The 47,017-nt window shown below is 60.1% G+C and carries 44 protein-coding genes (1 of these 44 running past the window's edge); 24 read left to right on the forward strand and 20 right to left on the reverse strand.

Features of this window, described 5'->3' with window-relative positions; translation table 11 throughout:
- The 11 genes from urtA to ureC form a co-directional block, all read left to right on the forward strand.
- On the forward strand, positions 1 to 686 hold the 3' portion of the coding sequence (gene urtA / locus AC1DXW_RS10500) for an urea ABC transporter substrate-binding protein (RefSeq protein WP_477753262.1). The gene continues 580 nt to the left of window position 1, outside the view; only the last 686 of its 1,266 coding nucleotides appear in the window; its start codon lies off the left edge, out of view; it ends in the stop codon at positions 684 to 686.
- 163 nt (positions 687 to 849) lie between these two features.
- Positions 850 to 2,352: an urea ABC transporter permease subunit UrtB gene (gene urtB, locus AC1DXW_RS10505; RefSeq protein ID WP_477753263.1), complete on the forward strand. Its 1,503-nt coding sequence runs from the start codon at positions 850 to 852 to the stop codon at positions 2,350 to 2,352.
- Positions 2,352 to 3,431 (forward strand): urea ABC transporter permease subunit UrtC, encoded by a 1,080-nt coding sequence (gene urtC / locus AC1DXW_RS10510; protein WP_477753264.1) that lies wholly within the window; start codon positions 2,352 to 2,354, stop codon positions 3,429 to 3,431. The genes urtB and urtC overlap by 1 nt, the downstream gene beginning before the upstream one ends.
- The gene (gene urtD / locus AC1DXW_RS10515; protein ID WP_477753265.1) at positions 3,428 to 4,297 is read left to right on the forward strand and encodes an urea ABC transporter ATP-binding protein UrtD; all 870 of its coding nucleotides are present in this window, start codon (positions 3,428 to 3,430) and stop codon (positions 4,295 to 4,297) included. The genes urtC and urtD overlap by 4 nt, the downstream gene beginning before the upstream one ends.
- A 120-nt stretch (positions 4,298 to 4,417) precedes the next feature.
- Entirely contained in the window at positions 4,418 to 5,116 is a 699-nt protein-coding gene (gene urtE, locus AC1DXW_RS10520) for an urea ABC transporter ATP-binding subunit UrtE (RefSeq protein ID WP_477753266.1), read from the forward strand.
- 30 nt (positions 5,117 to 5,146) lie between these two features.
- Entirely contained in the window at positions 5,147 to 5,986 is an 840-nt protein-coding gene (locus AC1DXW_RS10525; protein WP_477759992.1) for an urease accessory protein UreD, read from the forward strand.
- A 174-nt stretch (positions 5,987 to 6,160) separates the two neighbouring features.
- Positions 6,161 to 6,463, forward strand: coding sequence for an urease subunit gamma (ureA, locus tag AC1DXW_RS10530; RefSeq protein ID WP_477753268.1), 303 nt, complete (start codon positions 6,161 to 6,163; stop codon positions 6,461 to 6,463).
- A gap of 9 nt (positions 6,464 to 6,472) precedes the next feature.
- A complete protein-coding gene (locus AC1DXW_RS10535; protein WP_477753269.1) occupies positions 6,473 to 7,006 on the forward strand; it encodes an N-acetyltransferase family protein in 534 nt (177 codons plus the stop codon).
- A gap of 6 nt (positions 7,007 to 7,012) precedes the next feature.
- Entirely contained in the window at positions 7,013 to 7,546 is a 534-nt protein-coding gene (locus tag AC1DXW_RS10540; RefSeq protein WP_477759993.1) for a GNAT family N-acetyltransferase, read from the forward strand.
- Complete coding sequence (locus AC1DXW_RS10545) at positions 7,546 to 7,854, forward strand: urease subunit beta (protein ID WP_477753484.1); 309 nt, start codon at positions 7,546 to 7,548, stop codon at positions 7,852 to 7,854. The genes AC1DXW_RS10540 and AC1DXW_RS10545 overlap by 1 nt, the downstream gene beginning before the upstream one ends.
- Before the next feature lie 169 nt (positions 7,855 to 8,023).
- On the forward strand, positions 8,024 to 9,724 hold the full coding sequence (gene ureC, locus AC1DXW_RS10550; RefSeq protein ID WP_477753457.1) for an urease subunit alpha: 1,701 nt from the start codon (positions 8,024 to 8,026) through the stop codon (positions 9,722 to 9,724).
- A 44-nt stretch (positions 9,725 to 9,768) separates the two neighbouring features.
- On the opposite strand, the gene AC1DXW_RS10555 is transcribed toward ureC, so the two are convergent.
- The 3 genes from AC1DXW_RS10555 to AC1DXW_RS10565 all read right to left on the reverse strand — a co-directional run bounded on the left by AC1DXW_RS10555 (position 9,769) and on the right by AC1DXW_RS10565 (position 16,476).
- Positions 9,769 to 14,856, reverse strand: coding sequence for an NEL-type E3 ubiquitin ligase domain-containing protein (locus tag AC1DXW_RS10555; protein ID WP_477753458.1), 5,088 nt, complete (start codon positions 14,854 to 14,856; stop codon positions 9,769 to 9,771).
- A gap of 343 nt (positions 14,857 to 15,199) precedes the next feature.
- Complete coding sequence (locus tag AC1DXW_RS10560) at positions 15,200 to 15,505, reverse strand: chaperone modulator CbpM (protein ID WP_477753459.1); 306 nt, start codon at positions 15,503 to 15,505, stop codon at positions 15,200 to 15,202.
- Positions 15,506 to 15,528: 23 nt separating this feature from the next.
- On the reverse strand, positions 15,529 to 16,476 hold the full coding sequence (locus AC1DXW_RS10565; RefSeq protein ID WP_111284472.1) for a DnaJ C-terminal domain-containing protein: 948 nt from the start codon (positions 16,474 to 16,476) through the stop codon (positions 15,529 to 15,531).
- A gap of 298 nt (positions 16,477 to 16,774) precedes the next feature.
- Here AC1DXW_RS10565 and AC1DXW_RS10570 point away from each other — a divergent pair, with 298 nt between their 5' ends.
- The gene (locus tag AC1DXW_RS10570; RefSeq protein WP_477753460.1) at positions 16,775 to 18,049 is read left to right on the forward strand and encodes an Hsp70 family protein; all 1,275 of its coding nucleotides are present in this window, start codon (positions 16,775 to 16,777) and stop codon (positions 18,047 to 18,049) included.
- Between the two features lie 114 nt (positions 18,050 to 18,163).
- Here AC1DXW_RS10570 and AC1DXW_RS10575 read toward each other — a convergent pair whose 3' ends face one another.
- From AC1DXW_RS10575 to AC1DXW_RS10585, 3 genes are all read right to left on the reverse strand, one after another.
- Complete coding sequence (locus AC1DXW_RS10575) at positions 18,164 to 19,177, reverse strand: AI-2E family transporter (RefSeq protein ID WP_477759994.1); 1,014 nt, start codon at positions 19,175 to 19,177, stop codon at positions 18,164 to 18,166.
- 235 nt (positions 19,178 to 19,412) lie between these two features.
- Entirely contained in the window at positions 19,413 to 19,721 is a 309-nt protein-coding gene (locus tag AC1DXW_RS10580) for a PsiF family protein (protein WP_477759995.1), read from the reverse strand.
- 64 nt (positions 19,722 to 19,785) lie between these two features.
- Positions 19,786 to 20,580 (reverse strand): AraC family transcriptional regulator, encoded by a 795-nt coding sequence (locus AC1DXW_RS10585; RefSeq protein ID WP_477753463.1) that lies wholly within the window; start codon positions 20,578 to 20,580, stop codon positions 19,786 to 19,788.
- 97 nt (positions 20,581 to 20,677) lie between these two features.
- On the opposite strand from AC1DXW_RS10585, the gene AC1DXW_RS10590 reads away from it, so the two are divergent.
- On the forward strand, positions 20,678 to 21,553 hold the full coding sequence (locus AC1DXW_RS10590; RefSeq protein ID WP_477753464.1) for a DMT family transporter: 876 nt from the start codon (positions 20,678 to 20,680) through the stop codon (positions 21,551 to 21,553).
- A gap of 15 nt (positions 21,554 to 21,568) precedes the next feature.
- Here AC1DXW_RS10590 and AC1DXW_RS10595 read toward each other — a convergent pair whose 3' ends face one another.
- The 3 genes from AC1DXW_RS10595 to AC1DXW_RS10605 all read right to left on the reverse strand — a co-directional run bounded on the left by AC1DXW_RS10595 (position 21,569) and on the right by AC1DXW_RS10605 (position 23,500).
- Positions 21,569 to 22,459 (reverse strand): esterase/lipase family protein, encoded by an 891-nt coding sequence (locus AC1DXW_RS10595; protein WP_477759996.1) that lies wholly within the window; start codon positions 22,457 to 22,459, stop codon positions 21,569 to 21,571.
- A 96-nt stretch (positions 22,460 to 22,555) separates the two neighbouring features.
- Positions 22,556 to 22,861: a DMT family transporter gene (locus AC1DXW_RS10600; protein WP_477753466.1), complete on the reverse strand. Its 306-nt coding sequence runs from the start codon at positions 22,859 to 22,861 to the stop codon at positions 22,556 to 22,558.
- A complete protein-coding gene (locus AC1DXW_RS10605) occupies positions 22,862 to 23,500 on the reverse strand; it encodes an FMN-dependent NADH-azoreductase (protein ID WP_477759997.1) in 639 nt (212 codons plus the stop codon).
- Between the two features lie 110 nt (positions 23,501 to 23,610).
- Between AC1DXW_RS10605 and AC1DXW_RS10610 the strand changes: the two genes are divergently transcribed.
- Complete coding sequence (locus AC1DXW_RS10610) at positions 23,611 to 24,525, forward strand: LysR substrate-binding domain-containing protein (RefSeq protein WP_477753468.1); 915 nt, start codon at positions 23,611 to 23,613, stop codon at positions 24,523 to 24,525.
- A 131-nt stretch (positions 24,526 to 24,656) separates the two neighbouring features.
- Here the strand turns inward: AC1DXW_RS10610 and AC1DXW_RS10615 are convergent, their stop codons facing one another.
- On the reverse strand, positions 24,657 to 26,732 hold the full coding sequence (locus AC1DXW_RS10615; RefSeq protein WP_477753469.1) for an AsmA family protein: 2,076 nt from the start codon (positions 26,730 to 26,732) through the stop codon (positions 24,657 to 24,659).
- 387 nt (positions 26,733 to 27,119) lie between these two features.
- Between AC1DXW_RS10615 and AC1DXW_RS10620 the strand changes: the two genes are divergently transcribed.
- The 7 genes from AC1DXW_RS10620 to AC1DXW_RS10650 all read left to right on the forward strand — a co-directional run bounded on the left by AC1DXW_RS10620 (position 27,120) and on the right by AC1DXW_RS10650 (position 32,370).
- Positions 27,120 to 27,548 (forward strand): hypothetical protein, encoded by a 429-nt coding sequence (locus AC1DXW_RS10620; protein WP_477753470.1) that lies wholly within the window; start codon positions 27,120 to 27,122, stop codon positions 27,546 to 27,548.
- A 170-nt stretch (positions 27,549 to 27,718) separates the two neighbouring features.
- On the forward strand, positions 27,719 to 28,351 hold the full coding sequence (locus AC1DXW_RS10625) for a TetR family transcriptional regulator (protein WP_046039880.1): 633 nt from the start codon (positions 27,719 to 27,721) through the stop codon (positions 28,349 to 28,351).
- 294 nt (positions 28,352 to 28,645) lie between these two features.
- Positions 28,646 to 29,146 (forward strand): urease accessory protein UreE, encoded by a 501-nt coding sequence (gene ureE / locus AC1DXW_RS10630; RefSeq protein ID WP_477753471.1) that lies wholly within the window; start codon positions 28,646 to 28,648, stop codon positions 29,144 to 29,146.
- Positions 29,143 to 29,817, forward strand: a complete 675-nt coding sequence (locus tag AC1DXW_RS10635) for an urease accessory protein UreF (RefSeq protein WP_477753472.1) — start codon at positions 29,143 to 29,145, stop codon at positions 29,815 to 29,817. Before ureE ends, AC1DXW_RS10635 begins: the two co-directional genes overlap by 4 nt.
- A gap of 23 nt (positions 29,818 to 29,840) precedes the next feature.
- Positions 29,841 to 30,455: an urease accessory protein UreG gene (gene ureG / locus AC1DXW_RS10640; protein ID WP_477753473.1), complete on the forward strand. Its 615-nt coding sequence runs from the start codon at positions 29,841 to 29,843 to the stop codon at positions 30,453 to 30,455.
- 29 nt (positions 30,456 to 30,484) lie between these two features.
- On the forward strand, positions 30,485 to 31,057 hold the full coding sequence (locus AC1DXW_RS10645) for a HupE/UreJ family protein (protein ID WP_477753474.1): 573 nt from the start codon (positions 30,485 to 30,487) through the stop codon (positions 31,055 to 31,057).
- Between the two features lie 173 nt (positions 31,058 to 31,230).
- Entirely contained in the window at positions 31,231 to 32,370 is a 1,140-nt protein-coding gene (locus AC1DXW_RS10650; protein WP_477753475.1) for an AGE family epimerase/isomerase, read from the forward strand.
- 7 nt (positions 32,371 to 32,377) lie between these two features.
- On the opposite strand, the gene AC1DXW_RS10655 is transcribed toward AC1DXW_RS10650, so the two are convergent.
- The 10 genes from AC1DXW_RS10655 to amaB form a co-directional block, all read right to left on the reverse strand.
- A complete protein-coding gene (locus tag AC1DXW_RS10655; protein ID WP_477753476.1) occupies positions 32,378 to 33,283 on the reverse strand; it encodes a cation diffusion facilitator family transporter in 906 nt (301 codons plus the stop codon).
- 172 nt (positions 33,284 to 33,455) lie between these two features.
- On the reverse strand, positions 33,456 to 34,217 hold the full coding sequence (locus tag AC1DXW_RS10660; protein ID WP_477753477.1) for an SDR family oxidoreductase: 762 nt from the start codon (positions 34,215 to 34,217) through the stop codon (positions 33,456 to 33,458).
- Between the two features lie 297 nt (positions 34,218 to 34,514).
- Entirely contained in the window at positions 34,515 to 34,763 is a 249-nt protein-coding gene (locus AC1DXW_RS10665; protein ID WP_477753478.1) for a hypothetical protein, read from the reverse strand.
- A gap of 295 nt (positions 34,764 to 35,058) precedes the next feature.
- Positions 35,059 to 35,775, reverse strand: a complete 717-nt coding sequence (locus tag AC1DXW_RS10670; protein WP_477753479.1) for an ABC transporter ATP-binding protein — start codon at positions 35,773 to 35,775, stop codon at positions 35,059 to 35,061.
- Complete coding sequence (locus AC1DXW_RS10675; protein WP_477753480.1) at positions 35,772 to 36,647, reverse strand: ABC transporter ATP-binding protein; 876 nt, start codon at positions 36,645 to 36,647, stop codon at positions 35,772 to 35,774. The genes AC1DXW_RS10670 and AC1DXW_RS10675 overlap by 4 nt, the downstream gene beginning before the upstream one ends.
- Complete coding sequence (livM, locus tag AC1DXW_RS10680; RefSeq protein ID WP_477753481.1) at positions 36,644 to 37,927, reverse strand: high-affinity branched-chain amino acid ABC transporter permease LivM; 1,284 nt, start codon at positions 37,925 to 37,927, stop codon at positions 36,644 to 36,646. Before livM ends, AC1DXW_RS10675 begins: the two co-directional genes overlap by 4 nt.
- A gap of 3 nt (positions 37,928 to 37,930) precedes the next feature.
- On the reverse strand, positions 37,931 to 38,845 hold the full coding sequence (locus tag AC1DXW_RS10685; protein ID WP_223462544.1) for an ABC transporter permease subunit: 915 nt from the start codon (positions 38,843 to 38,845) through the stop codon (positions 37,931 to 37,933).
- Between the two features lie 239 nt (positions 38,846 to 39,084).
- The gene (locus AC1DXW_RS10690) at positions 39,085 to 40,218 is read right to left on the reverse strand and encodes an ABC transporter substrate-binding protein (protein ID WP_477753482.1); all 1,134 of its coding nucleotides are present in this window, start codon (positions 40,216 to 40,218) and stop codon (positions 39,085 to 39,087) included.
- Positions 40,219 to 40,579: 361 nt separating this feature from the next.
- A complete protein-coding gene (amaA, locus tag AC1DXW_RS10695; RefSeq protein ID WP_477753483.1) occupies positions 40,580 to 41,863 on the reverse strand; it encodes an L-pipecolate oxidase in 1,284 nt (427 codons plus the stop codon).
- Positions 41,864 to 42,007: 144 nt separating this feature from the next.
- The gene (amaB, locus tag AC1DXW_RS10700; RefSeq protein WP_477759998.1) at positions 42,008 to 43,498 is read right to left on the reverse strand and encodes an L-piperidine-6-carboxylate dehydrogenase; all 1,491 of its coding nucleotides are present in this window, start codon (positions 43,496 to 43,498) and stop codon (positions 42,008 to 42,010) included.
- A 174-nt stretch (positions 43,499 to 43,672) separates the two neighbouring features.
- On the opposite strand from amaB, the gene AC1DXW_RS10705 reads away from it, so the two are divergent.
- From AC1DXW_RS10705 to nadE, 3 genes are all read left to right on the forward strand, one after another.
- Complete coding sequence (locus AC1DXW_RS10705; protein WP_477753184.1) at positions 43,673 to 44,584, forward strand: LysR family transcriptional regulator; 912 nt, start codon at positions 43,673 to 43,675, stop codon at positions 44,582 to 44,584.
- Positions 44,585 to 44,790: 206 nt separating this feature from the next.
- Positions 44,791 to 46,017 carry a nicotinate phosphoribosyltransferase gene (pncB, locus tag AC1DXW_RS10710; protein ID WP_477753183.1) on the forward strand — a complete coding sequence of 409 codons (1,227 nt, stop codon included), beginning with the start codon at positions 44,791 to 44,793 and terminating at the stop codon, positions 46,015 to 46,017.
- Between the two features lie 4 nt (positions 46,018 to 46,021).
- Positions 46,022 to 46,849, forward strand: a complete 828-nt coding sequence (gene nadE / locus AC1DXW_RS10715; RefSeq protein ID WP_477753182.1) for an ammonia-dependent NAD(+) synthetase — start codon at positions 46,022 to 46,024, stop codon at positions 46,847 to 46,849.
- The last annotated feature ends 168 nt before the right edge of the window (positions 46,850 to 47,017 follow it).

Below are 47,017 nucleotides of genomic sequence, written 5' to 3' on the forward strand. Positions count from 1 at the left end.
GCGTGGCCGACAAGGACATCGAAGAGGTTTACACCCCGTTCGGTCATAGCGACTACCAGACCATCGTCGCCAACATCAAAAAATTCTCGGCGGGCGGCAAGACCGCGGTTATCTCCACCGTCAACGGCGACTCCAACGTGCCGTTCTATAAAGAACTGGCCAACCAGGGCCTGAAAGCCACCGACGTTCCGGTCGTGGCGTTCTCGGTCGGCGAAGAAGAACTGCGCGGCATCGACACCAAGCCACTGGTGGGTAACCTGGCGGCGTGGAACTACTTCGAATCGGTCGAGAACCCGGTGAACAAGAAGTTCGTCGATGACTGGAAAGTCTACGCGAAGAAACACAACCTGCCGGGCGCCGACAAGGCGGTGACCAACGACCCGATGGAGGCCACTTATGTCGGCATCCACATGTGGGCGCAAGCGGCGGAAAAAGCCAAATCCACCGACGTCGACAAAGTCCGCGAAGCCCTGGCCGGCCAGACCTTTGCCGCGCCGTCCGGCTACACCCTGACCATGGACAAGACCAACCACCACCTGCACAAGCCGGTGATGATCGGCGAAATCCAGTCTGACGGTCAGTTCAACGTGGTGTGGCAGACCGAAGGCCCAATCCGCGCCCAGCCGTGGAGCCCGTTCATCCCGGGCAACGACAAGAAGCCGGAGTATGCGGTGAAGAGCAACTAAGCCATTGGGTGTCGGGCTTGAAGACACTTTTCGAGCCCGACAAAAATCCCTGTGGGAGCGAGCTTGCTCGCGATGAGGGCGGAACATTCAACATTTCTGTGACTGAACCACCGCTATCGCGAGCAAGCTCGCTCCCACAATGTCCGCGTCAAGGCGACTATTTATGCCCACCGCCCTTTATCGCTTCATCTTGACCATTGCAATGCTGTTGCCGATGGCCGCCCACGCCGGTGACGCCGAAGACTTCGTCACCGCCAATCCCGCGCAGCAAGCCAGACTGCTGGAAGCCTGGGCCGCACAACCCGATCCGGCCCGTATCGAGTTGATCAACGCCCTGCAACAAGGCGAATTGACCATCGACGGCCAACCAAAAAACCTGCGCCTGAACAACCGCCTGCGGGGTCTGATCGACACGGCCCTGGCCAGTCATCAGTTGCTCGCCACCGACACCAAAATCCGTCTGGCCGCCGCGCAGCAACTGCAAAAAAGCGCCAAGCCGGCGCAGTTGAAATTCCTCGATCAGCAACTCGCCAGCGAACAGGACGAACACGTTCACGCAGCATTGAGCCTCGCCCTGGCCAACCTGCAACTGGTGGATGCCGACCCGGCTGTACGACTGGCCGCTGTGCGCTTGCTCGGCGAAACCGGCGACCCGCTGGCCCGCACCCGCCTCGAAGGCTTGCTCGAACCTGACGTTGAAGCCGATGCCAATGTACGCACTGCGGCCGAAACCAGCCTCGCTCAAGTCAAACGCAAACTGCTGGTCGGCGAGATGCTCGGCCAGGCATTCAGCGGTATGTCGCTGGGCTCGATTCTGCTGCTCGCCGCCCTCGGTCTGGCGATCACTTTCGGCCTGCTCGGCGTGATCAACATGGCCCACGGTGAGATGCTGATGCTCGGCGCCTACTCGACCTATGTGGTGCAACTGATGTTCCAGCGCTTGGCTCCGCAGGCCATCGAGTTCTATCCGCTGATCGCGCTGCCCGTGGCGTTTTTCGTCACCGCTGCCATCGGCATGGCGCTGGAGCGCACGGTGATTCGCCACCTCTATGGACGGCCACTGGAAACCCTGCTCGCCACCTGGGGCATCAGCCTCATGCTGATCCAACTGGTTCGACTGGTGTTCGGCGCCCAGAACGTCGAAGTGGCTAACCCGGCCTGGCTGTCGGGCGGAATTCAAGTACTGCCCAATCTCGTGCTGCCCTATAACCGCATCGTCATCATTGCCTTTGCCTTGTTTGTGGTGGTGCTCACGTGGCTGTTGCTGAACAAGACTCGCCTGGGTCTCAACGTGCGCGCAGTCACCCAGAACCGCAACATGGCCGCCTGCTGCGGCGTCCCGACCGGACGCGTGGACATGCTTGCCTTTGGCCTCGGCTCGGGCATCGCCGGCCTCGGTGGCGTGGCCCTCAGCCAGATCGGCAACGTCGGCCCGGACCTCGGCCAGAGCTACATCATCGACTCGTTCCTGGTGGTGGTGCTCGGCGGTGTCGGTCAGTTGGCCGGTAGCGTACTGGCGGCGTTTGGCTTAGGGATCGCCAACAAGATTCTCGAACCGCAGATCGGTGCCGTGCTCGGCAAGATCCTCATCCTCGCGCTGATCATTCTGTTCATCCAGAAACGTCCGCAAGGCCTCTTCGCACTCAAAGGACGGGTGATCGACTGATGAACCAGCCCCTGATGCTCAATGCCACACAAAAGGCCGGCCCTAAAGTCACGATTGCCGTCGGTGTGGTGATCCTCGTTCTGTTGCTGGCATTGCCGCTGCTGTCGCTGTTACCGGCGGACAGTACGCTGCATGTCTCCGCCTACACGCTAACGCTGGTGGGCAAGATTCTTTGCTACGCCATCGTCGCACTGGCGCTCGATCTGGTCTGGGGTTATGCCGGCCTGCTGTCCCTCGGCCACGGCCTGTTCTTCGCCCTCGGTGGTTATGCCATGGGCATGTACCTGATGCGCCAGGCCTCGGGCGATGGTTTGCCGGCGTTCATGACGTTCCTGTCGTGGACCGAAATGCCATGGTTCTGGACCGGCACCAGCAGCTTCCTCTGGACCCTGTGCCTGGTGGTATTGGCGCCGGGGTTACTGGCGTTGGTGTTCGGCTTCTTCGCCTTTCGTTCGCGGATCAAGGGCGTGTATTTCTCGATCATGACCCAGGCCCTGACCTTCGCCGGCATGTTGCTGTTCTTCCGCAACGAAACCGGGTTTGGCGGCAACAACGGCTTCACCAACTTCCGCACCATTCTTGGCTTCGGCATCACGGAACCGGGCACCCGCGCGGTGCTGTTTTTCGCCACCGTGCTGTTGCTGGTGGCGAGCCTGTTCATCGGCTGGCGCCTGGCGCAGAGCAAGTTCGGCCGGGTACTGACCGCGTTGCGCGATGCGGAAAACCGCCTGATGTTCTGCGGCTACGATCCGCGCGGGTTCAAGCTGTTTGTCTGGGTGTTGAGCGCGGTGTTGTGTGGCCTGGCCGGTGCGCTGTACGTGCCGCAAGTGGGGATCATCAACCCGAGCGAGATGTCGCCGACCAACTCCATCGAAGCCGCGGTGTGGGTGGCCCTTGGCGGTCGCGGCACCTTGATCGGTCCGCTACTCGGCGCCGGCGTGGTCAACGGCATGAAGAGCTGGTTCACCGTGGCCTTCCCCGAGTACTGGCTGTTCTTCCTCGGCGCGCTGTTCATCGTCGTGACCCTGTACCTGCCCAAGGGTGTGATCGGCCTGTTGAAGAAAAGAGGTGAGCAATGAGAATCACTGCAACCGCTGAATTCATGCTCGAACCGGCTTTTTTTCCTGTGGAGCCCAACAAGGATGCCGGCAGCAGCCGCGATGCCATCGGCCTCGGCCAGCGTGTCGGCCCCGGCCTCAACACCCGCCACGGCACCATCCTGACCCTGGAAGACATCAGCGTCAGCTTCGACGGCTTCCGCGCGCTGAACAATCTGAACCTGTACATCGGCGTCGGCGAACTGCGCTGCATCATTGGCCCCAACGGCGCGGGCAAGACTACGCTGATGGACGTGATCACCGGCAAGACCCGTCCCAGTCACGGCAAGGCCTGGTACGGCGAAACCCTGGACCTGACGCAAATGAGCGAAGTGCAGATCGCCCAGGCGGGTATCGGCCGCAAGTTCCAGAAGCCAACGGTGTTCGAAGCCCTGACGGTGTTCGAGAACCTGGAACTGGCGCAGAAAACCGACAAATCCGTTTGGGCCAGCCTGCGGGCGCGCTTGAACGGCGAGCAGAAAAACCGCATCGACGAAGTGCTGGAGACCATTCGCCTGACTTCCTCGGTCAATCGCCCGGCGGGCCTGTTGTCCCACGGCCAGAAGCAGTTCCTGGAGATCGGCATGTTGTTGATGCAGGACCCGCAATTGCTGCTGCTCGACGAACCGGTCGCGGGCATGACCGATGCTGAAACCGAATTCACCGCCGAACTGTTCAAGACCCTGGCCGGCAAGCACTCGCTGATGGTGGTGGAGCACGATATGGGCTTCGTCGGTTCGATTGCCGACCACGTTACTGTGCTGCATCAGGGCAGTGTGCTGGCCGAAGGATCACTGGAGCAGGTGCAGGACAACGAGCGGGTGATCGAGGTGTATCTCGGTCGCTGATTTGTATCCCTTGTAGGAGCTGTCGAGTGAAACGAGGCTGCGATCTTTTGATCTGTCTTTTGAAGATCAAAAGATCGCAGCCTTCGGCAGCTCCTACGGGGATTTGAGGAGTATTTGAAAATGCTGCAAGTCGACAAACTGCACCAGTATTACGGCGGAAGCCACATCCTGCGCGGCCTGACATTTGACGTGAAGGTCGGCGAAGTCACCTGCCTGCTCGGGCGTAACGGCGTAGGCAAGACCACCCTGCTCAAATGCCTGATGGGTTTGCTGCCGCCCAAGGAGGGCGCAGTGAACTGGGAAGGTAAACCGATCACTACGTTCAAGCCGCACCAGCGTGTGCATGCCGGCATCGCTTACGTACCGCAGGGCCGGGAAATCTTCGGCCGCCTGACCGTGGAAGAAAACCTGCTGATGGGGCTGTCGCGCTTTCCCGGCAGCGAAGCCAGGGAAGTCCCTGCCTTCATCTACGAACTGTTCCCGGTGCTGCTGCAAATGAAGCAACGGCGCGGCGGCGACCTGTCCGGTGGCCAGCAACAGCAACTGGCCATTGGCCGGGCGCTGGCCAGCCGCCCTCGTCTGCTGATCCTCGACGAGCCCACCGAAGGCATCCAGCCGTCGGTAATCAAGGAGATCGGTGCCGTGATCAAAAAACTCGCAGCCCGGGGCGACATGGCGATTCTGCTGGTGGAGCAGTTCTACGATTTCGCCGCCGAACTGGCTGACCAGTACCTGGTGATGTCCCGAGGCGAGATCGTGCAACAGGGTCGCGGAGAAAATATGGAAGCCGAGGGTGTGCGCGGTCTGGTTACGATCTAATCTTTAGCGACCTAACGATAATTAGAAATCATGAATTTACCTGCCCAAACAACGCTGTTCACCCCGAGCTGGCACGCCGAGCTGGAGCTGGGTTACGCCCGCTTCGGCGATAGCACACGTCCGGTCCAGCGCCGCCACTTGGGCCCGCTGCGGGTACAGAAGCATCTGTATGCCGAAGGGCCTGAAGTCTGCCAACACATCATCGTCCACCCGCCAGGCGGGATTGCCGGCGGTGATCGGCTGGATATTTCAGCCCGCGTCGAGCGCGATGCCTGGGCACAAATCACCAGCCCCGGCGCGGCCAAGTGGTATCGCGCCGCCGGCCCCGCCTATCAGCAGCTGAAGTTGAAGGTGGCAGCCGGTGCGACACTGGAATGGCTGCCCCAGGAGACGATCATTTTCAGCGCGGCCCAGGCTGAACTCAGCACCTGCATCGACCTTGAAGGCGATGCACGGCTGTTCTATTGGGACGTCGTGGCGCTGGGCCGGCCGGCCAGTGGCGAGCGCTTCGACCTTGGGCACTTCCAGGCACATCTGGATATCCGCCGCGACGGCCAGTTGCTCTGGCATGAACGCCAGCGCGTTGTCGGGGCGGACGGCTTGCTCGATTCGCCCATCGGGCTGGACGGGCAACCGGTGTTTGCGACGTTGTTGGTGACGGGTGAGATCGATAGCGAACTGCTGGAAACCTGCCGCTCGCTGCCCGACGACGTGCGCGGGGATTTGACCCAATTGCCGGGGTTGCTGGTTGCCCGATGCCTGGCCAGTGAAGCGCTGTTGGCGCGGGGATGGCTGATTGAATTGTGGCGACTGCTCAGGCCGGCGTTGCTCGGTCGCGAAGCGGTCCCCCCCAGAATATGGAGCACCTGAGTATGCATACCCTGTAGGAGCTGCCGAAGGCTGCGATCTTTTGATCTTGATCTTCAGCGGCACGGGAAAGACCGGGATCAAAAGATCGCAGCCTCGTTGCACTCGTCAGCTCCTACAGTCCTGTGGGTTGCAAGATTTGACACCTTTTTAACTGCCGATTATGGATCTCAAACGATGGACCTGACCCCACGCGAAAAAGACAAGCTGCTGATCTTCACCGCAGGCCTGGTGGCCGAGCGGCGTTTGGCTCGCGGCGTGAAACTCAATTACCCGGAAGCCATGGCCTACATCTGCGCCGCGCTGCTTGAAGGCGCACGCGACGGGCAGACGGTGGCCGAGCTGATGCACTTCGGAACCACCCTGCTGACCCGCGAACAAGTGATGGAAGGAATCCCGGAAATGATCCCGGAAGTCCAGGTCGAGGCCACCTTCCCCGACGGCACCAAACTGGTCACCGTCCACCAACCCATCGCCTGAGGCCGCGCCATGACTTACCACATCCGCGATGCCGTGCATGCCGATCTGCCGGCCATCCGCGACATCTACAACGACGCGGTGCTCAACACCACGGCGATCTGGAACGAGCACGCGGTCGACCTCGACAACCGCCAGGCCTGGTTCAACGCCCGGCAATCCCAGGCTTATCCGATTCTGGTGATCGTCGATGCCGACGACACGGTGCTCGGGTACGCCTCGTTCGGCGACTGGCGGCCCTTCGACGGTTTCCGCCACACCGTCGAGCACTCGGTCTATGTGCGCAGCGACCAGCGCGGCAACGGCCTCGGCCCGCAACTGATGCAAGCGCTGATCGAACGCGCCAAAGGCTGCGACAAGCACGTGATGGTCGCGGCTATCGAAAGCGCTAACGCTGCCTCCATTCGCTTGCATGAGCGCATCGGCTTTATCACCACCGGGCAAATGCCGCAGGTCGGCACCAAGTTCGGTCGCTGGCTGGACCTGACCTTCATGCAACTGACCCTGAATCCCGGCGCGCAGCCGCCAAGCATCAACCAGGAGTAATCCCCGATGAACGCCGCCCAACTGCGACGCGTCAACGTAGAAAGCTTTGCGCATTATCGTCAGGGCCTGATCGACCTGCTGCTCGATGCCGTCGGCTATGGCGCCAGTGTCGGCTTCATGGCTGAACTCGATGCCATCCAGGCGCGTGCGTATTTCGATGAGGTTCAGGAGAACCTGAACAAGGGCAATGTGTTGCTGTGGGTGGTGGTCAAGGACGAACAGGTCCAGGCCAGCGTGCAGTTGGGTTTGTGCCAGAAAGCCAACGGCCTGAACCGCGCCGAAGTGCAGAAGCTGCTGGTGCGCGAACATGCGCGGCGTCGCGGTCTGGGCCAGCAACTGATGAGTGCCCTGGAGGCGGCCGCCCTGCAGCACAAGCGCGGAATGCTTTATCTCGACACCGAAGCCGGCTCGCCCGCCGAAGACTTCTACCAATCGCTGGGCTATACCCGCGCCGGTGAAATTCCCGATTACGCCTGCGACCCGAGCGGCCGCTATAAGCCGACTGCCCTCTACTACAAGATTCTCCAAGGAGCCCATTGATGATTCCCGGTGAATACCAGATCCAGCCAGGCGAGATCGAGCTCAACGTCGGTCGGCGCACGATCAGTCTGAAAGTGGCCAACAGTGGTGATCGGCCGATCCAGGTCGGCTCGCATTACCACTTTTTCGAAACCAACGACGCGCTGTCGTTCGACCGCAACGCCAGTCGTGGTATGCGCCTGAACATCCCGGCTGGCACGGCGGTGCGTTTCGAACCGGGGCAGACCCGTGAGGTGGAGTTGGTGGATTTGGCGGGGCATCGTCGGGTGTTCGGCTTTGCCGGGCGAATCATGGGTGACCTCGACTGACAAATGCGGTGCTCCCAAAAGATCGCAGCCTCGCTTCGCTCGACAGCTCCTACAGGGACCGGGCGCGCGAATGCTGTGTGAACACCCGTAGGAGCTGCCGAGCGCAGCGAGGCTGCGATAGCGAGTAATGCGAGCGGTCTCCAAATCAATTGAATCCCAAGGCAAGCGCATGAAAATCTCAAGACAAGCCTACGCCGACATGTTCGGTCCCACCGTCGGTGACAAGGTTCGCCTGGCCGATACCGAGTTGTGGATCGAAGTGGAACAGGACTTCACCACCTACGGCGAAGAAGTGAAATTCGGTGGCGGCAAAGTCATCCGCGACGGCCAGGGTCAGAGCCAGTTACTGGCCGCCGAGGTCGTCGATACCCTGATCACCAACGCGCTGATCATCGATCACTGGGGCATCGTCAAGGCCGATGTCGGCCTCAAGGACGGGCGCATCGCGGCGATCGGCAAGGCCGGCAACCCGGACATCCAGCCCAACGTCAACATCGCCATTGGCGCCAGCACTGAAGTGATCGCCGGTGAAGGCATGATCCTCACCGCCGGCGGCATCGATACCCACATCCACTTCATCTGCCCACAGCAGATCGAAGAGGCGTTGATGAGCGGCGTTACCACCATGATCGGCGGCGGCACCGGGCCGGCCACCGGCACCAATGCGACCACGTGCACCTCCGGGCCATGGCACCTGGCGCGCATGCTTCAGGCTGCCGACGCGTTCCCGATGAACATCGGCCTGACCGGCAAGGGTAACGCCAGCCTGCCGGAGCCGTTGATCGAACAGGTCAAGGCCGGCGCCATCGGCCTCAAGCTCCACGAAGACTGGGGCACCACGCCGGCGAGCATCGACAATTGCCTGAGCGTGGCCGATCAGTACGATGTGCAGGTGGCGATCCACACCGACACCCTCAACGAGTCGGGCTTCGTCGAAACCACCCTCGCCGCCTTCAAGGGCCGCACCATTCACACCTATCACACCGAAGGTGCCGGTGGCGGTCACGCGCCGGACATCATCAAGGCCTGCGGTTTTGCCAACGTACTACCGAGCTCCACCAACCCGACCCGGCCGTTCACCCGCAACACCATCGACGAACACCTCGACATGCTGATGGTCTGCCACCACCTCGACCCGAGCATTGCCGAAGACGTGGCCTTCGCCGAAAGCCGCATTCGTCGCGAGACGATTGCCGCCGAAGACATCCTCCACGACCTCGGCGCGTTCTCGATGATCAGCTCCGACAGCCAGGCCATGGGCCGCGTCGGCGAAGTCATCACGCGCACCTGGCAGACCGCCGACAAAATGAAAAAGCAGCGTGGCCCATTGCCCGCTGACGGCGAAGGCAACGACAACTTCCGCGCCAAGCGCTACATCGCCAAATACACCATCAACCCGGCGATCACCCACGGCATCAGCCATGAAGTCGGCTCGGTGGAAGTGGGTAAATGGGCCGATCTGGTGCTCTGGCGCCCGGCGTTTTTCGGCGTGAAACCGACGCTGATTCTCAAGGGTGGTGCCATTGCGGCCAGCCTGATGGGCGACGCCAATGCCTCTATCCCGACGCCACAACCGGTGCATTACCGCCCGATGTTCGCCAGCTTCGGCGGTTCGCTGCACGCCACCAGCATGACCTTTATCAGCCAGGCTGCACAGAAGGCCGGACTGCCTGAAGCCTTGGGTTTGAAGAAAAAAATCGCCGTGGTCAAAGGTTGCCGCGACGTGCAGAAAACCGACCTGATCCACAACGACTACCTGCCGAATATTGACGTCGATCCGCAGACCTATCAGGTCAAGGCTGACGGCGTATTGCTGTGGTGTGAGCCGGCGGAAAGCTTGCCGATGGCCCAGCGCTATTTCCTGTTCTGAGCAATGAAAGAAGCCCCGGACGCCAGGCGTTCGGGGCTTGCGGGTCAGCTACCGATTTTGGTGTTCACCTTGTCCAGTTTGGCTCGGCCCAGAGCCTGCCGGGTCAACGTTTTTTCGAGCGCCTTGATGGCCTGAAATATGTCTTCATCCTCAGCGTTTTCCAGCCTCAGCTTGAGGGCATCGAATTCCTGCCGATAGGTCGTTTCCATGAAGGTTTGCCAGATCGGTTGCTCAAGGATCCGCTCAGTCAGCAACCCCCCTTCTTCCAGAGCCAGCACACGTTGGCAGGCCGCCTCGATCATCTCCTTGCTCACCTTGGAAATAGCCCGAAACTGCATGCCTCGCGCTTGCCATGGCAGATCCAGGCGTTCCGCCAGATCCGTCATGTAAGCCAAATGCACCTCGACTTCATCGATGGTTCCACCTTCAGTTCCGGGGCGATAAAAGGTTTCTCCGGCCCGCAAGCGCTCAGCAACACGCTCGCGGGCAATCCTGCCCAGTTCGTCCAGACGCGACTTGCCCCTCGCCAGTTGCAGCAGCTCGGCTTCCACCAGCCCCGGATTGGCCAATGCACGGGCCTCGTGCACTAATACCTCGACGCCCATGGCATTGAACAACTGAGTGCCGCCATCGACACAGTTGGTGGTGCTGGTCGCCTCGGCAAACAGCTTTTCCCGTAACTCGGTTCTTTCGGCCATGGCCTCGAGCATGCGCCAAACTTTGGCGGTGAGTTCGGTACGATAACTTTTGTCGTCGGCCTTGAAATCATAGGACTCGGTCAAGCGCCGGATTCTATTGAAAAACGGCAGCGAGCCATACTCGTCTTCGACGTTGTCCCAGATCTCCTGTTTCGCATTCCATTCTGCGTTGCTCAGCCCTTCTCCCCATTCGGAACTGTCGAGAACACTGCGTGGGGGATAGGCTCGATCAGGGTCCAGACCGATCGATTCGATGTACGTGCGCACCCGTTCAAGGTTCTCGGGCGAAATCCAGCCCTCCTCACGAGTAAAGAATGTGCGCGCCAGCAACTCCGCGCGGAAGGAACCGGGCGCCATTTCGGGAATTTGCGTGAGCACGTTGAACTCAAGGTTCAGATAAATGCTGCGCGGGCGATTCCGGCCAAAGTAACCCGTGGGCCAGGTATTGAGCTGGCAATGTTCAAGGGTTATCGCCTGCAAGCTGGGCATACGACTGACATCAGGCGGCAAGCGCAACGGGTTGTTGTCCAGACGCAACAGGCGCAAGCGGGTCAGTCCCCTGAGGTGGGCGATCCCCTCGTTGTCCAGGGAGATGTTGTTATCGCTGAGCACCAGATGAGTCAGCTGGCGCATGTTGCCGATCTCTTGAGGAAACAGGGTCAATCTGTTTTGCGTCATGTTCAACTGGCGCAATTGCCGGAATGGCCGCAGGAATCCGACCTGTTCATTACGCAGTCGTACGTTGTTCAGACTGAGTTCGGTGACGTGATCAAAACTGGCCGCCAGTTCAGGTATCGTCGCCAAATGCCTGTCCAGAGGGAAACCATCCAGATTCAATGCTTGCGGCGCCACGATTCCGGGGGCCTCAACGCCCGCCGGTCCGGTGCGCTGCCAGCAGCGGCGGAGTTTCGCGTAGAGATCGGTTCTGGATTGCCACTCCGCGGCTCCGTCGGCTGTAAGGCGCCAGGATTGGGTAGGTTGGTTGACCCAACGACGCATTGAATCATTGAAGCGGTTGAACTCGGTTTCCAACGCAGTCAGTCGCTGGTTGGCCCAATCACCAAAATCGTTCAGAAGCGCCTGTACCTGACTGTCATCCAGGCCTGGATAGAGTGTTTCTGTGCGAAATCGCAAAAGATCCGTGTCTTGTGAGTACATCCTGTAAGGGCGCATTCCGCCACGCAAACGCATGACCTGCGGGTCGTAAGCAGGCTTGCGTATCGGATGATCCAGCAGGGTTTTCGAGAACGTGTCGTGTGACAGCGGCGATTGTTTAACAGCCTGACGCAGTTGCGCCCCCTGATTGATCTCAAACCCCAGCGTTTTGCGGTCGGCATCGGGCAAGGCATGCAGCAATGCCCCGTGCAGATCGTCCGCTCCATGCAGATGGCCACCCTCATGGTCGTAAGCTTCATAGCGCCCGTCTTCGCGCATGACCAACACCTTGCGCACCGAGGCATCGACCGGACCAACGCTGTCATGCAGTGCGCCGGTGAAGGAGAACGCACGGACTTCGATGCGCATCTCCTTTGGCCATTTCGGCCAGTTTGCCAGGGTATGCAGCGCCAGCCGGTCGGTGTCGGCATTGCTCAATCCGTCTAGATAAAGCCCTTCATAGGCGCGACTCAAACGCAAGCCGAACACAGACTTGCGCGCCATTTCGCGCAAGCGCAACGGGATCCGTCTGTTTCGGGTCAACTTCAACAACTCGGCTTCAGCGGCATCGTCCAGCAGGGCTTGTGCGGCGGCGTTCGACAGCTCCGGAAAATCCCGCTTCAGCAGGTTTATCCGTGCATCGCTGGTGGTTTCCCGGGCCTCGTACAACGTATCGAACAGTGTTTTTTGGCTGTCTTGCGCCTGGCGAGCGATGCGTTTTTGCAGCTCGGCAATACGCGCCGAGCGTTCTTTCGCAACTTCACTGCCGAACCAGTCCTGCAATTGCGCCTCGCTGAGGGCGTCAACCACTCGTGTCGGCAGTCGGCCTTCGCAAACATCGGCCCGGGAAATGTTGAGGGTATTTTCAGGCGTAGCCTCAGCTGCACCGAAATTCAGTGACGGTCGGCCCGAAGCGGCATCGGCTTTCAGCACCAGGGCCCTGGATTCTGGCCAGCCATGTAACGCAGTAACAAACCCCGTCACTTTCTCCGACAGTTCCTGCGGCACCTGACCATTCAGGATTTGCGCACTGAGCTTGTCGGCGTCCGCGTAAGCCTTGAAGCGCTTCAGCGTGTCCATGAGCAAGGGCGCCGGTGGATCATTTTCGACATGCATACGACGTAGTACGCCTTCCTCGACACCGCTGACATGCCGCACCTGCTCCAGCACTTCGTCACTGATCCCATCCACTGATGGACCGAGACGCCGCAACAGCTTGCCCTTGTCCCATTCCATCGGTTGTTCGAACTCCGTGTGCCAGGCGCCAGCACCGTTGTGTTCGATGTTCGGCTGATAGGCATCCGGCCGCCTGGGATGTTGCAGTCGAGGCTGTCCGGTGAGCGGATCCTCCTTGAGCACGAATTGCTTGCCCTCGAGCGGCAGCACTTTGCGCCCGTCATGCTCGATGACGCCGAGGTCATCGGGCGTTGCGGTTTCGGGCAGCGTCAGGCGGTGCTCATAAGGTGCATGATCGGGTTTGATCAGACGCGTTTTTCCGTTGGGCAGTTCCACCGGTTTAAGGCTGTCGATCAGGGGGGATGGTCTGATCGGCGTGGGGCCTTTGGGCAGCACGTGCCCAATGAACATCAGGGCCAATTGCGCACCGTTGAGCAAGAAACTGTTGATGTGCGCCGCGCCCTCTTCGACGTCACCCTTGCTCCAGTCTTCAATGCCCTCGACCAGCTCCGCCAGCAATTGCGCGGCCATCAGGCCCAGCATGGCCGGCCCCAGCACCGGCACCAGCATTGCACCAAAGTTGAACACGTTCCAGGCGATGTCCAGATAGCCGCTCAGGCGTTTCCAGCGAGCGTTGGCGTCTTCGTCATCGGTCGGCACCGCGATCAATCGGGCATCGGCGATGGCTTTGTCGCGGCGCTCACGAAACAGACGGTCCCACAGGTCGTCGCTGATCAGATGAGTGACAGGTTCCGCATCAGGGTTTTCGACCGGCGTTTCTCGCCACCATGGCCCCATATCCAGCGGTTCGCGCTGTTGCCAGGTGATGGTTTTGAGCCGTTCATTAACCCGGCTGAAAAAAATCGCCTTGTCTTTCTGTGCGACAAAACGACTGAAAAACCCCTGGTAGTCACTTTCACGCAGTTGGCCGATCAGCGTTTTCATGAAGTCGGTGAGCGAGGCATATTCCTTCAGCGGATGGTCCGGGTCATCCGGTACCCAGGCGATCAGATGCCCGCTCAGCCGATTCTGGCGGTAGATTTCGTCCTTGCGCAGCATCTCTTCCACCACGCCTTTCGGGCCGTTGGCGAAAAAAGCCTTGAGCAGGCGAAAGGTATCGAGGCCATTGGGTAGCGAGGACGTTGCCCGTCGGGAGAAATCAAGCCAATGCTTGCGTGCATCGGGCGTCAGGCCATCAATGGCCTTTTTGACCGCTGTAGGTTCGGCCACCGCACTGAACAGCACAACGCCGGTCATCTGGCAGCCCATAAGCGACAAACGATGACTTTGCAACGGACGGCCATACCACTGGATATCAGACTTGCCGTCGATCAATCCGCCGATCGTTGCGTAACCGTGCAGGCCGATATCGCCCTTGAGATACGCCGTCGTCGACGCCAGTTTGAGGGCCGCTTTGTCACTGGCGATCGAATGCTCCTTGAGCAGGCGAGCGGCATTGGCATCTGCGGGGGTGAGCAATGACTTGATGTGGGTCTGGTATTGTCCGCCAATGTCGAGGCGTCGGCACAGCGCCGCAAATTTTTGCGGGGTGATGACCTTGATCTCGCGCAGGTCGCCACGAAAGTCCTTGCGTAACACCGCGGAGCCGCTGCGAAACGCATCATCACGGGTTTCATCCTCTTCGAAGTTGTGCAGCGCTGCTTCGAGCAGCGAGGAGCGACGGATAGTACTGGCCTGGTTATCGATTACACCGGCGATGTTGTTCGGCACATACAGGCGCAATTGCAGGTCATTCGGATTGCCATGCTCGTTGAAGTTCGAGAGCAACAGGGTTTTGAGCAACGGCTCGGCAAAGGCCTTGATATCGTGCTGTAAATCGCCGAGCAATTCGTCCAGCCGCCCTTGCAGGCGCCAGCGCTCGTCGATGAGTTGCTTGAGATAGTCGCGGTCCACCGGTCGGGCTTTCAGATACCAGGAGGGGAACGTCGGCTGTACATCCACCGCCGTCAGGAGCCTGGCCCGTGGTGCTTCGGTAATCGCCTTGGGGATCAACGGTTTTATCCGTTGGTGATGAACCCCGTTGTCTTCCTTTGTTGCCGGACTTGACGGCCCTGTTGGATTGCTTCCTTGCAATTCAGGCATGTCTTGAACACCTTCAAACCATTGATTGGGGCCCTATGGTCATGCGTTTGTCCCGTGAACAAAAGTGCAAATAATCGTTGGTTCAATGTACAAAAAACAGCCCTGTGCATTCGAAAATCCAGGTGCCGAAAATATCTATTTACCGCACCACACAACCACGAATGTGCCTGCTTTTATCGGCGGTGGTGTTCCCCAGGACAATATGAGGCAGGGGGACCGCGTTATCGTTCATCGCGAGCAAGCTCGCTCCTGCAATGGATCGTGCTGTTCACAAATCCTGTGTTCACAGCAATCACCTGCTTGCGAAAGCAACCTGGCAGCCAACACAAAAACACCAGAACTCTTACTCGATCAGCAGCCGCCCCAACCGCTGTTTGAGCATTCGATTCTCCGCCCGCAGCTGCTGGACCTCTTCAAGCAGGTCCAGCGCCAGGGCGACGCCTTCCCATTCCAGCTCCAGATCGCACCGCAGCTTGACGGCGCGTTTGGCCAGGGTCAGCTCATAATCGTTGAATCGCCAGTCCTTGGGCTGGGCGCCCTGAGGTTCGAGGATGCCGTGTTCGACGATTTCGATCACATGGACGTCCGACAAATCGGCCGCCTCACAGAATTCTGCCAGGTTCAGTTGAACGATCAGGGGGCTGCTCATGACGGGCTACTCCATGTCTGGGTTCAGAAGTGTTCTCTCGGATCGAACGCGGCTTTTTTCGCCAGTTCCTGCCACAGGGCCTTGATGTCATCGTCGGACTTCTTGGGCATGACAGCCTTCAGTTGTACGAACAGGTAACCGCGCTCACCGGCCTTGTTCATCAGGCCATGGCCCTTGGCGCGCATGCGCTGGCCGTTCTGGCTGCCCGCCGGTACCTTGAGGTTGATCTTGCCGGTCAGGGTCGGCACGGCGACTTCGGCACCCAGTGCCAGTTCCCACGGTGCCAGCGGCAAGGTGATGATCAGGTTCTCGCCTTCGACATCGAATTTCGGGTGCGGGGCAAAACGGATCGTCAGGTACAGGTCGCCATTTGCGCCGCCACCCACGCCCGGAGCGCCCTGCCCCTTGAGGCGAATGCGCTCGCCGTCGCTCACGCCGGCGGGGATCTTCACGTTCAGGCTTTTGCTGGTGTTGCTCACATGCTGGCCGGCCGCGTTGTACTGCGGTACCTGGAAGGTGACCTTCTTCGACTCGGTCGACAGTGTTTCTTCGAGAAAAACCCCAAGCTCCATTTCCACGTCTTGCCCTCGGCGTCCGGTGCTGCGACGCGACTGTCCACCACCACCAAAGCCTGGTCCACGATTACCGAATATCGAACTGAAAAAGTCCGAAAAATCGCCCGTGTCCTGGCCGCCACCACCGAAACCGCCACGGCTCTGCCAGCCCGGTGGCCCCTGGAATGGCTGGCCGTGCTGGCCATAGCGGCGCAAATCATCGTATTCGGCGCGTTTATCGGCGCTTTTCAGCGCTTCATAGGCTTCCGAGGCGTCCTTGAACTTGGCCTCGGCGTCCTTTTCCTTGCTGACGTCGGGGTGGTATTTGCGCGCCAGCTTGCGATAGGCGGCCTTGATCGCCTTGTCGTCTGCGGTCGGCTCCACACCGAGAATCTTGTAATAGTCTTTGAAGTCCATCGAAGGAATCACCATCCGTTATCAGAATCGCGCCACAGGCCACAGCATGCGCTTGTTTGCAGCCATTGGTTTGACCGATCTCAAATTTGTGACCGGGCAGCGCAGCAGAAGTTTATCGGCAGCAGGCGGGGCTTCTTGCGAGCACTCCCGCGGCTGTCCGGTTGATGCAGGGTAGTTTGGGGGGGATGCCCCATCTTTCAAGGCATTGTCTGCGAAGAATTAGCAGATAACCGGCCTTCGAATCTGGCGCGCTCTGACATACACTGCGCGGCCGTTTTTTAACCGGAACCTGAAAGACATGAACAACGCATCTCCAGCCTGTGCCTTGGGTATCGACTTTGGCACGTCCAACTCCACTGTCGGCTGGCTGCGCCCCGGCGTGGAAACGCTGATCGCGCTGGAGGACGACAAGATCACCCTGCCGTCGGTGGTCTTCTTCAATATCGAGGAGCGTCGCCCGGTGTACGGCCGGCTGGCGCTGCACGAGTACCTGGAAGGCTACGAAGGCCGCCTGATGCGCTCGCTCAAGAGCCTGCTGGGTTCCAAGCTGATCAAGCACGACACCAGCGTCCTGGGCACGGCGATGCCGTTCAAGGACCTGCTCGGGCTGTTCATCGGCCAGCTCAAGAGCCGCGCCGAAGCCGCCGCCGGTCGGGAATTCGAAGAAGTGGTACTGGGTCGGCCGGTGTTTTTTGTCGACGATGACCCGATGGCCGACAAGGAAGCCGAAGACACCCTGGTCGACGTGGCGCGCAAGATCGGTTTCAAGGAAGTCTCGTTCCAGTACGAGCCGATTGCCGCCGCGTTCGACTACGAGTCGACCATCGAGAAAGAAGAGCTGGTACTGATCGTCGACATCGGCGGTGGTACCTCCGACTTCTCGCTGGTGCGCCTGTCGCCGGAGCGTCGGGGTGTGGATAACCGTCACGAGGACATCCTCGCCACCGGCGGTGTGCACATCGGCGGAACCGACTTCGACAAACAGCTCAGCCTGCAAGGCCTGATGCCGCTGTTCGGCTACGGCAGCCGCATGAAGAGCGGCGCCTACATGCCCACCAGCCACCACATGAACCTGGCGACCTGGCACACCATCAACTCGGTTTACTCGCAGAAGTCGCAACTGGCCCTGGGCAGCATGCGCTACGACATCGAGGACACCGGCGGCATCGATCGCCTGTTCAAGCTGATCGAACAGCGCGCCGGGCACTGGCTGGCCATGGAAGTGGAAGAAACCAAGATCCAGCTGACCCACGCCGACAACCGTCACGTGCCACTGGATCGCATTGAAGCGGGCCTGAGCGTGGACTTGAGCCGTGCACTGTTCGAGTCGGCCATCGACAGCCTGCTGGAGCGGGTGCGCAACAGCGTCACCCAGCTGCTGGCAGACGCCGATGTGCGGGTCGATCAGGTCGATACGGTGTTCTTCACCGGTGGCTCGAGCGGGATTCCGGCGCTGCGCAACAGTGTTTCGGCGATGTTGCCGAATGCGCGGCATGTGGAAGGGAATATCTTTGGCAGTATCGGCAGTGGTCTGGCGATTGAAGCGGCCAAGCGTTACGGCTCGATGGACTGATCCAGATTCAGTGGTTCCCCCTTCGCTGGCAAGCCAGCTCCTACAGGATTGCGTCGCCCTTGCAGGAGCTGGCTTGCCAGCGAAAGCGTCAGACCAGAGCCTGCATCTTTCGGATCAAACCATCCCCACCTGCTTCAACTCACTCTTCAGATACGCGTAGTAAATCGGCCCCGCCACCACTCCCGGCAGGCCGAACGCGGCCTCGAACACCAGCATCGCCAGCAGCAACTCCCACGACTTGGCACTGATCTGCCCGCCGACGATGCGCGCGTTGAGGAAGTATTCGAGCTTGTGGATAAAAATCAGATAACCCAGCGCCGCCACGGCAACCCAGATCGACAGCGACAGGCCGACGATGGTGATCAGGGTGTTCGACATCAGGTTGCCGATCACCGGCAGCAGGCCGAGCAGGAACGTCAGCACGATCAGGGTTTTGGTCAGCGGCAGCTTGATGCCGAACAGCGGCAGGATCACCGCCAGGAAAATCCCGGTGAAGACGGTGTTGAGCAGGGAGATCTTGATCTGGGCGAACACGATGTTGCGAAACGCCTGGACCAACAGGTGCAGGCGATCGAACAGTGCCGCCGCCAGCGGTTTGCGTTTGGTCAGATCCGGCACGCGCTGCAAGGCGATAATCGCGCCGAGCACCATGCCGATCAGCAGCGTCACGAACATGTGCGCCGCGTCCTTGCCCACCAGTTGCAAATCACTGAGGTGCTTGCTCACCCACTCGCCAATCGCCACTCGAAACTCCGCGGCACTGGCCGGCAGGTAAGCGTCGATGAACGGTGGCAGTTGTCCGCGCGCGCGGTCGACCACGCCCATGAATTTATCGAGGGAAGCGCCGGGGTTCTCTGCTTCGTGCAGCAGGAAGCTGATGGCACCGGCGAAGATCAGCGTCAGCACACTGACGATCAACGTCCCCAATAAGGCCACCGCCAGCCAGCGCGCGCGCCGGCCTTCGATCAGCCGTTGCAGTTGCGGGGTGAGCATGTTGACCAGTTCGAACACCAGCAACCCGGCGAGCAGGCTGGGCAGCAATCGCAGCGGGATGACCAGCAGCAGCCCGCCAAAAATGATGACCCAGCTGATGACCAGCAAAACTTGACGCTGAGAAAACGTTGGCATACAGCCTCAAAAACGAACGGCATAAAAAGGATTGGCAGTCTGCCAGCGATCCGGTGCGAGCACTAGGGATTGTGTGGGGCGACCTTAGTGGTGGTTCAGGATTTTTTGCAGCGCCTTCTGCGGCCCCATCGCGAGCAAGCTCGCTCCCACATTTGTCCGGCGTACTCAGTTCCACTGTGGGAGCGAGCTTGCTCGCGATGGGGCCAGCACAGCCACCACTGTCTTTGAGCCGATCTTATTTCTTCTTCAGACAGTCACTCATGAACGCCTTGCGCTCATCACCCTTGAGGGCTTTGGTGGCGGCGTCGGCGTTGCAGGTCTTCATTTTCTCTTGCTGCGGGGTCAAGGCCTTGCCGGCATCGTTTGCCGCCGGAGTCGCCTTCAGGCAGGTGCTCATGAAGGCTTTGCGCTCGTCGCCCTTGAGGCTTTTGGCCGTGGCGTCGGCGTTGCAGGTAGTCATCTTTTCCTGTTGGGCTGTGGCGGCGAAGCCCTGGGAACAGAGCAGCAAACCGATCATCAACAACGGGACATGCAACATCTTCATAGAGTTTTCTCCCTGTCGCCGCGCCGAGGAGCGCGGCTTTGTTCTGTAGTGTAGACAACCCCTGTTACACCTTCCTGTTCTCCAGATGGCTGCGGCGATACTGTTCTGGCGTACACCCGGCCTGGCGCTGGAACATCGCGATAAACGCCGAGCCGGTGCTGTAGCCCATGTCGAAGGCGATTTCTTGAACACTTCGCGGGCTATCCAGCGCTTCGATCGCCGCCAGAAAACGCAGGCGCTGGCGCCACTCACCGAAACTCATGCCCAGTTCCCGCACGAACTGCCGCGCCAGGGTGCGCTCGCTGACATGGATGCGTGCGGCCCATTCCCACAGGGGGCGGTTATCTCCCGGCTCGGCCTGCAACGCTTCCAGGATCCCGAGTAACCCGGGGCTGCTGGCATAGGGCAGGTAGCACTCGTGCACCGGGGCCTGTTGCAGTTGATCCACCAATACCTGGGCCAGACGCTGGTCGGCGGCCTGCTCGGGGATTTTCACGTCACGGGCGGCGAAGTCCTTGAGGATCGCCTTGAGGATGTCGCTGATGGCCAGGGTGCAGGCTCGCGGCGGCAGATCGGCGCACACCTTGGGGGCCAGGCACACCGCGCGGTAGTTGACCGGTTGGTGACTGTAAAAACTGTGCTGGATCTGCGGCGGCACCCACACCGCGTATTGCGGCGGTGACATGAAGCGGCTGCCCTCGACGTCCATGTGCAGCACGCCGTGGGCTGCGTATTCCAGCGTCCCCCAGGGATGTCGATGGGGCGCGGCGTATTCGTGGGCGTCGAAATCGGCGTAGCGGAAGTACACCGCCGACGGCAGTTCGCTGAAATCCAGCAGGTCGATGTGTTTACTGCTCATGCTGTCCGTCATCAAGGGCGGGTTGTCTGGATTGAAGTATAGACTTGCATCCAGACAAGCGGATAATTGCCCCTCATTAACGTTCTGGTTTTTCCCGATGCAATACGCTTACCCCCTGCTGGCCATTTTTATCTGGGCCGGCAACACCGTGATCACCAAAATGTCGGCCGGGGCGATCTTCCCCGCCGAGATCGGTTTCTACCGCTGGCTGCTGGCCGGGTTGCTGTTCACGCCCTTCATGCTCAAACCGGTGCTCGCCCATTGGCCGCTGATCCGCCCGAAACTGGGCAAGATTTTTGTCCTCGGTGTTCTCGGCATGGCGGTCTATCAAAGCCTGGCGTACTTCGCCGCGAGCCTGACCTCGGCCACCAACATGGGCATCATCCTGTCGCTGATGCCGCTGATGTCGCTCGCCATGGCGATCATCAGCCTCGGCCAGCGCCTGACCATGGGTGCCTTGGCCGGTGCGGTGCTGTCGTTCGCCGGTGTCCTGGTGGTGGTGTCGTCCGGCAGCCTTGGCGCATTGCTCGAACACGGGGTCAACCTGGGTGACGCGATGATGTTGATCGCCACCCTGGCCTACGCGGTCTACAGCACCCTGTTGAAAAAATGGCAGCTGAAACTGCCGCCGCTGGTGCTCCTGTATCTGCAGGTGCTGGTAGCCGTGTTGGTGCTGTTTCCGCTGTTCCTCGTCTCACCGAAAGTCGGCCCGACCCTGCAGAACATTCCGCTGGTGCTGTACGCCTGCCTGCTGGCTTCGATGGTCGCGCCGCTGGCGTGGATGCAGGCCGTGGTACGTTTGGGGCCGAGCCGGACCACGCAGTTTTTCAATTTGCTGCCGTTGATTACCGCATTGATTGCGGCGGTGGTGCTGCATGAACAGCTGGCGATGTATCACCTGGTGGGCGGGGTGCTGACCTTGGGTGGGGTGATTGTTTCCGAGCGCTGGACGACGGTGTTGGGGCGCACCTAGTTTTTTTGTGGCGGTCTAAAGCCCTACCGCGCTCAGCCGCGCCGCATGCTCGACAAACAACCGGATCGGTTCGGCCCCCTTGCCCACCAGCCCCAGCGACTGGTTGACGATATCGAAGTGATCCAGCGGATACTCATCGCCAATCACCGTCCCCAGGTGCGAGCTGTAGCGACCGACCATGCCGTCGCAATGCCCGGCTTCGCGGACGAAGGTTTTAGCGAACAGCCGGCAACTGCGGTTGGTGCCGTCCAGCAGATTGCGCCCGCGATCGGTAATCCCCGGTTGCAAGGTGCCGGACCAGGAGTAATAGCGCACGCCGTTGACCTCTTCGGCACCGTGACCGCCCCAGGTTTCAGGCAAGCCCTGTGGATAACACTGGTTGAACAGCGCCACGCCAGCGGTAGTGAGGGAGTGATGGGATGCAGGGATATCCACCGGCAGCTTCGGCCCGCGGTAACCGGTATCCAGCAAAGCCATCAACGCGCCAACCATCCGCAGAAAAAAGCACAGCAAACGACCACGGACGCTGTCATGGGGATAATGCCTGTGCAGATAATCGGCGAGCTCCGAGCCGTGGTTCGGCCCCGCCACCGAGGTCACCGATGCCACCAGGTCAGGACGCTTGGCGGCGGCATAACGGGCGGTCAGCGAGCCCTGGCTATGGCCGATCAGGTTGACCTTGTCGGCCCCGGTCTCCCGCAGAATTTCGTCGATACGTACCAGCAGTTGCTCGCCGCGCACTTCGTTCGAGTTCAGCGGCGAGACCTGCACCGCGAACACCACGGCACCACCACGGCGCAACGCCTCGACGATCCCGTACCAGTAGGGATAAAGCACCAGGCGGATGAACCCGAGCATTCCCGGGACCAACACCAACGGGTAGCGCGGGGCAGAACCTTGCGACATGGGCGGACATCCTGGTGGTCGGGTGGTGACGCAAGGCGGGATGCAAGACATCCGCCAAGCATCGCCAGCGAAGATGACAAGTCTATGTCATCCGCCCTACTTCAACCCCGCCACGCCCGCCACGATCAGCCCGATCGAGACCAGCTTGATCACGGTCAGGCTTTCACCCAGCAGCGCGAAACCGAGAAACACCGTGCCCAGCGAACCGATCGCGGTCCAGATCGGGTACGCGATGCTCACCGGCAACTCGCGCATGGCCAGGGTCAGGAAGTAGATCCCGCCCACAGCGGCCACCACGGTGATCAGCGAAGGCCAGAGCCGGGTGAAGCCCTCGGCGTACTTCATGCCCATGGCGAAGGTGACTTCGAACCCGGCGGCGACCAGCAGAAACAGCCAGGCCATCTAGAACTCCCCGGCCAGCGCCAACAAGCGCTGCTCAGCCTCGGCGGCAGAGATCTCAAAGCTGCGCTCGGCGGACTCTTCGCCCTCGACAGCCACCACGGTGACGTCCGTGATGCCGATGAATCCGAGCACCGTGCGCAGCAGCTTGTCGGCATGGTTCATGGTTTCCAGCTCGCCTCCCGGGCCAAAACCGAAGCCACCACGACTGGTGATGATCAGGGCTTTTTTGCCCTGCACCAACGGTTGGTACTGGGCCACGCCATTGTCCAGGGTGTGATCGAAGGTCACCCCGATGCGCACGACCTGATCGATCCAGGCCTTGAGGCCACTCGGTACGCTGAAGTTGTGCATCGGCGTGGAAATCAGCAACACATCGTGGCCGAGCAGTTCGCCGACCAACTCGTCGCTGAGCGCCAGGTCGGCCTGCATCGACAGTGGCCGAGCGTCGGGCTCGGGGTAAAACGCGGCGGCTACGAACGCCTCGTTGACCGGCGGTATCAACGCCCGCCCGACTTCGCGTCGGGTCAACTGTGAGTGGGGATGACGGGCCTGCCAGGCCGACAGAAACACTTCGGCCAAACGGCGGGAGTGCGAGCGATCACCACGGGGGCTGGCGTGAACAGCAAGAATTCTACTCATCTGAATCTCCTCAAGGACTAAACTAAAACCACTTGTGGCTTGCAGCTTGAAGCTCACAGCTGCTCTCATTCAAATGAGTAGAAATCAGTCTGGATGAATCCATTTCATCCATGGAGTGTTCAATGTTTGCCTCGTTGCCGTTGACCGCCCTGCGGGCCTTTGAGTCCGCCTCACGCCTGTTGAGCTTCAAGGCCGCCGCCGAAGAACTGTCCGTTACCCCGACGGCGGTGTCCCACCAGATCCGCTCCCTGGAGAGCTGGCTCGGCGTGCCGTTGTTCGAGCGCCTGCCGCGCCAGGTACGCCTGACCGAATGTGGCGAAAGGTTGTTCCACAGCCTGCACGGGGCGTTTCTGGAAGTGGCTCAAAGTGTCGATACCCTGCGCCCGCAACGCAGCGGCGCCAACCTCACGGTCTCCACCACCGCTGCCTTCGCCGCGCTGTGGCTGGTACCGCGCCTGGGACGTTTCTACGCTCGGCACCCGAACATCAACGTGCGCCTCGATACCCACTGCGAAGTCCTCGATCTGCATCAGGACGCCAGTGTCGATCTGGTGCTGCGCTACAGCCTCGACGATTACCCCAATCTGTACGGCCAGTGCCTGTTCGACGAATCCTTCGGCGTCTACGGTTCGCCCGAACAAGTGGTCCTGGCGTCGAGTCGCGCCCCGACGTTGATCAGCGTGCGCTGGCACAACTCCAAACTCTATGTCCACGGCTGGGAGGCCTGGTGCGCTTGCTCCGGCGAAACCTGGCTGAGCGGCCGGCCAGCGGTGCGCGAATACGACGAAGAGCATTACGCCCTGCAAGCGGCGATTGCCGGGCAAGGTCTGGTATTGGCAAGCAATATTCTGGTGTCGGAAAGCGTGGCCAGTGGTCTGTTGTTGCCGTACCGGGGGGAAATCCAGGTCGATGGCGCCGGCTACAGTGCCCTGTGCGTGCCGGGACGCGAACGGCACCCACCGGTTCGGGCGTTTTTTGCATGGCTGCGCGAAGAGGCATTGGCGTCGGGACATGCTCTGACGTGAGAATTGCTGCGACTACCAGACCGCCATCGCGAGCAAGCTCGCTCCCACAATGATCTGTAAACGCAGGACCAATGTGGGAGCGAGCTTGCTCCGGGCGGCGCTCCGACGATGGCTCTGTCACGGGCGCCCGATTATCTGGGCGGCTTGACGGTGACAGGCACCTTGCCCGCCTTCATCCGCTCCAGCAACGGCGCACACTGGTTCGGCTCACCTGCGCTCGGCGCCACCAGCGCCAGCAACCCTGCCGCCGGTGCAGCGATCACGCCCAGCGCCACCATCCCGGCTCCGCGCAGCATCAACGGCACGGCCTTGACCCCGGCATCGGGCTTGATGAACTTGCCGCGCACATACAGCGGCGAACGCAATGATATCAGGCGCCAACCCTTGGATTCCGGGGTGATGGTCAGGTCCAGCTGTTCAGTCGCCATGTTCGCGGTGCCGTCGATGTAGACGATGGCGTTCTCGGTGTCGAATACAAACAAGCGGGTACTCGCCAAGCCGGACTGGATGCCGAAGTCGGCGGCTGCGCAGTTGATCTTCACTTCCTTGTCGCCAAAGATCTTGCCGACCACATAGTTGCCGACATTCAGGCCCGCCAGCTCCATCAATTCGCGACTGATGGCGCCATCGTTGATGAGCATTTTCAGGCTGCCATTGGCACTGCCCAGCAGCTTGGCCACCGAATTGCCGCGTCCGCTGATATCAGCATCGCCGTTGAGTTCGCCAAAACTGGTTTTCATCGGTTCAAAGCCGGGGAACAACTGCTTGAGTTTGAAGCCCCGCGCCGTGAGCCTGGCCTGGCCTTCCAGTGGATCGGTGTGGCCGTTCAGGCGAATCTGCGCATCCAGCTTGCCGTCGGCCACGCCGAAGCGCAGCGGCTCGAAGCTAAGCACGCCATCGGTGAGTACCAGATGGGTATAGAGGTCGTTGAACGGCAATTTTTCGCTGTGTACGATGCGCTTGCCGGTGAACTCGACATCGGCGTCCATATCGCGCCAGCGATCGGTCTTGAACTCTTCGACCGGCAGCACTTTGTCCGCCGGTTGTTTGCTGTCGCCGCCTCGCTCCTTCTGTTTGGCGTTGGAGTCGGCACCAATCAGCGGCGCCAGATCGGCGAACAGCAATTGATTGGACAACAGCGAGCCGCTGAGTTTTGGCCGTGGCTGGCTGGCCACATAAGTCAGATTGCCATGGATGTCGCTTTCGCCGATCTTGCCGTTGAATTCTTCGTAGCGGAACACCGCGCCACCCGCCTCGTGCAACTTGGCGACCAGGTGGCCGTCGGTGGCATAGGGTGGCGTGTCCGGCAGGGTCACGCCGGTCAGCGGGTAGAGGTTGCCCAGGCTGGTGCCGGCCAGTTTCAGGCGCAGGTCCAGGGCGCCGAGATTGAGTGGGTCGGTCAGGGTCCCGGCCAATTCGACGCTTGAGTCGGCGATCTTCACCTGTGCCTGAAGCGGAAACGGCTGCGCCGCGTCCTGCAGCGCCAACAGCCCGCCAATCTTGCCCTGGCCCGCGAGTTTCTGGCCGTGGTACTGGCCGTTGACCTTGAGGGCGAACGCATAATCCTGGGGTGACGAGCCTTTTTCCTGCGCGGCTTTCGCCGCTTTGTCGCCAACGATATCGCTGAACGGAACCGGTTTGCCCAATGGATCGATCAGCACGTCGAGTTGAGTCTTCAGGCTCTGGTCGTCGAGGGTAACGTGGCTCTTGTCGAAGCCGATCGCGCCGACATCCACCACCCAGCTTGAAGGCTCGGCGTTGGGGTCTTTTGGGTCGAATTTGAAAGTCCAGTTGGCGCGCCCGTCAGCCAGGCGTTGCAGCTCGGCATTCGGCTCGGTGAGATCGATGCGCGGGATCACCACCCGCTGCGCCAGCAACGCCAGGGGTGAAATACGCAGTTCTACCCGCTTGAGGGTGACCATCTGCGGTTGCTTCGACCAGTCCGGGTTGCCCAGGCTGAGGTCCTCGGCTACTACATGGGGCCACGGCACCCAGGCGCGCCAGCCGCTTTCATCGGGTTCGGGCCGCCAGACCACCGACAGATTGCCGTTGATGGCGAAAGCGCGATGCAGCTCTTCGGAAATTTTGGCGTTGAGCGGCGGTTTGATCCGGTTCCAGTCGAAGAACACGATGATCAGCACCAGCACCATCAACAAGGCAAGGAAGGTGGAAAGGGTCCAGACAATCGTCTTTTGAGTGCGCGTCATTGCACAGGGCTCCTGATACGACTGAGCGCCCCGACTGCGACGCACATGTGAAACGGTGAGCCGCAAGCGACCCGCCATGAATTCTACGACTGATAAAAACCCGGCAGGTTTAATCGATAGACCGAATTCGCCGAATTCGCCAAGTCCAATACTGACCAATCAGTCATTCAGCGTTACCACCTCCGCACTTTTGCAGGCCAGAGATGGGTCGAAAATACCCACTCCGGTGCAAAACCATCCGTGGGAAGCGCCCGTTCTAGAGCCTCAGCAGCAAACAATCAATTCCGTTGATTATTACCATTGCGTTTATGAACTTTCATATCGACTTATCGAGAGTAGCATTGCTTTCGTACCCACTTATTCGCCCTCCCAAGGAGCAAAACAATCATGAAACGCCAATTACTGCTTAGCCTTACCCTCTCGATGCTGGCCAGCACTGCTTTTGCCCTGCCAGCCGCTGACCAGGCCACGCCACAAGTGAAACAAAACCACTCGGTGTTCAGCCAGACCGTCGCCGCTGATGGTTCCGACCGTACTCCACAAGGCCAGACCCTTGCCGAAGGCGGTAATGATCGCCTGAAAGAAAAAGGCCTGATCACTCAGGATGGCTCGGACCGTACCCCACAAGGTCAAACCCTGGCTGCCGATGGTTCGGACCGCACCCCACAAGGTCAGACCCTCGCTGCTGACGGTTCGGACCGCACCCCACAAGGCCAGACCCTGGCTGCCGACGGTTCTGATCGTACTCCACAAGGTCAAACCCTCGCTGAAGGCGGTGGTGACCGTGTGATCGAACGCAACAGCGATCTGAGCTAAGCCTCATGGCCGCCCTGAAAAAAAGCCCAATCCCCGGATTGGGCTTTTGACTTTTCAGCGATCCGCTTGATAAATGCGGCACTTCCCTGCTTGATCCCCCACAGTCGTTCGACGCCGGCAAAGCCGATTTGCTAGAGTGCGCGCGTCCCTGTCCAGAAAACACCCCTGCGATGCTGCCCCGCGCCGAACAGAAACAACAAACCCGTAACGCCCTGATGGACGCTGCCCGGCGCCTGATGGATGGCGGCCGAGGATTCGGCAGCCTGAGCCTGCGCGAAGTCGCGAAAACCGCTGGCATCGTACCGACCGGTTTCTACCGCCATTTTGCCGATATGGATGAACTGGGCCTGGTGCTGGTCAGCGAAGTCGGCCAGACATTCCGCGAAACCATTCGCCTGGTACGACACAACGAATTCGTGATGGGCGGCATCATCGATGCCTCGGTGCGGATCTTTCTCGACGTGGTCAGCGCCAACCGTTCGCAGTTCCTGTTTCTCGCCCGTGAGCAATACGGCGGTTCGCTGCCGGTGCGCCAGGCCATCGGCCGTTTGCGTGAAGACATCAGTTCGGACCTCGCGGCGGACTTGTCACTGATGCCGAAGCTGCAGCATCTGGACATCGCCGACCTGAGTGTCATGGCGGATCTGATCGTCAAAAGCGTGTTCGCCACCCTGCCGGACATCATCGATCCGCCAGCCGAAGCCTTGCCCGAGCACCTGACGCCCCAGGCGAAAATCACCCAGCAACTGCGGTTTATCTTTATCGGCCTCAAGCATTGGCAAGGGCTTGGAAGTACTGAGTAACCCTTAACCTTCAGTCTGGATCAAAACCCTGTGGGAGCGAGCTTGCTCGCGATAGCGTCGGCACATACAGAATCGATGTGACAGATACGCCACCATCGCGAGCAAGCTCGCTCCCACACTGACTCGCGTCGCTTCAACTTGGTGCGCAAATCAAAAACAACGCACCAACTTCAACCAAAAAACTCACTCCATCGATACCAGTCCCACGTCCCCTTCAGCCATTTCCTACGCATCATGTCGATTGGCAAGCCCCTTGCTCTAGCCTGAGCATTGTCCATTGCTGGAAGCCTTCCGATGCTGGTGATTCATCGCAGAATCGACCCTCAACCCGTTTGGGCCGCCGAACTGCACCTGACGTTCGAAGCCCGCAGCAAAAGCCGTTTGCGCTGTTTCAGTGCCGAGGGCGAAGACGTCGGATTGTTTTTGGAGCGCGGCCAGCCGCCGTTGCATGACGGCGAATGCCTGCAAGCCGAAGACGGGCGAATCGTGCGTGTCTGCGCCCGCCCCGAACAATTGCTCCACGTCACCTGCGCCAATACCTTTGAACTGACCCGCGCGGCCTATCACCTGGGCAATCGCCATGTCGCCCTGCAAGTCGACGACGGCTGGTTGCGCCTGCTCGACGATTACGTGCTCAAGGCCATGCTCGAACAACTCGGTGCCGTTGCCGTGAATATCGAGGCGCCATTCCAGCCGGAACATGGCGCCTACGGMGGTGGCCATCACCACTCGCGCCACGGCGATGAAGACTTCAACTACGCGCCGAAACTGCACCAGTTCGGCGTACGCCCATGAACCCGGCTTGGGCGCTGTTGCGTCTGGCCAGCCCGCAACTGCCGATTGGCGGCTACAGCTACTCCCAAGGGCTGGAAATGGCTGTGGATAACGGCCGGGTTCACGACCCCGACAGTGCGCGACGCTGGATCAGCGATCAGTTGCTTTTGAATCTGGCACGCTTCGAAGCGCCGCTGTTACTCGCCCATTGCGTGGCCGCCAGCAAGGAAAACTGGGACGAATTGCTGCAGAGCTGCGAAGCGCATCGCGCCAGTCGCGAAACCCGCGAGCTGCATCAGGAGAGCCGGCAGATGGGCTACTCCTTGCAGCAATTGCTCAATGGCTTGCCGGAACTCGACGCGCCGGCCCGTGCCTTCCTCGAACAACGCAGCGAGCCACATCTGGCTCTGGGTTGGGCCTTGGCCGCGCGCGCCTGGCAGATCAGCCCGCAGGACGCCCTGGCCGCGTGGCTCTGGAGCTGGCTGGAAAACCAATTGGCGGTGCTGATGAAGACCTTGCCATTGGGTCAGCAAGCGGCCCAGCGCCTGACCAGCGAACTGTTGCCGCTGTTGCAGCAGGCCCAGCAGGACGCCAGCCACATCCACCCCGATCACTACGGCAGCGCCGCTTTCGGCCTGTCCCTGGCGTGTATGGCCCACGAGCGCCAGTACAGCCGTCTGTTCCGCTCCTAGGGCCCCTAATTTTGGAGAATCACATGAACACACAACCCCTGCGCGTCGGCATCGGCGGCCCGGTCGGCTCCGGCAAAACCGCCCTGACCCTGGCCCTGTGCCTGGCCCTGCGCGAGCGCTACAACCTGGCCGTGGTGACCAACGACATCTACACCCGCGAAGACGCCGACTTTCTGGTGCGCAATGAAGCCCTGGCGCCGGAACGCATCATCGGCGTGGAAACCGGTGGTTGCCCGCACACGGCCATCCGCGAAGACGCCTCGATCAACCTCGAAGCCGTGGATCAACTCAATCGCCGTTTTCCGGGGCTGGATCTGATCCTGGTGGAGTCCGGTGGCGACAACCTCTCCGCCACCTTCAGCCCGGAACTGTCGGACCTGACGATCTACGTGATCGACGTCTCGGCCGGCGACAAGCTGCCACGCAAGGGTGGACCGGGGATCTGCAAATCCGACCTGCTGGTGATCAACAAGATCGACCTCGCGCCGCTGGTCGGTGCCTCGCTGGAGATGATGAACAGCGACACCCAGCGCATGCGCAACGGCAAGCCGTTCGTGTTCAGCAATCAGAAAACCGGCCTGGGTCTCGAAGAGATCATCACCTTCATCGAACGCCAGGGTTTGCTGACCGCGGCCTGATCACCACTTATCAACAAGGAAGCTTATCCATGACACTCAAACGCATTCTCGGCGCCCTGGCCCTGCTGCTGACCCCAGCCCTCGCCTTCGCCCATCCGGGACATGGCGACAACGGCTTGATCGCCGGTATCAGCCATCCGCTTGGCGGCCTCGATCACTTGCTGGCGATGCTGGCGGTCGGTCTTTGGGCCGCGCAGCAACAAGGCGCCGCACGCTGGGCGCTGCCGTGCACCTTTGTCGGCACTCTGCTGATTGGCGGGCTGTTGGGTTTTGAAGGATTGAACCTGCCGGCACTGGAGAGCGGGATTGCCGCTTCCGTGTTGGCTTTGGGGCTGGCGGTTGCCTTGGCAGTGCGTCCACCGTTGGTGATGGCGGTGGGTGCGACGGCGTTGTTTGCATTGTTTCATGGTGTTGCGCATGGGCTGGAACTGCCGGACATGTCGAGTCCATGGACCTATGCCGCTGGGTTTATGGTGGCGACAGCGGTGTTGCATGCGGCGGGTTATGCGCTGGTGCGGGTGTTGCCGCAGGCGGCGACGCCATTGGTGCGACTGGCGGGTGCGGCGTCGGCGGCGACCGGGGTGTGGTTGCTGGCGGGCTGATTTTTTGATGCCTGTGATGGCCCCATCGCGAGCAGGCTCGCTCCCACATTGGTCCTGTGCACACAGTTCCATTGTGGGAGCGAGCTTGCTCGCGATGGCGGCCTGACAGACACCACCCCTCTCAGGCCTGCTAACATGTCGCGCAATCGCCCCTGCCGTGACGACGCCAGCCAATGCCGCCTGTTTCCCGCTCTGCCTCCCAGCCTGAATTGACCGCCCTGTTCACCTCGGTGCAACAGCACTTCCTGAACGTCATCGTGCCGCTCTGGCAAGGCCCGGGCTGGAACGCCGACATGGCGTTGCCCTACGAGGCGCTGGATGCCGGACACCAACCGCTGCCACCGCAACGCTACCGGGCCATGGCCTGTGCGCGACAGTTGTATCTGTTTGCCAACCTGATCGGTCAGGTGCCGGGCGCCGAAGAGCGTGCCGCCGCGTTGTTCCGCTCGTTGCAGCGGCACTTCCACGATGCCGAGCACGGCGGCTGGTTCTACAGTGTCGATGCGCAAGGTGCGCCGCTGGATCAGCGCAAGGACCTCTACACCCACGCCTTCATCCTGTTCGCCTGCGCCCATTACTGGAACAAGGTCCGCGAGCCGCTGGTGGAGTCGGTGCTCAATGCCTCGCTGGAAGTGATTGCGCAGCGTTTCGCCACGGACGACGGTCTGTACGAAGCCACGCTCGACCGCGACTGGGCATCGCTGGACAGCGGCCCTTTGCAAAACCCGCTGATGCACCTGGCCGAAGCATTCCTCGCCACACTGCAAGTCCGTGAAGACCTCGACGTGCAACAGGCGCTCGTCGAGTTATGCACAGCCATGCACGCGCGCTTCATCGATCCGCAGCGCGGCGTGTTGATGGAAAAGCCGCTGGGGTCTGTGGATAACTGGTTTGAACCGGGGCATCAGTTCGAGTGGTATTTCCTGCTGGAATCCTCGGCGCTGTTACGCCATTCGGCGCTGCATGCCGATCTGGAGCGGGCCTTCGCCTTTACCGAGCAAATGGGCGTCGATCAGCAGACTGGCGCCGTGCGGGCGATGCTCGACTTCGCAGCGGATCACGGCGTCCGGGACGCCACGCAGCGTATCTGGGCGCAGGCCGAGTACCTGCGCGCGTTGACACTGCGACCGCACAGCGAAGCAGATGTACTGCGCCAGTTGCAGGCGTTGCAGCAGCGCTCGCTGCATGCCGGCGGCTGGTACGAATGCCGTGACGAGCACGGTGAAGTCAGCCGCCGCGACATGCCATCGACAACGCCCTATCACCTTGCGACTTGTTATCGCGGGTTGGCGGAATATCTCGTCACAAGGTGAAATCCAATCACTCAGTCCACTTGCGATCCCCGGTAAAGCTGATGGTGAGCCATCGCGCGGCATCCGGTTTACCGAGTTTCGCGGAAATTTCCTCGCGCAAACTGTCCAGTTGCCCCACACCGTCCAGCCAGTAATCCTTCGGCAATACGATGTGAATCTCGATAAAACAGGCCCTGCCGTGTTTCTGCACGTAGGAAATGTAATCGTCGAAACCATGCTCGACCTTCGCCACCTCCATGACCTGATGCACTTTGTCGTCCAGTTGATCCGGGACGATCCCCAACACATCGCGCAATGCCGGTCCGAGGATTTTGAACGCCGGAGGAAGCATGCCCAGGGCCAACAGAATCAGAATCATCGGATCGACATACACCGCCCACTTGTCGTAACCCTGAGTCTTGAGCAGCAGAGCGATCAGGAAACTCACCAGCAGTCCCGCCGACAGCATCGCATCCACCAGCCAACTGATGTTGTCGAACTGGATCAGCGATGACTTGAGTGTGCGATTGCGATGGCGGACGTAGAAGAAGTAAATCAGTTCAACGACGGTAAACACCGCCGCGTACAGGATCACCAGACCGAGCTCGACCTCGCGGCCGCCACTGATGATGCCAAACACACCATTGAGAAAGGCATAAATGGCAACCAGGAACAGGAAGCTGCCCTCGATCACCAGTACCATGGGTTCCAGGTGCCAGTAACCGAACTGGAAGCGCTGGTTGCTTTCCTTGGCGATCAGCCTGGCGGTGATCAGCATCAGGACCTTGATGAAGGCCGCGATTAACGAAAAGAAGCCATCGAACAGGATGGATTGAGCGCCCGAAACAAAACCGGTGATGATCCCGGCGAATGTCACGGCGAGCATCAGGAAGGTCGATTGTTTGAGCAGCGACTGCTCGCCTCGATTACTCACTTGATCTCCTTTAAAGCCTCTAGACCGCCGGGTGCGGCGGATTGCTTGAGGGAGGAGTCTAGCTGAAGCTTTGTGTCGCCTGAGCCGGCCCCTTCGCGAGCAGGCTCGCTCCCACAGGTTCAATGCGATCCATGTGGGAGCGAGCCTGCTCGCGAAAGGCCGTTACTCGGTCTTAAGACTTGCGCTCGATAGCAAACCCGGACCAGGTCTGACTCACTGGCATCAGCTCCAGGCTGTTGATGTTGATGTGCGCCGGGGCATTGAGCACCCAGAAGATTGTTTCGGCGATGTCTTGCGGCTGAATCGGCTCGGCGCCGGCGTAAGTGGCGTTGTAGCGCTCCTGGTCACCGGCAAAACGCACCAGCGAGAACTCACTCTCGCACAGGCCCGGCTCGATGTTGCTGACCCGTACGCCCGTGCCTTGCAGGTCGCAGCGCAGGTTCAGGGAGAACTGTTTGACGAACGCCTTGGTCGCGCCATACACGTGGCTGCCCGGGTACGGGTAGTTGCCGGCGATGGACCCCAGGTTGACGATACCGGCACCACGACCGTGGGCAATCAGGCGTGGCAGCAGCAGACGGGTGCTGTACATCAGGCCTTTGACGTTGGTATCGACCATGGTGTCCCAATCGTCCAGGTCGCACTTGGGCGCCGGATCGACGCCCAGGGCCAGGCCGGCGTTGTTGATCAACCCGCGCAGCTTGGCAAAGGATGGCGGCAGATTGGCAATCGCCTCCTCCATGGCCTTGCGATCACGCACATCGAGCACCAGGCCATGGACTTCGGTCTGCTTCGACAGCTCAGCGCACAGCGCATTGAGGCGCTCCTCACGACGGCCAGTCAGCACCAGTTTCCAGCCGGCCTCGGCAAAACGACGGGCACAGGCTTCACCAAAACCTGAGGTCGCGCCGGTAATAAACAGGGTGTTGAACATCGTGTTCTCCTTGCTTCGGCTGATCGCCAGCCATTGGAATAGAAAATCAGCAGGCAGCATGCCCGGCCTTTTTCACAGCGGCAACCACCGTTCAAGCTGTTCAAAAAACACTCAATACCGGCAAACCCTCGACCAGCGTGGCCTGCAGCCATGTGCGCGCACGTTATCCACAGGCCGGTCCACAGTCTTTGGGGGCAAGTAGAAAAGCTGTAAGCCGCTATCCACAAGGCTTTGCGCGGGGTTTTGAAACTTTTTTGCTTGACCCTCAACCGCCTGCTGTGTAGCCCTTGGCCATTTTCATGACTGACGGGTCAAACCGACGATGGCGCCAAGCCAGTAACCACGGCCTTCAGCCGAGTCTTTCCAGAGTTTAATCACAGACTTATCCACAGGCTTGTCCACGCCGATTTCATGCATTTTCATCCCGAACAAAAAGGTTGACAAAGCGGCCTGCAAGCTGCGTAAAAACGCCTGATCAAAAAACAACCACACCTCTGCAAGCCACGGTTTAAAAGGCGTCCAGCCAGCTACTCCCACGTTATTCACAGCCGGTTCCACAGCAAACGGGGACAAGTCAAAACTGTGACAAAACAACTATTTGCAGCGGCTTTATGTCGCGCTTTGCGAGCTTGGGAATATTGTTTTCCACAATTTCCCGGAGGCACGCCAAAAACCCTGTGGGAGCGAGCTTGCTCGCGATAGCGGTTTGTCAGTCAACATCAATATTGACTGATGGATTGCTATCGCGAGCAAGCTCGCTCCCACAGGGTTTAGTGGTGTTTGGGATATATAAAAAAGCCCCGGCGATTGCGCGCCGGGGCTTGTGTACAACCAATGAAACTCAATGCCCGCCGAGATAGGCGTTACGCACGTCCTCGTTGACCAGCAACTCCTTGCCGGTACCCGTCATGCGGATTTCGCCGTTGACCATCACGTACGCCCGGTCCGACAACCGCAGGGCGTGGTTGGCGTTCTGCTCCACCAGAAAGATGGTCATGCCGGTCTTGGCCAGTTCCCGCAGGGTGGCGAAGATCTGCTTCACCACGATCGGCGCCAGGCCCAGGCTCGGCTCATCCAGTAGCAACAACTTGGGCCGGCTCATCAGGGCACGGGCGATGGCGAGCATTTGCTGCTCGCCACCGGACATGGTCATCGCCCGCTGGGTACGCCGCTCTTCGAGCCGCGGGAACAGCTCGAACATGCGTTGCATGTCTTCCTTTGCGTACTTGTCACCGATAGGGATGGTGCCCATCAGCAGGTTCTCCTCGACGGTCATGTCGGGAAACACCCGCCGCCCTTCCGGCGATTGCGCGATGCCGTTGGAGGCGATGTAGTGGGACGACTTGTGGGTGATGTCCACGCCCTGGTAGAGGATCTGCCCGTCGGCGGCCCGTGGCTGGCCGAAGATCGACATCAGCAGGGTCGACTTGCCGGCACCGTTGGAGCCGATCAGGCTGACGGTTTCCCCTTCGTTGATGTGCAGCGAGACTTTCTTCAGGGCCTGGATCGGCCCGTAAAACACATCCAGTTCCTTGAGTTCGAGGATGGGTTGACTCATAGCACCACTTCCTCTTCATCGGCGCCCAGGTAGGCCGCAATCACTTTCGGATCGTTACGAATCGCTTCAGGCCCGCCTTCGGCGATGACAACGCCGTGGTCCAGCACCACGATGTGGTCGGAAATGCTCATTACCATGCCCATGTCGTGTTCGATCAGCACCACGGTCAGATCGTGCTCGTCGCGCAGCAGCCGGATCATCGCGCTCAGCGCTTCGGTTTCCTGGGGGTTGAGGCCGGCGGCCGGCTCGTCGAGGCAGATGATCTGCGGACGGGTGCACATGGCCCGGGCGATTTCCAGGCGGCGTTGCTGGCCGTAGGACAGCTCACCGGCCAGACGGTTGGCGCAATCCACCAGGTCCACCACCTCCAGCCAGTAGAACGCGTGGTCCAGCGCATCGCTTTCAGCCTTGCGATAGCCCTTGGTGTTGAGGATGCCGGCCAGCATGTTGCGGTTAACCCACATGTGCTGTGCCACCAGCAGGTTTTCCAGCACCGACATTTCCTTGAACAGGCGAATGTTCTGGAAGGTCCGCGCCAGCCCGGCACGGTTCACCAGGTGGGTGCCGCCGAATGCCTTGTAGAACAGCCGACTGGCGAAGGATTTCGGCGAAACGAAATCCGTTGGTTTGAACGACTCGCCCAGCAGTTTGATGACGTTGGTCTGCTGACCGCGCACGTTGAGTTCGATCTTGCCACCGGAGGCCTTGTAGAACCCGGTCAGGCAGTTGAACACCGTAGTCTTGCCGGCGCCGTTGGGGCCGATCAGGGCGAAGATCGAATTGCGTTTGACCTTCAGGCTGACATCGTTCAACGCCTTGATGCCGCCGAAGTGCATCATCAGCTTTTCGACACTGAGTACGACTTCGCTCATGGCGCTACTCCTTTACGCGGGGTCACACCGGTACGGCTGATCCGAATCAGGCCGCGCGGTCGCCAGATCATCATCAACACCATCAGGATGCCGAACAGCAACACACGATACTCCGCGAAGCCACGCAGCAGTTCCGGGGCGACGGTGAGCACGAAGGCTGCCATCACTACGCCGATGGTCGAACCCATACCGCCCAGTACCACAATGGCAAGGATCAGGGCCGATTCGAAGAAGCTGAACGAGGTCGGGTTGACGAAGCCCTGGTAGGTGGCGAAGAACACACCGGCCAGACCGGCCGTCGAAGCACCGATGGTGAACGCCGAGAGCTTCACCAGCACGTGGTTCAGGCCCATGGAGCGGCAGGCGATTTCGTCTTCACGCAAGGCTTCCCATGCGCGGCCGACCGGCATACGGGTCAAGCGGTGTTTGATGTACAACACGGCCAGCACGACCATGAACAACACCGCGTAGATGAAGTAGTACTTCACGTCGGGGTTGTAGGCAATGCCGAAGAACTCGTGAAACGGCACACCACCGTCTTTCGCCCGTTTGCCGAACTCCAGACCGAAGAACGTTGGCAGCGGCGCAGGCATACCGTTCGGACCACCGGTCAGCGACAACCAGTTGTTGAGGATCAAGCGAATGATTTCACCGAAGCCCAGGGTCACGATTGCCAGGTAGTCACCGTGCAGACGCAAAACCGGGAAGCCAAGGATGCAACCCGCAAGGCCGGCGGTGATCGCCGCCAGTGGCAGCACCGTCCAGAAGCCCAGCCCAAGATACTGGTAACCAAGCGCCAAACCATAGGCACCGATGGCGTAGAACGCCACGTAACCCAGGTCGAGCAGGCCGGCCAGGCCCACCACGATGTTCAGTCCCAAACCGAGCAACACATAGATCAACCCGAGGATGACCACGCCCAGCAGGTAGGAGTTGGAGAAAAACGGAAACACCACGGCAATGACGATCATCAACGGGATGATCCAGCGCAAGCGGGATTTGTAATCGGGTGGCAGTACATGAACCCCGGAGCCAGTGGTTTCAAACCCTTCGAGAATTCTCAAACCCTTGGGTGTTTGCAGGAACAGGCTCAAAGCAAAGCGGCCAGCCATGACGATGGCGACAATCCACGCCACTCGCGTTGGTTGCAGGTTGAAGCCATAGCCGTCGAGGACGATGCCGACAATCGGACCAAATACGATGAGCGCTACAAGGCCGGCAAGAATCGCGTCAACCAGACTTCTTTTGATATCAATGGTTTTTTTAGTGGTTGAAGACATCGCTTACACCTTCGACACAAGAGGACGGCCGAGCAGGCCTTGAGGCCGAAAGACCAGAACGAGAACAAGCAACGAGAAGCTGAAAACGTCTTTGTAGTCGGAGTTGACCAGACCGGAAAACAGCGACTCGGAGATCCCCAGAATGATCCCGCCAAGCATCGCACCCGGCAGCGAGCCGATCCCGCCGAGTACCGCTGCGGTGAACGCCTTGATGCCGATGACGAAACCTGCATAGAAGTCGAACGTGCCGTAGTTCATGGTGATCAGCACGCCGGCCAACGCCGCCATCGCGGCACCAATGATGAACACGTAGGAAATGATGCGATCGGTGTTGATCCCCAGGATCGAGGCCATCTTGCGGTCTTGCTGGGTTGCGCGACACATGCGGCCGAGCTTGGTGTACTTGATGACATAGGTCAGCAGGCCCATCCCGACAAACGCTGCGACCAGAATGAAGATCTTGGTGTAAGTGAGCTGGACGAAGCCGGTCCCGACTTCTACTCGCAGTGCACCAGTCAACAGCGTCGGAACGCCTTGTTGGCGGGCACCCTGGGCGATCTGTGCATAGTTTTGCAGGATCAGCGAGATCCCGATGGCGCTGATCAGCGGTGCCAGTCGGGTGGAGTTACGCAGGGGTTTGTAGGCAACACGCTCGATGACCCAGCCATACACCGCCGTGACCACGATGGTGAAGATCAGTGTGCCGAGCATCAACAGAGGGAAGGATTCAATACCGAAGTATGCCAGCAGAGCCAGACTGATTGCCGCGAGGTAAGCGGAAATCATGTAAACCTCGCCGTGGGCGAAGTTGATCATGCCGATGATGCCATAGACCATTGTGTAGCCGATGGCGATCAGGCCATAGACCGACCCGAGGGTCAGGCCGTTGACCAGTTGCTGCAGGAAAATACCATCCATAACGCAATCTCACGCAATGAGAACCTGCACATGTGGCTGTGCGGTTCTTCTAAGGAAAATACAGATTTACGTCGGAGCAATGTCGGCCACGATCAGAAAGGCCACCACAACCCTTGTAGGAGCGGGCTTGCCTGCGATAGCGGTTAAACATTCAACAAAGTTGTCGACTGCCAGTCCGTCATCGCGAGCAAGCTCGCTCCTACAAGGGATCTGTGGGGTTCATCCGATCGAGCCAGCCCTTACTTCTGTTTTTCCAGCTGGTGGTACTTGCCGTCCTTGTCCCACTGGTAAACCACGTAGTCGGAGACTTTCAGGTCGCCCTTGCTGTCCCAGGTCTTCTCGCCCATGACGGTTTTGACCGGGTTGGCTTTCAGCCATTTGGCAGCGTCTTCGCCCTTGTTGGACTTGGCGCCATTGAAGGCAGCGGCCAAGGTCTGGACCGAAGCGTAAGCGTAGAGGGTGTAGCCTTCAGGCTCGGTACCGGCCTTGCGGAATGCGTCTACCACGGTCTTGCTGTCTGGCAGCAGGCGCGGGTCGGCACCAAAGGTCATCAGCACGCCGTCGACGTATTGCGGGCCGCCAGCGGTGGTCACCAGTTCGTCGGTCACGATGCCGTCGTCGGACATGAATGTCACGTCTTTGAGGCCTTCGGTACGCAGTTGTTTAACCAGTGGACCGGCCTCTGGGTGCAGACCGCCGAAGTAGACCACGTCGGCACCGGCCGCACGGATCTTGGTCACCACGGCGCTGAAGTCTTTCTCGCCGCGGGTCAGGCCTTCGTACAACACCGGCGTTACGCCGCGCTTGACCAGTTGCGCTTTGGTGGCGTCCGCCAAACCTTGGCCGTAGGTGTCTTTGTCGTGCAGCACGGCGACTTTCTTGCCCTTGAGCACGTCGACGATGTAGTCGCCAGCCACGATGCCTTGCTGGTCGTCACGCCCGCACATACGGAACATGGCGCTCAGGCCGCGCTCGGTCACCTTTGGGTTGGTGGAACCCGGGGTGATCGTGATGATGCCCGCTTCGTCGTAGATCTCGGAGGCCGGGATGGTCGACGAGGAGCAGAAGTGACCGACCACGCCGGCGACTTTCTGGTTGGTCAGGTCCTTGGCGACTGTCACAGCCTGCTTCGGTTCGCAGGCGTCATCGCCCTTGACCAGTACGATTTTTTCCCCGTTCACGCCGCCCGCTGCGTTGACCGCATCGGCCGCCGCCTGTGCACCCTTCATGTACTGTTCGCCAAATGCCGCGTTGGCGCCCGTCATTGGTCCCGCTACGCCGATCTTGATGTCAGCCTGAGCAAACGCAGAAACACCCAGCGCAGTTGCCACTGCGAGGGCCAGAAAGCCTTTCTTGTAAAACGTCTGGGACATGAGGTGGTGCTCCATGGTTTTTTAATTGGCACTGCGACTTCAATGAATGCTCAGAGCAAGGGCCGTGCCATCGGTTTTTTATTCTGAAAAAAGTCGCTGCTTTCTTGTTATTTCGACTGTTTCGGGCCCATTTTCATTGGGCGTGCAACCGTCTAAACCGCGGAAGGTAGAACCATTATTTTTTTGAGGCGCAACCCGCCTGCGCCATCATTGCAACCGCGGCTTTAAACGACGTGCAACCAGCCTGTAACAACGTGCGTCACCGAAGTGCACACTGCTGGTGCGAGACTGCTACAACCCGCACCACTACAGGCTAGCTGCAGATCGAAAAAGCGCCGCTTCCTACTGCAAAAATCAACCTTCAGATCACGATCCGAAGGCACTGGCCTGCGTGATACAGCGAGAATCCCGCCTCATACAGACAGCTGCGCAACCCCACCCCGGCTAATGGCTGCATGGGCGCGAAAGGAATCGGTAGTGCTTGAGGATTTCCGTTACACAGGTAATCGGCAAAGGCCTTGCCGACCACCGTTCCCGTGGTCACGCCCCGCCCGTTGTAGCCGGTGACTGCCACCAAACCCGGCGCCGGTTCGAACAGACGCATCAAATGATCGGGGGTAAACGCGATGCAACCGGTCCAGGTGCACTCCCATTCCACCGGTTTCAGGTAAGGGAAGTAATGTTGCTGCACGCGATCGGCCCAGGCCTTGAGGAACCAGGCCGGTTTCTGATTGCCATTACCCAGACTGCCAAGCAGCAACCTTCCGTCTTTATCCCGACGGATGCTGCTCAGCACCTGGCGGGTGTCCCAGGAACCCTGGCCCCCGGGCAGAATTTGCCGGGCGGCTTCTTCGGTCAGAGGCACCGAGGCCACCTGATAGTAGTAACCGGGGAAGAAATTGCGCCGCAGTTCCGTCCAGTCGCCTTCGGTGTAGGCATTGGAGGCAATCACCACTTTCTCGGCCATGACCGAGCCCTGGGCGGTTTGCACAGACCAGCGCTGGCCCTGACGCTCGAGTCGGGTGACCGGGGAATGATCGAATAATTGACCGCCCAGGCCGATGGCCGCTTTGGCCAGCCCCGTGGTGTAAGCCATCGGGTTGAGCGTGCCGGCACGGCGATCGAGCAACGCGGCGGCAATCTTTTTCGTCCCCGTCGCTTGTTCGCAGGCCTGACCGGTCAACAACTCCACCGGCGCCCCGCGGCGTTTCCATTGTTCTTCACGACTGCGCAAGTCGGCTTCGCCACGGGCGTTGTGCGCCATGTGCAGCGTGCCTTCGCGGCGCAATTGGCAATCGATGTTGTATTTATCCACAAGGCTGAACACCAGGGATGGTGCCGCCCCCAGCATGCGGTTGAGCTGGCTGCCGACTTCCGTGCCGAACCCGGCTTCGATTTCGTCCGGTGGAATCCACATCCCGGCGTTGACCAGCCCGACGTTACGCCCCGAACCACCGTGGCCGGCGCGATGGGCCTCCAGCACACAAACGGTCTTGCCTTGCTCCAGCAGATGCACCGCCGCCGACAAACCGGTAAAACCGGCGCCGATGACGCAGACATCCACCGTGACCTCCCCCTTGAGGGCCGAATTGTCCGGCCTTTGCGGCGTCAGTTTTTCCCACAGACACTCTTCGCGTAACGGCATTGCCAGACTCCAACAGAAACCTAACCCACCTCGTTGTCGCCGCCAAAAGATCGCAGCCTGCGGCAGCTCCTACAAAATCGCAGCCAGTCACAGTCCTGTAGGAGCTGCCGAAGGCTGCGATCTTTCCAGCCTCACAATCAATACTTAATCGAACGTAATACCCTGCGCCAACGGCAATTCCAGCGAATAGTTCACGGTGTTGGTCTGGCGGCGCATGTAGCCGCGCCATGCATCGGAGCCGGACTCACGACCACCGCCGGTTTCTTTCTCGCCACCAAATGCACCACCAATTTCAGCGCCGCTCGGGCCGATATTGACGTTGGCGATGCCACAGTCGCTGCCCACCGCCGACATGAACTGCTCGGCTTCACGCACGTCGGTGGTGAAGATGCACGAGGACAGGCCTTGTGGCACAGCGTTGTTCAGGCGCAGGGCTTCCTGGAAATCGCTGTAACCGACCACGTACAGGATCGGGGCGAAGGTTTCGTGGCAGACCACATCGCTCTGCTCCGGCATTTCGACGATGGCCGGCGACACGTAGTAGGCATTGGGGAACTTGTCTTCCAGCTGACGTTTGCCGCCGAACACCCGGCCGCCTTCGCTCAGGGCTTGTTCCAGCGCGTCCTGCATGTTGTCGAAGCTTTGCTTGTCGATCAGCGGGCCGACCAGATTGCCTTCCAGCGGATGGCCGATACGTACTTTCGAGTACGCGGCTTTCAGACGGGTGACGATTTCTTCTTTCACCGACTCGTGGGCGATCAGGCGACGCAGGGTGGTGCAGCGCTGGCCGGCGGTGCCGACGGCGCTGAACAGGATCGCGCGAACGGCCATGTCCAGGTCGGCGCTCGGGCCGAGGATCATTGCGTTGTTGCCGCCCAGTTCGAGAATGCTGCGGGCGAAACGTGCGGCGATTTTCGGCGCCACTTCGCGGCCCATGCGGGTGCTGCCAGTAGCGCTGATCAGGGCCACGCGCGGGTCATCCACCAGCGCTTCGCCGGCATCGCGACCGCCAATAATCACCTGGCTCAGGTGCGCTGGCGCATCGCTGAAGTTCTTCAGAACGCGATCGAACAACGCCTGGCAAGCCAATGCGGTCAGTGGAGTCTTTTCCGACGGTTTCCAGATCACCGGGTTGCCGCAGACCAGCGCCAGCGTGGCGTTCCAGGCCCAGACCGCGACCGGGAAGTTGAACGCACTGATCACGCCGACGACGCCCAGCGGATGCCAGGTTTCGCGCATGTGGTGGCCAGGACGCTCGGAGGCGATGGTCAAACCGTACAGCTGACGGGACAGGCCGACGGCGAAGTCGCAGATGTCGATCATTTCCTGAACTTCACCCAGGCCCTCCTGAGTGATCTTGCCGGCCTCCCAGGACACCAGCTCGCCGAGGTCGGCCTTGTATTCACGCAGGATGTCACCCAGTTGCCGCACCAGCTCGCCACGGCGCGGCGCCGGAACCTTGCGCCACAGTTCGAACGCATGATCTGCGCGACTGATGTGCTGCTCGACTTCAGCAGCGCCTTCCCAGTTCACGGCAGCGATCCTGCTGCCATCGATCGGCGAGTGCACCGGCACTTTGCCGTTCTGGTACAGGGCCGGGTTCACACCTAGACGATCAAGCAATGCGGCAACCATGGGTCACTCCTCAAGCAAAAGACAGAACACGTGCAGCCAGAAATTCACGGCTGATCAGACCTGTAGTTTTAGCTGCCCGGAGGTTACTCAACAAACGACCTTTAAGAGAGATATCATTCCGTTTATTCATGCTGTGCATTGCTGGCAATAAGAAACAAGAACCAAGGACCGCCCATGCTGAATAAACGCTACTTGCCATCGATCGCTGCGTTGCAGTGCTTCGAGGCCGTCACCCGGCATTTGAGCTTCACCCGGGCCGCCGAAGAGTTGAACCTGACCCAAAGCGCCGTGAGCAAACAGGTCGCGCAACTCGAAGAGCTGTTGCAACACCTGTTGTTTCGCCGGGTGCGCCGCCGCCTGCAGATGACGCCGGCCGGTGATCTGTATCTGGTTGAGGTGCGAAAAATCCTCACGCAGGTCGAGATGTCGACCCATTACCTGCGTTCCTACGGTGGCGAAACAGAAGTCCTGCGGGTTTCGACGCCTCCCACCTTCGGCGCACGCTGGCTGGTGCCGCGCCTGAAAGGCTGGCGCCTGCGGCACCCGTCGATCCACCTGGACCTGTGCAGCGAACAGGAGGCCGACGATCTGCTGCAAGGTCGCAGCGACCTGGCGTTCTACTTCGGCCAGGGCTCACGGCCGGGCACCGAATGCCTGAAGCTGTTCGGCGAAGAGCTGGTGCCGGTGTGCGCGCCGGGCAGCCTGCCAGACACGCCGTTTACCGATCCGACGCAACTGACTGACCTGGTCCTGCTGCAAAATGCTTCCCGCCCCCAGGCCTGGCATGACTGGTTCGACCATCAGGGCTACCACACCGAGCACAGTTACCACGGCCCTCGCTTCGAAACCTTTTATATGTGCATCCGCGCCGCCCAGGTTGGCTGCGGCGTGGCGTTGTTACCACGGTTTCTGGTGGAAGAGGAACTGGCTGACGGCAAGCTGGTCATTCCCTGGCAGCATGCAATGCCCAGCAGCGATGCCTATTACCTTGCGTACCCGGAGCACTCGGCGGAAGTGCCCAAGGTGCGGGACTTTGTGAAGTGGATGCTGGAGCAGATCGATAGCCCAGAGGCAGTGCAACATTAAGCCCCTGCACATCCCCTGTGGGAGCGAGCTTGCTCGCGATGACGTCATCACATTCAATGCTTCAATTGACTGTCAGTCCGCTATCGCGAGCAAGCTCGCTCCCACAGGGATCCGCTGCGCTCCAAGAAATTGCTGGCAATTCTGCCTGCTGATATGCGCCACTAGCGCCATTGTTCAATACCGCTGCAACGCTGGAGATTCCCGTTATGAGCGAGAGTGTGTTTGCCGATCGCATCGTGCAGAACCTGCTCGACACCGACTTCTACAAACTGACGATGATGCAGGCGGTGCTGCACAACTACCCGAACGTCGAAGTCGAATGGGAGTTTCGTTGCCGTAACAGCGAGGATTTGCGCCCCTATCTGGCGGAAATCCGTTTCCAGATCGAGCGCCTGGCCGAGTTGAGCCTGAGCGCCGACCAGTTGAGCTTTCTCGAGCGCATCAGCTTCCTGAAGCCGGACTTCCTGCGTTTTCTCGGGTTGTTTCGCTTCAACCTGCGCTACATCCACACCGGCCTCGAAAACGGTGAGCTGTTTATCCGCCTGCGGGGCCCCTGGCTGCATGTGATCCTGTTCGAAGTGCCGCTGCTGGCGCTGGTCAGCGAGGTGCGCAACCGCTATCGCTACCGCGAAGTCGTGCTGGAGCAGGCCCGCGAGCAGCTCTACCGCAAGTTCGACTGGCTGAGCGCCAATGCCAGCAGCGATGAATTGTCCGAATTGCAGGTGGCCGATTTCGGCACGCGCAGACGTTTTTCTTACCGCGTGCAGGAAGAAGTGGTGAATGTGCTCAAGCACGACTTCCCCGGACGCTTCGTCGGCACCAGCAACGTGCACCTGTCCCGGGAACTGGACATGAAACCCCTGGGCACCATGGCCCACGAATGGATCATGGCGCACCAGCAACTCGGCCCACGGCTGATCGACAGCCAGATCGCCGCACTCGATTGCTGGGTCCGCGAATACCGTGGCCTGCTGGGGATTGCCCTGACCGACTGCATCACCATGGATGCCTTCCTCGGCGATTTCGATCTGTTTTTCGCCAAGCTTTTCGACGGTTTGCGCCACGATTCAGGCGATCCGGTGCTGTGGGCGGAAAAAGCCATCGCCCACTATCACAAGCTCGGCATCGACCCGATGAGCAAGACGCTGACCTTCTCCGACAGCCTGACATTGCCCAAGTGCCTGGAAATATTCCGGGCGCTGCGCGGTCGGATCAATGTCAGCTTCGGCATTGGCACCAACCTGACCTGTGATATTCCGGGTGTCGAACCGATGAGCATCGTGCTTAAAATGACTGCCTGCAACGGCCAGCCGGTGGCGAAGATCTCCGACGAGCCAGGCAAGACGCACTGTAAAGACCCGAATTTCGTCGCTTACCTGCGACACGTTTTCCAGGTTCCTGCCGCCCTTTCAAGTACATCAAGCAAGGAGTGAATTCATGCAAGCCGTACAGCGTGAGATTGCTGAACAGCTCAAGGTCCAGCCGCCATTCGCCGACGAAGCCGCCCTTGAGGCCGAAGTCGCCCGGCGGGTGACCTTCATTCAGGACTGCCTGGTCAACTCAGGGCTCAAGACCCTGGTGCTGGGCATCAGTGGCGGGGTCGACTCCCTGACCGCCGGTCTGCTGGCCCAGCGGGCCGTCCGTGAACTGCGCCAGCGCAGCGGTGATGCCGCGTACAAATTCATCGCCGTACGCCTGCCCTACGAAACCCAGTTCGATGAACACGACGCCCAGGCTTCGGTGGATTTCATCAAGCCGGACGAGCGCCACACCGTGAACATCGGCCCGGCGGTCAAGTCCCTGGCCAATGAAGTCGCGGCCTTCGAAGGCAAACATGCGGTGTCGGTGGACTTCGTGCTCGGCAACACCAAGGCACGCATGCGCATGGTCGCCCAGTACACCATCGCCGGCGCGGCCCATGGCCTGGTGATCGGCACCGATCACGCGGCGGAAGCGGTGATGGGGTTCTTCACCAAGTTCGGTGACGGCGCCTGCGACCTGGCGCCACTGAGTGGCCTGGTGAAAAACCAGGTCCGCGCCATCGCCCGCAGCTTCGGCGCGCCGGAGTCGCTGGTGGAGAAAGTCCCGACCGCCGACCTCGAAGACCTGTCGCCCGGTAAACCGGACGAAGCTTCCCACGGCGTGACCTACGCCGAGATCGACGCGTTCCTGCACGGCAACCCGGTGCGTGAAGAGGCGTTCAGGATCATTGTTGATACGTACAACAAGACCCATCACAAGCGGGTGATGCCGTTTGCGCCGTAACGCCTGCGCGCAGGAGCGTGCAGGAGCTGTCGAGTAAAACGAGGCTGCGATCTTTTGATGTTCAAGATCAAAAGATCGCAGCCTGCGGCAGCTCCTACAAGCGCAAAAAAAAGCGTCCACTACGGACGCTTATTTTATGACTGCGATTCAATTCCTTCAGGGTCACGG

Source organism: Pseudomonas sp. P4_C4, assembly GCF_056402055.1.

What these genes read in the sequence shown, in the direction of transcription:
- nadE (WP_477753182.1), top strand. Translation starts at nt 46,022, where the DNA reads ATGCAAGCCGTACAGCGTGAGATTGCTGAACAGCTCAAGGTCCAGCCG.
- AC1DXW_RS10650 (WP_477753475.1), top strand. Translation starts at nt 31,231, where the DNA reads ATGCCGCCTGTTTCCCGCTCTGCCTCCCAGCCTGAATTGACCGCCCTG.
- AC1DXW_RS10595 (WP_477759996.1), bottom strand. Translation starts at nt 22,459, where the DNA reads ATGTCGCAAGGTTCTGCCCCGCGCTACCCGTTGGTGTTGGTCCCGGGA.
- ureA (WP_477753268.1), top strand. Translation starts at nt 6,161, where the DNA reads ATGGACCTGACCCCACGCGAAAAAGACAAGCTGCTGATCTTCACCGCA.
- AC1DXW_RS10685 (WP_223462544.1), bottom strand. Translation starts at nt 38,845, where the DNA reads ATGGATGGTATTTTCCTGCAGCAACTGGTCAACGGCCTGACCCTCGGG.
- AC1DXW_RS10560 (WP_477753459.1), bottom strand. Translation starts at nt 15,505, where the DNA reads ATGAGCAGCCCCCTGATCGTTCAACTGAACCTGGCAGAATTCTGTGAG.
- urtD (WP_477753265.1), top strand. Translation starts at nt 3,428, where the DNA reads ATGAGAATCACTGCAACCGCTGAATTCATGCTCGAACCGGCTTTTTTT.
- AC1DXW_RS10525 (WP_477759992.1), top strand. Translation starts at nt 5,147, where the DNA reads ATGAATTTACCTGCCCAAACAACGCTGTTCACCCCGAGCTGGCACGCC.
- AC1DXW_RS10570 (WP_477753460.1), top strand. Translation starts at nt 16,775, where the DNA reads ATGAACAACGCATCTCCAGCCTGTGCCTTGGGTATCGACTTTGGCACG.
- AC1DXW_RS10555 (WP_477753458.1), bottom strand. Translation starts at nt 14,856, where the DNA reads ATGCCTGAATTGCAAGGAAGCAATCCAACAGGGCCGTCAAGTCCGGCA.
- urtC (WP_477753264.1), top strand. Translation starts at nt 2,352, where the DNA reads ATGAACCAGCCCCTGATGCTCAATGCCACACAAAAGGCCGGCCCTAAA.
- urtE (WP_477753266.1), top strand. Translation starts at nt 4,418, where the DNA reads ATGCTGCAAGTCGACAAACTGCACCAGTATTACGGCGGAAGCCACATC.
- AC1DXW_RS10545 (WP_477753484.1), top strand. Translation starts at nt 7,546, where the DNA reads ATGATTCCCGGTGAATACCAGATCCAGCCAGGCGAGATCGAGCTCAAC.
- AC1DXW_RS10535 (WP_477753269.1), top strand. Translation starts at nt 6,473, where the DNA reads ATGACTTACCACATCCGCGATGCCGTGCATGCCGATCTGCCGGCCATC.
- amaB (WP_477759998.1), bottom strand. Translation starts at nt 43,498, where the DNA reads ATGGTTGCCGCATTGCTTGATCGTCTAGGTGTGAACCCGGCCCTGTAC.
- AC1DXW_RS10675 (WP_477753480.1), bottom strand. Translation starts at nt 36,647, where the DNA reads ATGAGCGAAGTCGTACTCAGTGTCGAAAAGCTGATGATGCACTTCGGC.
- livM (WP_477753481.1), bottom strand. Translation starts at nt 37,927, where the DNA reads ATGTCTTCAACCACTAAAAAAACCATTGATATCAAAAGAAGTCTGGTT.
- AC1DXW_RS10575 (WP_477759994.1), bottom strand. Translation starts at nt 19,177, where the DNA reads ATGCCAACGTTTTCTCAGCGTCAAGTTTTGCTGGTCATCAGCTGGGTC.
- AC1DXW_RS10670 (WP_477753479.1), bottom strand. Translation starts at nt 35,775, where the DNA reads ATGAGTCAACCCATCCTCGAACTCAAGGAACTGGATGTGTTTTACGGG.
- AC1DXW_RS10625 (WP_046039880.1), top strand. Translation starts at nt 27,719, where the DNA reads ATGCTGCCCCGCGCCGAACAGAAACAACAAACCCGTAACGCCCTGATG.
- AC1DXW_RS10600 (WP_477753466.1), bottom strand. Translation starts at nt 22,861, where the DNA reads ATGGCCTGGCTGTTTCTGCTGGTCGCCGCCGGGTTCGAAGTCACCTTC.
- AC1DXW_RS10580 (WP_477759995.1), bottom strand. Translation starts at nt 19,721, where the DNA reads ATGAAGATGTTGCATGTCCCGTTGTTGATGATCGGTTTGCTGCTCTGT.
- AC1DXW_RS10635 (WP_477753472.1), top strand. Translation starts at nt 29,143, where the DNA reads ATGAACCCGGCTTGGGCGCTGTTGCGTCTGGCCAGCCCGCAACTGCCG.
- AC1DXW_RS10605 (WP_477759997.1), bottom strand. Translation starts at nt 23,500, where the DNA reads ATGAGTAGAATTCTTGCTGTTCACGCCAGCCCCCGTGGTGATCGCTCG.
- pncB (WP_477753183.1), top strand. Translation starts at nt 44,791, where the DNA reads ATGAGCGAGAGTGTGTTTGCCGATCGCATCGTGCAGAACCTGCTCGAC.
- amaA (WP_477753483.1), bottom strand. Translation starts at nt 41,863, where the DNA reads ATGCCGTTACGCGAAGAGTGTCTGTGGGAAAAACTGACGCCGCAAAGG.
- ureC (WP_477753457.1), top strand. Translation starts at nt 8,024, where the DNA reads ATGAAAATCTCAAGACAAGCCTACGCCGACATGTTCGGTCCCACCGTC.
- ureG (WP_477753473.1), top strand. Translation starts at nt 29,841, where the DNA reads ATGAACACACAACCCCTGCGCGTCGGCATCGGCGGCCCGGTCGGCTCC.
- urtB (WP_477753263.1), top strand. Translation starts at nt 850, where the DNA reads ATGCCCACCGCCCTTTATCGCTTCATCTTGACCATTGCAATGCTGTTG.
- AC1DXW_RS10540 (WP_477759993.1), top strand. Translation starts at nt 7,013, where the DNA reads ATGAACGCCGCCCAACTGCGACGCGTCAACGTAGAAAGCTTTGCGCAT.
- AC1DXW_RS10620 (WP_477753470.1), top strand. Translation starts at nt 27,120, where the DNA reads ATGAAACGCCAATTACTGCTTAGCCTTACCCTCTCGATGCTGGCCAGC.
- AC1DXW_RS10565 (WP_111284472.1), bottom strand. Translation starts at nt 16,476, where the DNA reads ATGGACTTCAAAGACTATTACAAGATTCTCGGTGTGGAGCCGACCGCA.
- AC1DXW_RS10585 (WP_477753463.1), bottom strand. Translation starts at nt 20,580, where the DNA reads ATGAGCAGTAAACACATCGACCTGCTGGATTTCAGCGAACTGCCGTCG.
- AC1DXW_RS10610 (WP_477753468.1), top strand. Translation starts at nt 23,611, where the DNA reads ATGGAGTGTTCAATGTTTGCCTCGTTGCCGTTGACCGCCCTGCGGGCC.
- AC1DXW_RS10660 (WP_477753477.1), bottom strand. Translation starts at nt 34,217, where the DNA reads ATGTTCAACACCCTGTTTATTACCGGCGCGACCTCAGGTTTTGGTGAA.
- AC1DXW_RS10615 (WP_477753469.1), bottom strand. Translation starts at nt 26,732, where the DNA reads ATGACGCGCACTCAAAAGACGATTGTCTGGACCCTTTCCACCTTCCTT.
- AC1DXW_RS10690 (WP_477753482.1), bottom strand. Translation starts at nt 40,218, where the DNA reads ATGTCCCAGACGTTTTACAAGAAAGGCTTTCTGGCCCTCGCAGTGGCA.
- AC1DXW_RS10645 (WP_477753474.1), top strand. Translation starts at nt 30,485, where the DNA reads ATGACACTCAAACGCATTCTCGGCGCCCTGGCCCTGCTGCTGACCCCA.
- AC1DXW_RS10705 (WP_477753184.1), top strand. Translation starts at nt 43,673, where the DNA reads ATGCTGAATAAACGCTACTTGCCATCGATCGCTGCGTTGCAGTGCTTC.
- AC1DXW_RS10590 (WP_477753464.1), top strand. Translation starts at nt 20,678, where the DNA reads ATGCAATACGCTTACCCCCTGCTGGCCATTTTTATCTGGGCCGGCAAC.